The 57671-nt window shown below is 38.0% G+C and carries 41 protein-coding genes, 13 tRNA genes, 1 rRNA gene, 3 pseudogenes and 1 other annotated feature; of the genes and pseudogenes, 11 read left to right on the top strand and 47 right to left on the bottom strand.

Annotated features, from left to right (window positions below):
• Positions 1-205: 205 nt before the first annotated feature.
• Positions 206-1582, top strand: coding sequence for an MFS transporter (locus LT143_RS16945; protein WP_246944895.1), 1377 nt, complete (start codon positions 206-208; stop codon positions 1580-1582).
• Between the two features lie 478 nt (positions 1583-2060).
• Here the strand turns inward: LT143_RS16945 and LT143_RS16940 are convergent, their stop codons facing one another.
• The 12 genes from LT143_RS16940 to LT143_RS16885 all read right to left on the bottom strand — a co-directional run bounded on the left by LT143_RS16940 (position 2061) and on the right by LT143_RS16885 (position 21439).
• The gene (locus LT143_RS16940) at positions 2061-4982 is read right to left on the bottom strand and encodes a carbohydrate binding domain-containing protein (RefSeq protein WP_246944893.1); all 2922 of its coding nucleotides are present in this window, start codon (positions 4980-4982) and stop codon (positions 2061-2063) included.
• A gap of 197 nt (positions 4983-5179) precedes the next feature.
• Positions 5180-6505, bottom strand: coding sequence for a glycoside hydrolase family 30 protein (locus LT143_RS16935; RefSeq protein ID WP_418909848.1), 1326 nt, complete (start codon positions 6503-6505; stop codon positions 5180-5182).
• Positions 6506-6532: 27 nt separating this feature from the next.
• Entirely contained in the window at positions 6533-9685 is a 3153-nt protein-coding gene (locus LT143_RS16930; protein ID WP_246944891.1) for a cellobiose phosphorylase, read from the bottom strand.
• A gap of 18 nt (positions 9686-9703) precedes the next feature.
• Positions 9704-11038, bottom strand: a complete 1335-nt coding sequence (locus LT143_RS16925; protein WP_246944889.1) for a GH1 family beta-glucosidase — start codon at positions 11036-11038, stop codon at positions 9704-9706.
• Complete coding sequence (locus tag LT143_RS16920; RefSeq protein ID WP_246944886.1) at positions 11031-12122, bottom strand: family 16 glycosylhydrolase; 1092 nt, start codon at positions 12120-12122, stop codon at positions 11031-11033. Before LT143_RS16920 ends, LT143_RS16925 begins: the two co-directional genes overlap by 8 nt.
• Before the next feature lie 201 nt (positions 12123-12323).
• Complete coding sequence (gene mgrA, locus LT143_RS16915) at positions 12324-13319, bottom strand: L-glyceraldehyde 3-phosphate reductase (protein WP_246944884.1); 996 nt, start codon at positions 13317-13319, stop codon at positions 12324-12326.
• A 33-nt stretch (positions 13320-13352) separates the two neighbouring features.
• Complete coding sequence (locus LT143_RS16910; protein WP_246944881.1) at positions 13353-14285, bottom strand: aldo/keto reductase; 933 nt, start codon at positions 14283-14285, stop codon at positions 13353-13355.
• A gap of 21 nt (positions 14286-14306) precedes the next feature.
• Positions 14307-15833, bottom strand: coding sequence for a response regulator transcription factor (locus tag LT143_RS16905; RefSeq protein WP_246944878.1), 1527 nt, complete (start codon positions 15831-15833; stop codon positions 14307-14309).
• A complete protein-coding gene (locus LT143_RS16900) occupies positions 15826-17688 on the bottom strand; it encodes a sensor histidine kinase (RefSeq protein ID WP_246944875.1) in 1863 nt (620 codons plus the stop codon). The genes LT143_RS16905 and LT143_RS16900 overlap by 8 nt, the downstream gene beginning before the upstream one ends.
• 108 nt (positions 17689-17796) lie before the next feature.
• Positions 17797-19461, bottom strand: coding sequence for a type 2 periplasmic-binding domain-containing protein (locus LT143_RS16895; protein WP_246944872.1), 1665 nt, complete (start codon positions 19459-19461; stop codon positions 17797-17799).
• Between the two features lie 97 nt (positions 19462-19558).
• Complete coding sequence (locus LT143_RS16890) at positions 19559-20458, bottom strand: carbohydrate ABC transporter permease (RefSeq protein ID WP_246944870.1); 900 nt, start codon at positions 20456-20458, stop codon at positions 19559-19561.
• A gap of 12 nt (positions 20459-20470) precedes the next feature.
• Complete coding sequence (locus tag LT143_RS16885) at positions 20471-21439, bottom strand: ABC transporter permease (RefSeq protein ID WP_246944961.1); 969 nt, start codon at positions 21437-21439, stop codon at positions 20471-20473.
• 278 nt (positions 21440-21717) lie between these two features.
• On the opposite strand from LT143_RS16885, the gene LT143_RS16880 reads away from it, so the two are divergent.
• Positions 21718-23073 carry a sodium-dependent transporter gene (locus LT143_RS16880; protein WP_246944868.1) on the top strand — a complete coding sequence of 452 codons (1356 nt, stop codon included), beginning with the start codon at positions 21718-21720 and terminating at the stop codon, positions 23071-23073.
• A 73-nt stretch (positions 23074-23146) separates the two neighbouring features.
• Here LT143_RS16880 and LT143_RS16875 read toward each other — a convergent pair whose 3' ends face one another.
• The 6 genes from LT143_RS16875 to LT143_RS16850 form a co-directional block, all read right to left on the bottom strand.
• A complete protein-coding gene (locus LT143_RS16875) occupies positions 23147-23458 on the bottom strand; it encodes a hypothetical protein (RefSeq protein ID WP_246944866.1) in 312 nt (103 codons plus the stop codon).
• Positions 23459-23579: 121 nt separating this feature from the next.
• A complete protein-coding gene (locus LT143_RS16870; RefSeq protein WP_246944864.1) occupies positions 23580-24065 on the bottom strand; it encodes a GyrI-like domain-containing protein in 486 nt (161 codons plus the stop codon).
• A 147-nt stretch (positions 24066-24212) separates the two neighbouring features.
• Entirely contained in the window at positions 24213-29660 is a 5448-nt protein-coding gene (locus tag LT143_RS16865) for a pullulanase (RefSeq protein WP_246944862.1), read from the bottom strand.
• A 238-nt stretch (positions 29661-29898) separates the two neighbouring features.
• Positions 29899-30465, bottom strand: a complete 567-nt coding sequence (locus tag LT143_RS16860) for a hypothetical protein (protein ID WP_246944860.1) — start codon at positions 30463-30465, stop codon at positions 29899-29901.
• 423 nt (positions 30466-30888) lie between these two features.
• Complete coding sequence (gene tyrS / locus LT143_RS16855) at positions 30889-32136, bottom strand: tyrosine--tRNA ligase (protein WP_246944857.1); 1248 nt, start codon at positions 32134-32136, stop codon at positions 30889-30891.
• Positions 32137-32179: 43 nt separating this feature from the next.
• Positions 32180-32394: a binding site (T-box leader), on the bottom strand.
• Positions 32395-32409: 15 nt separating this feature from the next.
• On the bottom strand, positions 32410-32922 hold the full coding sequence (locus LT143_RS16850) for a MarR family transcriptional regulator (protein ID WP_246944959.1): 513 nt from the start codon (positions 32920-32922) through the stop codon (positions 32410-32412).
• A gap of 402 nt (positions 32923-33324) precedes the next feature.
• Between LT143_RS16850 and LT143_RS20510 the strand changes: the two genes are divergently transcribed.
• From LT143_RS20510 to LT143_RS16840, 3 genes are read left to right on the top strand one after another with little or no spacing between them, the layout of a single operon-like run.
• On the top strand, positions 33325-33453 hold the full coding sequence (locus LT143_RS20510) for a hypothetical protein (RefSeq protein WP_272495845.1): 129 nt from the start codon (positions 33325-33327) through the stop codon (positions 33451-33453).
• Entirely contained in the window at positions 33454-33813 is a 360-nt protein-coding gene (locus LT143_RS16845) for a CBO0543 family protein (protein ID WP_336296630.1), read from the top strand.
• Positions 33810-34286 (top strand): CBO0543 family protein, encoded by a 477-nt coding sequence (locus tag LT143_RS16840; RefSeq protein WP_246944853.1) that lies wholly within the window; start codon positions 33810-33812, stop codon positions 34284-34286. The genes LT143_RS16845 and LT143_RS16840 overlap by 4 nt, the downstream gene beginning before the upstream one ends.
• A 58-nt stretch (positions 34287-34344) precedes the next feature.
• Here the strand turns inward: LT143_RS16840 and LT143_RS20795 are convergent.
• The 5 genes and pseudogenes from LT143_RS20795 to LT143_RS16825 form a co-directional block, all read right to left on the bottom strand.
• Positions 34345-34476: pseudogene (locus LT143_RS20795) on the bottom strand (ribose-5-phosphate isomerase A); the annotation flags it as partial.
• Positions 34477-34667: 191 nt separating this feature from the next.
• Entirely contained in the window at positions 34668-35513 is an 846-nt protein-coding gene (locus tag LT143_RS20790) for a methyl-accepting chemotaxis protein (protein ID WP_418909849.1), read from the bottom strand.
• Between the two features lie 99 nt (positions 35514-35612).
• Positions 35613-35852 (bottom strand): annotated as a pseudogene (locus LT143_RS20785) (HAMP domain-containing protein); the annotation flags it as partial.
• Positions 35853-36757: 905 nt separating this feature from the next.
• On the bottom strand, positions 36758-37411 hold the full coding sequence (locus LT143_RS16830) for a DUF4352 domain-containing protein (RefSeq protein ID WP_418909847.1): 654 nt from the start codon (positions 37409-37411) through the stop codon (positions 36758-36760).
• 68 nt (positions 37412-37479) lie between these two features.
• A complete protein-coding gene (locus LT143_RS16825) occupies positions 37480-38877 on the bottom strand; it encodes an alkaline phosphatase (protein ID WP_246944850.1) in 1398 nt (465 codons plus the stop codon).
• A 923-nt stretch (positions 38878-39800) separates the two neighbouring features.
• Here LT143_RS16825 and LT143_RS16815 point away from each other — a divergent pair.
• The 3 genes from LT143_RS16815 (at position 39801) to LT143_RS16805 (ending at position 42156) form a co-directional block, all read left to right on the top strand.
• On the top strand, positions 39801-40022 hold the full coding sequence (locus LT143_RS16815; protein ID WP_246944849.1) for a hypothetical protein: 222 nt from the start codon (positions 39801-39803) through the stop codon (positions 40020-40022).
• Between the two features lie 260 nt (positions 40023-40282).
• Positions 40283-41266, top strand: a complete 984-nt coding sequence (locus tag LT143_RS16810) for a DUF4003 family protein (RefSeq protein ID WP_246944848.1) — start codon at positions 40283-40285, stop codon at positions 41264-41266.
• A gap of 125 nt (positions 41267-41391) precedes the next feature.
• Positions 41392-42156, top strand: coding sequence for a YqcI/YcgG family protein (locus tag LT143_RS16805; protein WP_246944957.1), 765 nt, complete (start codon positions 41392-41394; stop codon positions 42154-42156).
• A 56-nt stretch (positions 42157-42212) separates the two neighbouring features.
• Here the strand turns inward: LT143_RS16805 and LT143_RS16800 are convergent, their stop codons facing one another.
• Positions 42213-43160 carry an arginine deiminase family protein gene (locus tag LT143_RS16800; RefSeq protein WP_246944847.1) on the bottom strand — a complete coding sequence of 316 codons (948 nt, stop codon included), beginning with the start codon at positions 43158-43160 and terminating at the stop codon, positions 42213-42215.
• A gap of 185 nt (positions 43161-43345) precedes the next feature.
• Here LT143_RS16800 and LT143_RS16795 point away from each other — a divergent pair, with 185 nt between their 5' ends.
• Positions 43346-43981, top strand: coding sequence for a spore coat protein (locus LT143_RS16795; protein ID WP_246944845.1), 636 nt, complete (start codon positions 43346-43348; stop codon positions 43979-43981).
• Between the two features lie 73 nt (positions 43982-44054).
• Here the strand turns inward: LT143_RS16795 and LT143_RS16790 are convergent, their stop codons facing one another.
• The 4 genes from LT143_RS16790 to LT143_RS16775 all read right to left on the bottom strand — a co-directional run bounded on the left by LT143_RS16790 (position 44055) and on the right by LT143_RS16775 (position 49398).
• On the bottom strand, positions 44055-47276 hold the full coding sequence (locus LT143_RS16790) for a M36 family metallopeptidase (RefSeq protein ID WP_246944841.1): 3222 nt from the start codon (positions 47274-47276) through the stop codon (positions 44055-44057).
• Between the two features lie 413 nt (positions 47277-47689).
• Positions 47690-48115 (bottom strand): VOC family protein, encoded by a 426-nt coding sequence (locus LT143_RS16785; RefSeq protein ID WP_246944838.1) that lies wholly within the window; start codon positions 48113-48115, stop codon positions 47690-47692.
• 173 nt (positions 48116-48288) lie between these two features.
• Positions 48289-48588 (bottom strand): hypothetical protein, encoded by a 300-nt coding sequence (locus LT143_RS16780; RefSeq protein WP_246944835.1) that lies wholly within the window; start codon positions 48586-48588, stop codon positions 48289-48291.
• 210 nt (positions 48589-48798) lie between these two features.
• Positions 48799-49398 carry a DUF421 domain-containing protein gene (locus LT143_RS16775; RefSeq protein ID WP_246944833.1) on the bottom strand — a complete coding sequence of 200 codons (600 nt, stop codon included), beginning with the start codon at positions 49396-49398 and terminating at the stop codon, positions 48799-48801.
• A gap of 147 nt (positions 49399-49545) precedes the next feature.
• Here LT143_RS16775 and LT143_RS16770 point away from each other — a divergent pair, with 147 nt between their 5' ends.
• Both LT143_RS16770 and LT143_RS16765 read left to right on the top strand, forming a co-directional pair.
• Positions 49546-50286 (top strand): 5-formyltetrahydrofolate cyclo-ligase, encoded by a 741-nt coding sequence (locus tag LT143_RS16770; RefSeq protein ID WP_246944831.1) that lies wholly within the window; start codon positions 49546-49548, stop codon positions 50284-50286.
• Positions 50279-50650: a nuclear transport factor 2 family protein gene (locus tag LT143_RS16765; protein WP_246944829.1), complete on the top strand. Its 372-nt coding sequence runs from the start codon at positions 50279-50281 to the stop codon at positions 50648-50650. Before LT143_RS16770 ends, LT143_RS16765 begins: the two co-directional genes overlap by 8 nt.
• Before the next feature lie 103 nt (positions 50651-50753).
• Here the strand turns inward: LT143_RS16765 and LT143_RS16760 are convergent, their stop codons facing one another.
• The 19 genes and pseudogenes from LT143_RS16760 to rrf form a co-directional block, all read right to left on the bottom strand.
• Positions 50754-51770, bottom strand: a complete 1017-nt coding sequence (locus LT143_RS16760) for an NADP-dependent oxidoreductase (RefSeq protein WP_246944827.1) — start codon at positions 51768-51770, stop codon at positions 50754-50756.
• A 182-nt stretch (positions 51771-51952) separates the two neighbouring features.
• Complete coding sequence (locus tag LT143_RS16755) at positions 51953-54148, bottom strand: DEAD/DEAH box helicase (protein WP_246944825.1); 2196 nt, start codon at positions 54146-54148, stop codon at positions 51953-51955.
• Positions 54149-54386: 238 nt separating this feature from the next.
• Positions 54387-54482: pseudogene (locus tag LT143_RS16750) on the bottom strand (amino acid permease C-terminal domain-containing protein); the annotation flags it as partial.
• A 318-nt stretch (positions 54483-54800) separates the two neighbouring features.
• Positions 54801-55196 (bottom strand): VOC family protein, encoded by a 396-nt coding sequence (locus LT143_RS16745; protein ID WP_246944823.1) that lies wholly within the window; start codon positions 55194-55196, stop codon positions 54801-54803.
• 33 nt (positions 55197-55229) lie between these two features.
• Positions 55230-55685 carry an SRPBCC family protein gene (locus tag LT143_RS16740; RefSeq protein WP_246944821.1) on the bottom strand — a complete coding sequence of 152 codons (456 nt, stop codon included), beginning with the start codon at positions 55683-55685 and terminating at the stop codon, positions 55230-55232.
• A 282-nt stretch (positions 55686-55967) separates the two neighbouring features.
• A tRNA-Leu gene (locus LT143_RS16735) sits at positions 55968-56048 on the bottom strand.
• 123 nt (positions 56049-56171) lie between these two features.
• Positions 56172-56245: transfer RNA gene (locus LT143_RS16730), tRNA-Cys, on the bottom strand.
• 3 nt (positions 56246-56248) lie between these two features.
• Positions 56249-56323: transfer RNA gene (locus tag LT143_RS16725), tRNA-Gly, on the bottom strand.
• A gap of 62 nt (positions 56324-56385) precedes the next feature.
• Positions 56386-56461 (bottom strand) — tRNA-His (locus LT143_RS16720).
• Positions 56462-56477: 16 nt separating this feature from the next.
• Positions 56478-56551, bottom strand: a tRNA-Trp gene (locus LT143_RS16715).
• An 82-nt stretch (positions 56552-56633) separates the two neighbouring features.
• A tRNA-Tyr gene (locus tag LT143_RS16710) sits at positions 56634-56718 on the bottom strand.
• A gap of 23 nt (positions 56719-56741) precedes the next feature.
• Positions 56742-56817: transfer RNA gene (locus tag LT143_RS16705), tRNA-Phe, on the bottom strand.
• Positions 56818-56838: 21 nt separating this feature from the next.
• Positions 56839-56914 (bottom strand) — tRNA-Asp (locus tag LT143_RS16700).
• Positions 56915-56917: 3 nt separating this feature from the next.
• Positions 56918-56994 (bottom strand) — tRNA-Met (locus LT143_RS16695).
• Positions 56995-57035: 41 nt separating this feature from the next.
• Positions 57036-57111 (bottom strand) — tRNA-Val (locus LT143_RS16690).
• Between the two features lie 2 nt (positions 57112-57113).
• Positions 57114-57188 (bottom strand) — tRNA-Glu (locus tag LT143_RS16685).
• 24 nt (positions 57189-57212) lie between these two features.
• Positions 57213-57304: transfer RNA gene (locus LT143_RS16680), tRNA-Ser, on the bottom strand.
• A gap of 4 nt (positions 57305-57308) precedes the next feature.
• A tRNA-Asn gene (locus LT143_RS16675) sits at positions 57309-57383 on the bottom strand.
• A 165-nt stretch (positions 57384-57548) separates the two neighbouring features.
• Positions 57549-57664: ribosomal RNA gene (gene rrf, locus LT143_RS16670) — 5S ribosomal RNA — on the bottom strand.
• Positions 57665-57671 lie beyond the last annotated feature (7 nt).

The raw sequence follows: 57671 nt of genomic DNA, 5'->3' as shown, positions 1-57671 counted from the left end.
ACTAGAATTGGGTTATATGCCTGTCCTTTTTAATTTTTCATATTGAAAATTTGAACCGAACTGCTTTTTTATTTTTAGAATATATACAATTATCTAAAAATATATGTATAATAACTATATACTAACCAGTTGGTATGTAAACTTAGTAAACTATTTTGAAATCGTTTACATACTTCACTAATCAATAAAAAAGGGGGATAAATGAATGTTAGCAGAAAAGAAACAACAAGTTTATTCAAGCACATCACGTGTTGAGACTCCTGGCCATAAGGAGATGTTGAATTATGGGTTAGGTTTTTTCGGTGTCATCCTAGTTTGGACATTGGTAGGAACATTCCTCACCTTCTATTATACCGACGTAGCTGGGATTGCAGCTGGTGTAGTTGGAACCCTTATGTTAGTTGCTCGCCTTTTTGATGGGGTGACCGATATTGGGATGGGAACTTTAGTAGACCGCACGAAATCCAAGCATGGGAAAGCACGACCTTGGATCCTTTGGATGGGTATTCCGTTAGGTATTACTACCATTCTACTCTTCTCCGTACCAGACATTGGGTATACAGGTAAAATCGTGTATGCCTATGTTACATATATCCTTCTTATAATAGTTTATACGGCCGTTTCCATTCCTTTTAAAACCTTGTTAGGTCTCATGACGCAAGCACCTTATGGACGGTCTGTGTTAAATATCTACACAGGCGTTTTTACGATGTTAAGTACGTTAACCATTATGATATTTGCTCAACCCGTGGCAAGTGCCATCGGTGGAAAAGCTGGTTGGACAACGGTTGCCGTTATTAGTGGCGTCATCATTATGATTACAAGTTACCTAACGTTCCGGTCAACAAAAGAACGTGTAAGTGCGGCATCCAATCAAACAAACAACCAAGTGATTCCTCTGAAAACAGGCTTAAAAGCATTATTCAACAATAAATATTGGAGGATCATCACCTTATATTGTGTCATTGCTTATACACTAAATGCTCTTTTAGCAGGAGCAGGTTTGTATTATACGACATACATTCTTGGGAATGCTGCATACTTTTCATTAGTAGGTTTACTACTATTTTTACCAACGATTATCTGCTTCTTTTTCATGGCAAAATTGGTTGGAAAGTTTGGCAAGCGTAATATTGCTTTAATTGTATCAATCATTGGAATCTTAGGTCCTATTGTCAAACTAATGGATCCATCAAGCGCAACTATATTCTTAATTGGAACGGCTATTCAAGGATTTGGACTCATCCCTATTATCGTGTTCTTATATGCCATGATTAATGACACAGCTGAATACGGAGAGTGGAAATACGGTGTTAGAACAGAGGGCTTAGTGAATAGTGCGGCTAGCTTTGGCATGAAGGTAGGTGCCGGCCTTGGAGGGGCACTAATTGGTTGGCTACTTGCTTTTGGTGGGTATGTTGGAGGTATAGAAGAGCAAAGCGAATCAGCTAAAACGATGATTTTATCGCTTAATATTTATATTCCGTTTGCTTTAGCCATCCTGCAGACTGTATTGATGTGGATGTATAAGCTCGATAAACAATACCCACAAATTCTAGTAGAATTGAATCAGAGAAGATAGGAACCTAGAAGTATCTGGGTAACTCCATAAATAACTAGAATCATAACGTATAAGTAGTCTATTCGGTATGAGTCCATAGGGCTCATGCCTTTTCGTTTTCACCGCCACTCATTGTGTTTGCTTGTCGACGGCTTTCTCTTAAGATAAATCTGTTCTGATTTATGGTGAATTTATCTGAAATAGGGCTTTATTTAGTATGTAGATGTATTTTATAGTACTTTTTTATGGGTATGTTTAATTTCTAGCATTTTAGATCCTGCCTATACATGGTCCGTCTCTACTTCATTTTGTTTTTTCCACGAAAATATGTGTTATTTCAACTTTTGTAATACTTATTCCACGAAAATTTACAGAATTCCACGTTTTTTAGCATTATTTCACGATCTAACTCCGTCATTTCACGAAAAGCAGGAACAGCAAAAAAGCAGCTATTACTAGCTACTTTTCTGCATCTTTGCAAGGTCCTACTACCTCACCATTACTCTTTTACAACTCTAACATTGTCAATAAACACATTTGTTGCAGCATTTCCATTCGCGATATTTCCTAGCTCGAAAACTAGTTTTCCATCTTGATATGTTTCTTCTGTCATCGTAAATGTAACGGTGTAGGTCTTCATCTCGCTTGTTAAATCAAATGTACTCGTTGGAGCATATGCGATAAACCATGGGTCTGTCGTTAGCTCTTTTCCAATGTTCACATTGACTTTACGGGCCACATCGGCTCTAGCATCAAACGAAACCGTATACGTGCTACCTTTTTCAAAGTATAAATCTTTTTGATACACTTGTGGCGCATATGAAGCACCACCTACTTGAGATATTGAAACTTTCATCTCATTGTTTTCTACTGTAGCACTACCTACAGCATATCCACTCCATTGATCTCCCCACCATGACGACCAATGCGCATCTCCATTATTAAAATCTCCGTTATCAATGCCAGGCGTTGTGGTTGGTACCGGTTCTGGTTGTGGCGCATTGTTAACTTGTAGGACCACATTGTCAATATGAATTGTATGGTTGCCTACTGGACTATTACTATTCTTTCCTAATAAAAACTTTAAGCTCGTCGTATCATCGGATGGCATGGTAAAGGTATAGCTATAACGGCTCATTTCATTAGTAAACCTAGGTTTCTCACTCAAGAATCTAGCATATTGAGCATTCTCTACTGTAACTTCGACATCTCTTAGTGCTGATGAACGCGCATCAAATGACACAATATACTCGACACCTTTTGATAACTTTAAGTTACTTTGTTCAAGAATAACACTCCATGTCTCGTTTCCTTCATGTCCGATTTCAATCATCGCTTCTTCTTGACTATTAACAGAAAGCGCAGCATTCGCATCGTAGTGCACATAGCTGCCCCAAGAATCAAAGCCATTTGCAAACTGACCATTCTTTAACGGGAATAAGTCTACTTGCCCGTAATCTATCTTTGTTGATGTTTTCAGAAGAACGACATCATCTAAATAGAAGACGTTGTCTTGCCCACCAAGATTAAAGATTAGTTGCCCTTCTGTATCCGTTACCTCATTAGGCATCGTGAATACAAGACTGTATTCTGCCATTTCTGTCGTAAGATTGATAGTTTGTGCTTCAGAATAACTAACTAGACCATCTTTACTTCTTACGTCGACTTGGATCGTAGTTGGTTGTTCGGCTCTAGCTTTGAAGGTTGCTTTATACTCATTGCCTTTCAATAGGTACATACCTTTTTGAACAACTTGAACATCTGTTGGATGTGCTCCTCCATCTGTCACTTTTACTTGTAGTTCTCTTGTTCCCTCATCTACACTTGCCGTGGCAACTGCTTGATTGGTAACAAGATTCCAATATGTCATTCGGTCCATTCTTCCTTGATCAAATGTTCCGTTATACACATGGTTTCCGTTTGGTAATGGTTGTTTAGGACCGTTTTCGTCCTCAGCCTGACCCGTAACATCTTCCACACGAACATTACCAATCCATACAGGGTTTAATCCATTATTTCCAAGATTAAATTCTAATCGAGACGCAAGATCTGTCTCTGCCAACATATCAAATGTAAATTCATAGCTTTGTAGTTGATCTGTTAGAGAAATCGTCTCTTCATTTGAATATTTTGTCCAACCTCTTTCAGCACCTGCTCCGAGTTTTACCATCATATTACGATTACCCGTAGACTTTGCGTCAAAGCTAACTTTATATTTACCACCTTTACCTAGTGAAAGATTCTGAATTAATTGTAGAGAATAAAGTTGATTACCAGGACTTGAAGGTGATATCTTCGCATAATTAACACCATTAATGGAGTCAACGTTAATGGAGCCATTTCCGCCAAAATCAGGTAGGTGAACAAAATTCCAATACGTTGCATTTAGTGCCTTACCACCAGCATCTACTTCTGTAATGGGTTGCTCATATTGATTATCGTAGATGTAATTTCCATCTTCTAATGGTTGTTTTGCCCCTTCAGGTAAAACGATTTTTTCAACAACAGGTTCTGTAGGCTCTTGATACTCTCTCTTTTTTAAATCATAGACACGAACATAATCGATTTCCATTTTCTTTGGAAAAATAGTCGATTCGTCTGGGTCTCCATCAAACCATCCGCCTACTGCTAAGTTCATAATTAGATGAAAATTTTGATCAAATGGTGCTGGGTATGCATATTTTGTGGCATTGTTACGTCCTTTGGAATACCAGTTATTTTGAGTTTGGTATAACTTTCCGTCTACATACCAACGAAGTTCTCCTGGTTCCCACTCAAGTGAGTACGTGTGCCATGAATCAATTCCTCTATTCTTAGGTAGTTCATACTCTTTACCTGTATATTTGTTATTCGGCCATACTTCTCCATAATGGATGGTTCCAGCAACTGTATGCGGTTTACTTCCCCAACTCTCCATAATGTCAATTTCTCCTGAAGCAGCCCAACCATCATATTTATCTTCTTCTGGTAGCATCCAGATTGCTGGCCATAATCCCTTACCTACAGGAAGTTTTGCCTTAATATCAAATCGACCATATTTCTTACTAAATAAGCCTTTTGACTTTAATCTTGCTGAAGTATAATCATACGTTCCAAACTGATCCGTTACTTTTTCCTTTTTCGCTTGAATTATAAGCTTTCCATCTTTTACGTAAGCGTTTTCACTGGAGTCCGTATAAAATTCCTTCTCATTGTTACCCCATCCTGGTGCGACTCCGTTACCATCTTCATCAACAATCCAGTTTCCTAGATCATACGTCCATTTTGTGCGATCAATTTCTTTCCCTTCAAACTCATCGGACCACACAAGTTCCCACTCTGATTTACTAGACTTCTTTACTTTTTCTTGATTTTGATTCCCTAATGCTGCTGTAGGTAAAATAAGAAAAAAGCATAGTAAAACTAATAGAATTCTTTTCAAGTTTCTTCCTCCTTATCATAAGGTTAGTTTAGTTATAAACGAGGTACCGCCTTCACCACCACCTCCTTTTCGTACAATACTTTTTAAGCATGAGGTATCTCTAGGAGTGTTTTTATTGAGGGAATATAGAAAAAATCCATGTAAGTAGCGTCATCCAAGGAAACGCTACTTACAAAGTTTAGTTAGAGAGCAATAGTTTACTTTATTAATGTTGAAATAGAGTGAAGAGGCAGCTCAACTTCACGAAGCTCGTCACCTATAGATACGTTTACTTTTTCTGTTGTATCAGTAGCATTCATCAGGACAACTACTACTGTTCCGTCTGCATTTTGGAAAGCAACCGTTTGGATGCTGTCTGTATTAAGTTCATGCTTAATTCTGACTGCACCTGGCTTTACATATTTACTGAAATGTCCAATGTAATAATAAGAGCTATTGTAATGGATTTCTCCTGTCTTCGTATCTACTATGATTGGAGCATCACAGTAGTTTCCAACATGGTTAGGTCCCCCTTGTTCATTTAGGACAATATTCCAATCAATCCAGCCTTCTAGCCAGTTGTTAAAATCCCCAATCATGTTACGAGCATATCGTTCACCCGTATGCCACGCACCAAGCTTTACTCCGCCTTCAATACATCCTTCTGTGAAGAGAAGATGTTTGTCAGGGAAGTCATGATGAATTTTTGATAGATTTTCAAACTCTTCTGAAACATACCAATGAATACCTGTTCCCCAAATATACTTGGCTGCATCTGGATCAGAGAAAATGACTTTTGCACGTTCATATGCGACATCACGGTTATGATCCCATACAACGATTTTCTTATCTTGAAGCCCCTCTTTTTCTAAAACTGGGCCTAAATAATGTTTCACAAAATCACGTTCTTCTTCAGCTGTATAACGGCATGAATCCCAAACTTGCGTTGCTTCCGGTTCATTTTGTACGGATACACCCCAAATAGGAATCCCTTGCTCTTCCATTGCTTTAATATATTTCGCATAGTAAAGAGCCCAAACTTCACGATACTCTTCCTTTAGCTTCCCACCATGGTTCATATCATTGTTTGTCTTCATCCATGCTGGAGGGCTCCATGGCGAGGACAAGATGGTGATTTCTTCACCGGCTATGTTTCTAGCGTCCTTAATTAATGGAAGTACCCATTTAAATTCTCTTTCAATTGAAAAAGTGTTTAGGTCTGTATCATGGTCATCCACATAGGTGTAATTTTCTAACGCGAAATCACAGCTGTGAATATGAGTTCTGCCTAATGTATACCCAAGCCCTTTCTCTTTATCAAAATAGCTTTCAATGACTTTCATTCTATCTTCTGGGGAGATTTGAGCTAATGTATAAGCCGCTGCTTCTGTGAACGCTCCTCCAAATCCCATAATTTTCTGGAATGATTGTGAAGGGTCTACTGTTAATAGAGTCGTTTCATCTTTTTTCTCAGACTCAACCATTCGAGCCTCTATTTCATAAAACTTTTCATCTTTTCCTTGTGCTGTTTGGATAATCTTCACTTATGTCCCCTCCTATTCGTTGTTTGCTTATCCTAGATAAACATCTATTTTCTTAATCTCTTTGTTTCTAATTAAGAGAGCATACTTTTCTTCTAAGAAGTCGTTCTCTACTTCAATCTTCTCCTCATTCCCATGAAGAACATATTTCACCGTTTTAACTCCATCCACACCGAACGTATTTTTTCTTTCTGGATTATAGTAAGTGACTTCTACTTCTCCTAGTAAAACAAAGCGGATCTGATTTTGGTCATTAAATAACCACTCTGGAAGAATAGGCTGCAACTGAAGAACTAACTGATCCTCATTCACTGAGAACAACTTCTTACCCATCATCATCACTTGCCACATACTTAAAAATTCAGCTGTTGTTCCACTTAATCTCGCTACAAATCCTTGACCATGAACAGCTGGATCTGGATTTACACTACTTGCAATAAAAGAAGAATTCTCCAATGTACTTCTTCCATATACTTCAGGATCCATAAAAGGAGGTAAAGCATGCTTAAAATCTTCGAAGAATGCATCATATAGTCCCGCTTTTAATAGACTTAATAGATATTTGAATTCCATGTGCATAAAAATGGATTCTCTCTCTAACCAGCCTGGTGTAAAGGCGCGAGCACGACCAATTTCATATGTCATCTCTTCTAAAGAGCTAGATGTCTTATACATCTTTAAGCTTTGGTCATACAATTCAGATTCCTTAATTAGTTGGTGAATAGTACTTGATTCTTCTTGTGATTTGTTCGTTTTTAACGCTCTTGCTGGTCCTTCTAAGAAATGTGGCAGAGGCACTGCATGAAACGCATGTACTTCCGCTATTGGTAAACCTTTTTCATTCACTCGATCTGTTACCTTATAATCACTTGCCTCAAAATAGAAATAGGTCGGTGTTAATCCTTCGCCATGAATGACTGCTTTATCAATCCCTAGATTTACTTTGTTAAGATAGTTCTCAAGCATAAGAACCAGATCATTCGAAGTAAAATGCACTTCCTCACCGGAAACTTCATTTCTTACCGCTTCTCTGTATTGTTCACGGGCAGAAGAAACCGAATCCCAATAATGGAAATCATCTAGGCTGCCATTTCTGTATTGTTCTAATGCATTATTAACCGATACGATGAACGGATGTAATTCTACCGGTACAGCAATACTGTGATCTGACTGCTTTAATGCATCAAGCATAAATTCTAGTACTCTTTTTAGTTCATACGTTTCACTCATCGCAGAACCAAATAATCCAGGTAAGCCATTCATGGAATCATTCCAGCCCGGCTTATTGGCTTCCATCTCAATTCCCATTCCAAAAGGATCTAACGTGGAAAACTTAATAAAAGCTAAACCAAATAACTTACTCATTAAGTTTGTTCGATAGAGATCTCCATTACTAGTTACCAACCAATTTCCTTCACCATCATGGTTCTCATGGATGGCTCCGTATTGACGTACTTTCCCATCTGCTACAACATATTTCTCAGATCTCGGCTTCACATAAACGTGGCTGGTGAAGAACTTATAGTCATGATCTTGGAATAACAAGCTATCTTGCTTCTCTGGGAAAATAGAAAGATAGTTCTGAATCAGGTCTAAGTTATACGTCCAATGATCCATCCAATATCCTTCTCCAAATTCGGCCTCCATGTTTTGCTTACTTCTAGAAAGGACCTGTTTCAAAAATTCCGATGGAGCTACTGTAAGTTCCATTTTTCGTTCTAGGATGGACTGTAGTAAAGAACCAGGTGTATAGGTGCCGCTTAATTTAGATTGAATCCATTGTTGATCTGATTCTGATACGAAGGTTCCCTTCACCCATTCCACATCACTCTTATCTTTCAGCTCAAAGCTTGCCCCTTTTACGACTAACGGGTTATATCCATCTGCCTGAATTAAACTCATAAATAGCTTGATGTTATAATCACCTATTTCTGGGTGGAAAAAGATATCATTTCGACGATTTTGGTTCACATCACGGAAGTTCCCATTCCCTTGTGAAAAGAATTCAGGTGCTAGTGAAAAGAAGTTATAATCGCGCTCTAAGTCACCATGTTTCCTAGAGTATACGTAATAGACAAAGGGATCCCCCTCTGTTTCAAGCATCATCGGTAGTCCACCACGCAATACATTATCTAAATAGCTTTGTTTACAGTAAGCATCAAATAACGGTAGACCTGATTCTGTATGAATATCTTTTGTAATTTCGTTCACTAGTTCTCTTGCTTCTAGATATTTTTGATTCATATAGGATGATTGAGATAAGTCTGACACTCTATCGTTAATTAGACTAATATCATTCACATGACCAATCATGGTATATAAAGTAACCTTTTCACCTGGAGCTAGCTTCTGTTCGAACGCTGAGAATCCAGATGGGACTTTATTTGCGGTTATTGGCTCTCTTTCTACTAACTCTTTTACCGACACTTGCGCAAATTCATTTGGAAAAGACCAAGACGTATTTTTACCAAACACATCTTCCACATCAACAATGGGAGATAGTAACTCTCCGTCCTGAACAAAGCTTAAGTAGAAATGACCTTTTGTCACTTCTTCTACCTCTGCTGTATCATTTGTTGAGGAGCGTACACGGTAATAAGGAACTTTATTCTCAAGATTAAAAACGTCCATCCAACTCTTTAGCGTATTTCCCACTGCCTTATACGCCGCATCGTCAACACCGAAAGGAATAATGGCCGGTAGACCGTCTACAACTTCCAACTCTATTAGTGAGTCTGTATGGTTCTCTAGTTCAACTTTACGAACAAGTGCAGCAAAGTTCTCATTAGGTAAGGTAAAGTACGTAACAGTCGTGTTTAAACCGGTTTCTTTATTATCTTCTTGTATTTTTAGTTCGTTTTCCTTTATGAACATTTTTCTTTCAGCTGAAAAATTCGCTGACGAAAATGGTTCTGAGACTTTTCCATTCATCTTTACGAATGTTCGAAATCCATTTGTAGAGACACGTTGATAGGCTTGATTGGCAGGGAAAAACTCCGTAATAGCATGATTTTTATCTTGTACACCAAAGCTTACAATCGCTTGTCCTCGATTGACATAAAAGGACCACATTGGTACTCCGTATACCCCTGCAATTCCAGGAAGAAAGCTTGAGAATGTTTTCGCTTCATCATATTGATTGATTGCAAAGTAATTCTCATCATTAAACGTATAATTGACCATGATGTGCACCTCTCTTCATTAGATTGTTCTTGTACGTATAATGTCTGCGTAGCGATGACCTGTTTCTTTTAACGTCCTTTTTTGAGTTTCAAAATCTACATACGTAATACCGAAGCGTTTATCATATCCGAATGCCCACTCAAAATTATCTAGCAATGACCATAAATAATATCCTGCTATGTTCATGCCTTCATCATTTAAATCAGCAACTGCTGCAATATGTTCTTCTACATATTTCTGGCGTTCTGTATCATATACTCTTCCATCCTCAGCCACTACATCATCAAATGCCGCACCGTTCTCTGTTATATAGATTGGTAAATTTGTATATTCTTCTCTTAGCCTTCTAATAAGTTCCTTAAATTCATTCGGAGCAATATCCCAGCCCATACCCGTTTTATCATAATCAGAGTATGCTGCTTTATATAAGAAGTCTGCAGCACTTGAAAACTCAACGAATGAACGAGAATAATAGTTAATTCCGAAGAAGTCACATTCAATTGAGATTTTTTCCAAATCACCCGTTTGTATAAAACTATAATCATGTACATATTTTGAAAATAGATTCATCATATCGACTGGGTAACTGCCTTTAAAGACAGGATCTAAAAACCAGCGATTCCCGTAACCGTCTGCATTATTAGCTGCTAAGCGATCATTTGTCGAGTTACTCGCAGCATAAACAGGTGATAGATTTAACGTAATCCCAATTGGAGTCTTTGATTGGAATTGGTTCTTGAGTAAATCAACAGCTTCTCCGTGAGACAAAAGTATATGGTGAACTGCTTTTAACGCTTCTTCCATATTCGTATGTCCCGGTGCATGAACTCCCTGATGATAGCCTAAAAACCCGGCACACCATGGTTCATTATGTGTAATCCAAGAATCTACGTCTGCATCCAACTCTTCAAAACAGATATTGGCGAACTCTTTAAACCAGTTTACCGATTCACGATTTGTCCATCCCCCTAGTTCATGGGCCCACATTGGAAGATCCCAGTGGTACAACGTGACAGATGGCTTAATGTTATTTTCTTTTAATTTCGAAATGAGTCTCTTATAAAAATCCATACCTGCAGGATTGTACTTTCCTTGCTCAGGAAAAATTCTTGGCCATGCGATGGAGAAACGATAAGAGTCTACCCCTAATGTTTTGAGTATTTCTACATCTTCTTCATAACGGTGGTAATGATCACATGCTACATCACCATGATCCATATTCCACACTTTTCCTGGAATACGTGAGAATGTATCCCATATGGATAGCGTTCTACCATCTTCTTTATAAGCTCCTTCTATTTGATAAGAAGAAGTGGCGGTACCAAATATAAAATCCTTTGAAAATCTAGTCATTTCTTTCACCTCTATGTTTTTTATATACCTTTATTGAATCAATCAGCATTTGCTGCGGAAAGGTAGTGGTTTCGTCAGGATAACCTGGCCATTTACCACCAACGGCTAAATTAACTTGCAAGTAAAAATCACGGTTGAATGGAGCTGGATACTTTACAGCTGTACCATCCTTATCATTTATCGAAAACCAATTCGTTTGTTTGGCATAAAGAATACCATCGACATACCATCTGAATTCTTCTGGTTCCCAATCTAGGGTAAATTCATGAAAATCATCAGAGAATTTTTGACCATTTGGAAGTGTATACGACTCTCCAGTGTACGTATGTGGTACACCGTAATGAAGTGTTCCGTGTACCGTTTCAGGTTTATGGCCCACTATCTCCATAATGTCAATCTCCCCGCAGGACGGCCATCCGGAATAAAGCTCCATATCTTCTGGCATCATCCAAATAGCTGGCCAAATTCCTTGACCTTCAGGAAGCTTAGCTCGAATTGAAAAACGCCCATAGGTCCAGCTTTGCTTTCCTTTTGTTGTCAGCTTAGCTGACGTATAAGGATGCTCTTTCCATGTTTCCTTATGGGCTTCAAGCACTAGTATTTGCTCATCTAGGCGTGCGTTATGTTTTCGAGGAGTGTAATATTGCAACTCTTTATTACCAAAACCTCCACCGCTATCGACAAAGTTCCAATTCTTTTCATCTATTTCTGAATCCAAGAACGAATCTTCCCATACAAGTTTCCAATGAGCTGGTTGAATATCTCCCTCTGTAAGCGTAATCAATTTATAGTTTACGATTTGGTCATTATGATCTACTTCATACACCCCAATATATTTGTTTATTACTGCATCCACTCCAGTAATACAACTTCCTAGAATATAGGGATTTGTAACAGTTCGATCAAAAGGCACTTTTTCCCCAACTGTCGTATTTATGATTGGTGAGGATGAAATCTTCACTGCTAGATGATGACCTGAAGCTATAACAACGTCTGTAATCTTAGTCGTCCCCATCTTTTCTCCTTTACTAATGGTTGCTTGAAGGGCATGTGAGGGATTTGTCTGACTGTTTTCTACTACCATGTTCTCCACTCCATCCTATTCATCATAAATTTACTGCGTATTCTACTATTTTACCCTGTTCAGAACGATTACTTTAGACGAGGAATTTTGTATTCGGTTACGATATTTTAGAATGACTCCTTTCTAAAAATATCCGGCATTTGCTATCTTTACGAAGCAACCATATATAGGATGAACAAAAAAATAACGAGCCTAAGCTCGCTATTTTCCTTGAAGTATGTCATCTATTAATGTCAATTCTTCATGTGAGAAATGAAGATTTTCTAATGTTTTTATATTCTCTTCAATTTGACTAACTTTACTAGCTCCAATTAATGCAGAAGTAACGCTTTTTTCTCTTAATACCCAAGCTAATGCCATTTGAGCCAAGCTTTGTCCTCGTTCTTTTGCAATATTGTTAAGTAAGATTACCTTTTGCACTACTTCTTGTGATACATCTTCCTTGTTTAGAAAGCTTTTATCCTTCATGGCTCTTGAATCAGAAGGTATACCGTTGATATAGCGGTTTGTTAATAGCCCTTGTGCGAGTGGTACAAAAGCGATGCATCCAACCCCCTCGTCTTCTAGCAAGTTGGTTAAACCATCTTCAACTGAACGGTTAAACATAGAATACGCGGCTTGGTGAATGAGCATCGGTGTCCCTAGTTCTTTCAGAATAGCTATTGCTTTCTTTGACTCTTCTACACCGTAATTTGAAATACCAACATATAACGCTTTACCTTGTCTGACGATTTGATCTAAAGCTAACATTGTTTCTTCTAAAGGGGTGTCCGGATCCGGTCTATGATGATAAAAGATATCTACATAATCAAGCCCCATTCTTTTTAAGCTTTGATCTAAACTAGAAATTAAATATTTCTTTGATCCCCAATCACCGTAAGGACCTTGCCACATATAGTAACCTGCTTTGGTAGAAATGATCATCTCATCTCGATACCCAGCAAAATCTTGTTTTAGAATCTTACCAAACGTTTCTTCAGCTGACCCGGGTGGTGGCCCATAGTTATTTGCTAAATCAAAATGAGTGATGCCTAAATCAAATGCTTTTTGGACCAATGCTCGTCCATTCTCATATACATCTTCCCCACCAAAATTATGCCAAAGACCTAAAGAAATAGCTGGTAATTTTAATCCTGAACTCCCACATCGGTTATATATCATTTGTTCATAACGTTGTTCATTTGGGTTATACCTCATAGTGAAACCTCCATTACTCTCTACTTGTTGCTACTACCAGCCTAAAGGTGAATGTTCGATCTCTTCTTGCCAAAAGCATTGAATGCTTCTTCTTAACTCTGGTGACATTTCCCTTGTACTTGCAGCTACATTTTCTTCTAGTTGATGAATCGTTTTAGCACCTGGAATAACTGTTGAGACTTCCTGAAATGCCAGGATAAAACGCAAGGCTGTTTGTACGATGGATTCATCACCAACTACTGTTTCTAGTTTTTGAAGCAGGTTCTGCCTCCGTTCCATTTGCTCCTTTGACCATCTACTTCTAATACCGGTAAAGATACTGTCTTTATGATATTTCCCTGTAAGCCAGCCGGAATCTAGTGGGACCTTAATGATAAGTCCTACATTCTTTTCTTTTGCTCTATGAAAGGCTTTTTCAGGCTCTTGATGAAATATATTGAACATCACTTCAATCACTTGAGCATTTGTATGTTCTAAAATTTCAAGCATTTCCTGACTTGAATCAACAGATGCTCCATATGCCCTGATTTTACCTTCACTCTTCAAAGTATCTAACAGTTCAAACTGCTCACTATTGCCACGTAAGCAGTCCGATGGCGGATTATGAAGAAGTAATGTATCTACATAATCCGTTTGGAGGCGTTTTAAACTTAATTCAATAGAGTGTCTCAGCTTTTTAGCATCAAAATCAACTACATTATTAGAGTGATGGCCAATCTTTGTATTGATGATGACTTGATCCCTTTTCTCAACTAGAGCTTTTCCTAGCAATTCTTCACTTTTTCCGGCTCCGTAATTAGGAGCCGTATCAAAAAAGGTACAGCCTTGGTCCATCGCATGATGAACGAGGGAAATAGCCTCTTTGTCTGGCATTTCCCCCCAATCTTTTGTATTGCCTAATTGCCAAGCTCCAAATCCGACCTCTGAAACTTGAATTCCTGTACTTCCAAGTGTTCGATATTTCAATCGATTCCCTCACTTATCTAGTTAATTGTTGCTCCGGAACTCCTTTGGCGAAATTCCTTCCATCTCTCTAAAAACTCTAGCAAACTGTTTTGAGTTCTTATATCCAACCTTCTCGCCGACCTCAAAAACCTTATAATCCGTTTCTTTTAGAAGTTTTTTCGCTTCATTGATTCTGATTTTTTTAACATAGTCTACAAAATTACTGCCAGTAAACTCCTTAAACGTATGACTAAAATAGGAGTAATTAACGGAAATATAATTGGAAACAACTGCGAGATTTAAATCAGTATGATAATTTTCTTCTATATACTTTATGGCTTTGCCTATATATTTCTGATCAGAGTAGACAGACTTCACTTGCTTAACGTACTCATGAAGACGCATGACTAAATCTTCAACTGCATAATAGTAGTCATGGAAGTCTTTATAGTTGTACATATCTCCCACTTTGCTATATAACTTAAAAATCTCAATGGATTCTTCTCCTAATTTGTTGAAGAAGTTATCAAAAATATGCTGATTGATTGCTTCGCTAATTGCTTCCATATAAGCAATCCCTCGCGATGAAATCTTTTCATAGTCAAAGACGCTTAAAAGGCTGTATTTTAACTCCTTATCTCGATCTGTTCCTAGCATATTAGAGATTTTATAAATTAATTCCTCAGGCAGGTCTTCCGGCTCGAACTGTTTGTTCTTAACTTCTTCATACTGGATGACCTCACATCTTGGTAATAGAAATTGATATTTTTTAGATAAGAATGCTTGGTTATAGCCCTCTTTTAGTTTCTTTAACTCCCATTGTTTTTCACTTACTGACTGGAACAAGTGAAAGTACTTATCTTCTTTTGATTTCTCTGTTAGGTAATCAAACACTGTTGCATCTGGTGTTAGGAGAACCACATGACCATAGTTATCATTAAAACTAATATGCTGCCTATCCTCCTGACCATCTCGTTTTTCAAGTAGATGTTTAACTCGTTTAAGACATTCAATCGGACCCATTCCACTTTTATTCACAAGTATGTCAACATAGTATCCATTCGGGTATTCGTGCATTTTTAGATTTTGGCATATTCGTTGAATCTCATCCTCATCAATATGCTGATTTAGTAGTATATAATTTAGTTGGCTTGTACGTAATTCATCTAAATGTTCTACTCCCTTTTCTTGGTCAGCCTCTAATTCTTCTAACACCCTATTAAGGGATTGAGAAAGCTCTTTTCGATTAACCGGTTTTAATAAATAATCTTTTACTTTTGACTTTATAGCCGCTTTGGCATACTCAAAATCATCATGACCACTAAGGATGATGACAGATGTTTTCATTTTCCTATCTTGTACTTCTTGAATAAGAGTGATTCCATCCATCCTCGGCATCTTAATATCTGTAATCATAATATCAACTGATTCCTGAGCCATAATATCCAATGCTTCTTGTCCATCAGAAGCTACTAAGATGTCAAATACGTCCGAAAACTCTCTTTTTATCATTGCCTGGATTCCGAGACGAATGTTTTTCTCATCGTCTACTATTAAAAGTCTATACATGCTTCCGTACCCCCTTGATCACTAGACAAGGTAATGTCACTACAACTTTCGTGTATTTGCCTTCAAGGCTTTCCACATGAAGTCCATATTCTTTTCCGTAATGAAGTTTAATTCTCTCATTCACGTTTCGAAGACCAATTCCACCTTCAGAATGGAGGTGTTCTGGCGCTTTTCCCTCGTGCACTTGAATTTGTTTATTAAGGTTCTCTAATTCATCAGGTGCTATTCCAATCCCATTATCAATGACTTCAATCTTAACGAAGTCATTCATTAATACAGCAGAAATCACCAACATTCCCTCTCGATCATAAATAGATGGACCAATACCGTGTTTTAATGAATTTTCTACGATAGGTTGAAGAGACATCTTAAGAATTTCTTGGTCCATTAAATCAGGTGGAATGGTTACTTTCAAAGTAATACGCTTATCAAGTCGCAAATTCATTATATCAATATAATTCCGGATATGGGTAACCTCTTCTTGAAGAACCACAAAATCATTTTTCCACTTTAAGTTATACCTCATCATTTCTCCGAGTGACGTCAGTGCATCAGAGATATCATATTTCTCTTCAATTTCTGCCATCATTTTAATATTCTCTAATGTGTTATATAAAAAGTGTGCATCGATCTGCGTTTTCAGTGCTCGTAATTCTACCTCTTTTGTTGAAGCTTGTTTGTTGACGGCATCCGCAATCAACCTATTGATTTTTTTTAACATTTCTCTAAAATGATGAGCTAATTGTGCGATCTCACTCTCACCATAGATATCTACTTGTACAGAGAAATCCCCTGCTTCGACTCGTTTCATTAGGTCAATTAGTTTATATAGTCTCTTTAGTAGAAAAGAAATTAAAAAATACGTTAAGACTGAAAGAATGAAAACGAGCAAAAACGTACCGCTTAATACAATGTTTCTAGTCAATTTCATTTCGGCATATATGTTTTCTAAAGAGAGTACGTTTAAAACATGAGAGTCTATTTCTTCCACATAGGTTGAACCAATCAAGTAGGGGATATTGTTATGCTCAAATTGAACACTTGCGATTTCTTGATTCTTTATCGCTGTAAATTCTTCTTGTATGACTGATAACTTAATGTCATGTTCTTTTAAAAAGTGTTGATTAGGGTCCTGATACACATTATGATGTGGGTCTATTACAATCATCTCCGATTGTCCATCAGTAACAGGACTATACATTTTAGGATAAAAGTTCTTGAGATGCATACTAATCTCAATGATTCCTAAGTGTTCATCCAACGGATACTCAATCTCCCGAAGTAAGGAAATCTTGGCATTTTTATTTATAATTAAATAACGATCTAATAAGTCAAGATCACTCTTTTCGTATGACCATACTTCCATACCGTTTCGAGCCAACACTTCGCTTAACCAAGGTTTATCTAAAATTCTCTCCTCTTTAAACACGATAGGCCACATTTCTGTTACATATGGATTACTTGTAAAAAGCCGGATATGTGCAATGGTTGGGTTATTATTTTGAAGCTTTGCCACATTTGAAAAGGCATTCATCTTAAAATCGATCAGTTCGTTTATATTGGTTTCATTTCTTGTTTTGATATATTCAATGAAATGGTTATCAGATGCTACCAATTGAGCTGTTCTTCTCATAGACTCAATGTTGTTAAGAATATGAATACGTTCCATCTCTAATAAATTTTCATTTTTTCTCGTAATCGCATGCAAGGAGTTTTCATAAAGTTGATTTGAATAATAAAAAGTAAAAATAATAGCAGGTATCATAAATATGATGACATATAACGAAATTAATTTATTTTGTAACGATATTCCCCACAGCTTTTGGAACGGTGAAATTTGCATTAGTTTTTTCATTACCATCACATCCACTAGAATATTTCATCTTCATCTAGTTTTGATTATATCACTCCAGATATATATAGGAAAAAACCCAGAAGAAATCCTGGGTTTTTTCTAACTATTTTATTTTGTTGCTGCATCAAGCTTTTCTTTATTCTTCTTGAAGTAGTTTTCTTGGTATTCCTTCACTTTATCATAGCCATAATCATCGCGCTTATCTAAGAATTTGTTGAAGATTTCATCAAACTCTTTATCTGATTTTGCTAATAATAGTTTAGGTAATGTTTTACCCCACTCTTGAGCAATCTTACTTCCTGCAACACCTTCTGCAGAAGTACCTGTTGGGTTAATTCCATCATACGCTGCGAAACTCATTGTTTTACCTTTTGTCCAATCTTCCATTTGCTTAAACGGTTCAGCAGCAGGTGGTGCCCATGCAAGACTCATATTCGTATCCATTAACATCCAGAACTTATATGATCCACCGTATTGTTGGTCAAACGCAGCACGGTCGTTATTTAATAATTCTAGTACTTCTGGTTTGAATTGAGACTTACCGTCTACAACTTCATACATTTCGCCTTCTTTACCTAAATAAAGATCCTTCTGACCTTCTTCACTAATTAAATAGCTTAGGAAACGAATTGCTCTTTCTTTATCTTTTACATCTTTTGAAATTAACGTTACTGTCCATCCAGAGATGCTATCTCCAGCAAGAGTTGGTGCATCTAGATTAGAGTTAGCAGGACCATCAACTGCGATATATACTGAGTTTGGATCATTTGCATATAAAGCTTGTTGTTGAGCTGCTAAATCACTACGTTGGTAAAGCATTGCAAAGTAACGACCTTGTGCAATTTTTTCTTCCATTTGTGGACGCTTATCAATGAAGATATCTTTTGCAAGTAATCCCATATCGTTTGCTTCTCTAAATGTTTTTAACCATGCTAGATATTCTGGATCAGTTGTACGGTCGTACAGTTCTCCATCCTTCTCCATAGGAATCGCTAAGAAGTTTTGTAAGTAACCTTCTAAAGAAGTATTACCAACATCTGTAAATTCATTTAGACCAAATGGAATTAATGGAGCTCCATTTACTTCAGGGAATTTTTCTTTTGCTGCTTTAAGTGCTGCTAAGAATCCTTCTGGAGTTCTCATATCTGGACTACCGATTGCTTCGTACATATCTTTTCTTACAAGGAATGTTTGGTTAGATGGCTTAAGTTCTTTATACTGATCAAAATCCTTCGGTGATGATGAAGCATTTGGATAACCGTATACATTGCCATTTTCTTGCTTATACCACTCTAGTTTTGCACCATCCGCTACTTTGAAGAAATACGGATCATAGTTTTCAGCAAGTTCATTTAAAGGAAGAACTAATTCCCCTTCAATCATCTTCTTTACTGCATCTTCCCACCAACCAATTGTGATAAAGTCCGGTAGCTTACCAGATGCAATCATCGTATTCATTTTTTCAGCTTCATTACCTGCAGGTGAAATAAAGTTAACTGATACACCTGTTTTGTCAGTCACATACTTAGAAACTGCATCTTCTCCCCATTTACTTGCATACCAAGAGAAGTTTACATACCAGTCAAATGTAATAGGTGACGTGTCCGCTTGCCAACCTGGCTCATCAGCTGAAAGCTTTGGTGCATCTTTTTCTTTATTTTCGTTTGAAGCGCTTTCATTTGACTCACTATTTGAGCATCCAGCAAACAATGCTACAAACATAGACATCATTAAAATGAAAGTAATTGTCTTTGAAAACAAGTTTTTCTTCATTATAATTTCCCCCTTATTTTTGTTAGGCACTGTTTTTTGAACAGTGCCACTATATTTAAAGGCTTTTCTTTTGAAAAGCTTTTAATACCTAAAATCATTAACCTTTTACTGAACCAATTAGCATTCCTTTTACAAAGTACTTTTGTAAAAATGGATATACAAGCATGATTGGTAATGTTGTAACAACCATTGTCGCAAGTTTAATCGATTGCGACGTAACGGTTTTGGTTGTAATTCCACCAGGTGCATTCATCATCATCTGATTGGAGCTTGATTCCGCTACTACTTTATATAGATACGTCTGTATCGGTTGTAGTTCAGGATTATTTACAAAGATCACTCCTGCGAAATAGTCATTCCATTGGTATACACCCTGGAATAAGGCAATCGTTGCAATAACCGGCATTGATAATGGAAGAACTACCTTAATAAAAATCATAAAGTCACTCGCTCCATCAATCTTTGCTGCTTCTTCAAGTGAAGTTGGTAATTCTCTAAAGAAGGAAACAAAAATGATCAGATGGAAGAAGTTAAACAGAGTTGGGATAATATATACTAGGAAATTATCGAAAAGCCCTAAGTCTCTAATTAATAGAAAGTAAGGAATTAAACCTCCACTAAAGAACATCGTGATAATCCCAAAGACCATATAAAACTTTCTACCATAAAGGTCTTTACGTGAAAACGCATAGGCAACCATTGCTGTAAATAATACGTGAGTAAGCGTTCCAACTACTGTTTTAGCGACAGTTACACCAAAAGAGGTAAGAATTCCTGGATTCGCAAATACCGCCTCGTAGTTTTCGAATGTAAACTCTCGAGGCCACCAATAAATTCCGCCTTTCATGGCATCTACACCATCATTTAAGGAATTTACTAATACGTACCAAATTGGATAAACTGTGATGAAGCAGATAATGAGCATGAACAGCAAATTGAGGTTGTCAAAAATATACTCACTTTTTGTCCGTCTATTTAATTTAAAAAGCTTGAACATCTAGACACCCCCTTAGAATAAAGAATTCCCATTAAGTTTCTTCACAATCTTGTTAGCTGATAACAATAAGATGAAGGCTATAACTGCTTTTAGTAACCCTACTGCTGTCGCATAAGAGTATCTAGCATTTTCAATACCTACTTTATATACATAAATATCAATTACATTACTAGCACTTTCATTCAGTGAATTACGTAAGATTAAAATTTGATCAAAGTTTGAATTTAACACACCACTTACCGCAAGAATGAATAGAATAGTAATCGTTGGGCGAATGGCAGGTAATGTGACATGCCACATTTTTTGAAATCTATTAGCACCGTCAATAGTTGCTGCTTCGTATAATTCAGTTGAAACCCCTGCTATCGCAGCTAAATAGATAATTGCAGACCATCCTAGCTCTTTCCAAATATCTGATAAAATGACAATTCCCCAAAAATAGTCAGGTTCTGCTAAGAAGTTTGTCCTCTCACTGATTAACCCTAAATTTAGTAAAATATCATTTAAAATTCCGATATCAGCAAGCCATGTTGTCATGATTCCACCTAATACTACCCAAGATATAAAGTGGGGTAGGTAGGAAATCGTTTGGACCATTTTCTTAAACTTTAAGGAAGTAAGCTCGTTCAATAACAAAGCAAATATGATTGGTAACGGAAACGCAATAAATAATTTAATTAGGCTTATACCTAGTGTGTTTTTAAGGACAATCCAAAAATTATCATCAGCTAAAAACTCCTTAAACTGCATAAGGCCTACCCACGGAGCTTCTCCGATCGATTTGATAATGCTATATTCCTTAAAAGCTATAATTAAGCCATACATCGGGATATAGTTGAAAATAAACATCCATACTACCCCAATAAGAGCCATAATTTGAAGTTGCCTTTGCTCCACTAACTTCTTAAAAAGACGTTTTGCTTTTGTCTTTTTACTGACGGTGATATGTTCTTCTGTTATTGTTTCGATTTTTGAATTCATTTCCACCACTATCACCTCCATCGGTACGGTCTTTGTCTTTCACTCTTTCATTGTAAAAAAACATCCATGTTCTTGTAAGGGCTTTAATTTTACTTATGGTTACATTTTTTTGGGTGTCAAATTTATAGAAAGTTAGGAAGGATAAAACTTTTGGTTCTTTTTCGACAAATTTTTTATTGTAAAACTTTAAATTTAAGGGTAAAATACTAAAATGTTAAATAATTAATTTTGTTAATTTTCAATCTATTTAAGATTGATTGACAACGAGGAGGACAAAAATGAGTCAACTAGATCCACACGGTCGTGAACAATGGAAAACACGATCAGGTTTTATGCTCGCAGCGATGGGATCTGCGATAGGTTTAGGTAACATCTGGAAGTTTCCTTATATTACAGGAGAAAATGGTGGAGCTGCATTCATCATCGTTTACTTAGTATGTATTGCACTTATTGGTATTCCTATTATGTTAGCTGAATTTTCAATTGGTAGAAAAACTCAGAAGGATGCTATTGGCTCTTTCCAAGAGTTAACACCAGGAAAGCCTTGGTTTGTTACAGGTTTATTTGGAGTAGTGGCGGCCTTTTTAATTCTTTCATTTTATGGAGTAGTAGCAGGTTGGGCCTTATCGTATACAACGAAGGCAATGAACGGGGAACTTCTTTCAATTCCTGCTGAGCAAATGGGTGATCATTTCGGTGGGTTTATCGGAACTTCTTTAAGCCCAATCTTATGGCAATTATTATTTATGTTTATCGTCATCGTCATTGTTGTGAAGGGTATTAAAGAGGGTATTGAAAAGTGGAATAAAATTTTAATGCCTACTCTAGGTGTTCTTCTATTAATACTAGTTATTCGTAGTGTGACTCTACCAGGTGCAGGGGATGGAATTTCATTTTTATTCTCACCTGACTTCTCAGCTTTAAGTACGGAAGCTGTTCTCGTTGCATTAGGACATGCCTTCTTCTCGTTAAGCTTAGGTATGGGTACGATGATTACGTACGGAAGCTACTTACCAAAGAACGTGAATCTTCCAACGGCATCTGTTGGAATCAGTCTTGCTGACACAGGATTTGCTTTATTTGCTGGATTAGCGATTTTCCCTGCTGTATTTGCCTTTGGAATGGACCCAGGAGCAGGACCAGGGCTAATCTTTATCACACTTCCAGCTGTATTTGAATTAATGCCATTCGGTCAGTTCTTCTCGGTACTATTTTTCTTACTAATTTCTGTAGCTGCCCTAACATCAGCTATATCCATTTTAGAAGTACCAGTAGCTTACTTTATCCGTAAATTTGGATGGACTCGTCAAAAGGCAACTTGGATCTTAGGAACAATCATTTTCCTATTTGGAATTCCATCTTCTCTTTCACTTGGAGCATGGAGTGGGTTCACAATCTTTGGATTAAATTTCTTTGACGCAGTCGATTTCCTAGCATCTAATATTCTTCTACCTCTTGGTGGATTATTAACTGCTCTATTTGTCGGGTGGGCACTTAAACCGAAGCAAGCAACTGAAATGGCCGACCTTAGCGAAAGTACAATCGGAAAACTATGGATTTTCGCTCTACGATTTGTTGCACCAGTGTTAATCGTGTTCGTTCTATTATTTGTGACAAAGATTATTCAGTTCTAATTCAAATCGAACTCATGACAGGCTCAGAGAATGTATCTCTGAGCCTGTTTCATTGCGGTGTGCACCCTTCCTATTAATACTGTTGAATCCATTTCTTTCTCTTTACACAAAAGCTTGTTATTAACACCACTTCCCCCACAATAAGTACACCTGTGCCGAAAACTAATCCTCCAAAGAAAAGAAATTCATTTATACCCCAAGCGTATAAAAACCAACCTACTATTGCTACTAAACAAAATGTAAAGTACAGTGACCAAGCTATGAGCGCTTGTGGTAGAAACATCCTAGTTTTTCTAATCATAAAGGAACCATATTTAAAGCTTAAAAATATAGCAAATAGCATTGAACCGATGTAGACGAACATTGCAAGGTTTAATCCATTCATATTCACACCTCTTATACAAATTTTACCATACTAATTAAAAAAAGCTCTTTTGTAGGTTTTCGCGAATGCGACAACCTTTACAAAACAGCCTTTATGTATGACACTTACTCAGTTGAAGAAATCATTTTTTTACAATCGGTATATAAATATCAAAGTGTGGATCATTGGGATCTGAATCTACAGGATAATGTTCATGTTTAATCGGCATATAAGGATCATAATAGTCTACACCTGCTTCTCTAAAAGCCGTATAGTCACTATTACTTAACCATAGATGAAGGTCCGTATATGTCTTTTGTACATCTTCCCCTTTTTTGTGTGTCGTCTTCACATACTGCCATTCAGGAACCCGGATCTCCGTCATCCCATCAGGAATTTCTTGTTCTTCACTTACTTCATATACAGCGTAATGGGTGAAGCCATTTTCAATAACATGATAGGATAGGCCTAACTGAACATCGGGATTTATTTTATGCTGTAACTCTTCAACGCGCTCTTCCATTTGTCGGATAACATGTTTCAAATGTGGGACAATCTCGTCAAAAGTCCCTGCCCATTTTAGTCCTACTGCACGGTAGGATGGTAATGTAACAATCTCATAGCTCATGTTATTTCCTCCCTATAATATTATTATTCTATTGTTAACATTATCATATACGTCATTGTATTATTCTGTCTTGTTTTACTTTCCTCATTAATAAGATATTACCCAAAAATGGGGACAAGGTACCTATGCCCCTGCCCCACTTTCACATTATTTTACTTTTATCACGACTGTTGTGAGCGGTTGTAGTTCGATGGTTGTAGATGATAATGTGAAGCCAGTTTGTTTTTTCTTGTTTATTTTCTTTGTTCCGGCTTGATCTTGATCGACTAGTACGTCTCCTCGCGTTAGGTCTTCTGATAGCGTTAGTTTTCTAGCTTTTGAATCTGCGTTGATGAAAACGTAGTAAGCTTCACCATTTGTAGCGACGGATTTGTAGGCAATAAGCAGATCCTGGCTATTCATTTCAGGCGCATCTAGCATTGTCACGTTTTGGTCAATGAGTTCCTTTGAGCCAAGACGGAATGCATCGGTTGAGCGACGCAGCTTGATCAAACCTTCTGTATACTTTCTTGTTGTATAGTTAACCGGATACTTCTTTTTATCTGTCGCTTTACTCCAGTCGATTCGGTTAATGATATCTGACGAATCATACGAATCATGGATAAAGTACGGATACTGAAACGGTTCACCTTTTTCGTCTGTCATATACGTAGACTTATACGGTGCTTCCGCTGCCCCTGCTCTCCACTGTTTCGTACGTCCGTATTCCTGACCTGCATGTAGAAACGCAATACCTTGTGATGTTAAGACCATTGCATTGCCTATTCGAATGCGCTTATGAATCTCTAAGCTATTTTCCGCAACATCTGGATCCTTTTTAATCGATTGGGCGATAACATCATGTAGTGTCAGATTGTCATGAGCTGCGATGTATTGCACCACATCCCCTGGCTGATCTGCAACGAAGTTATGCGGCTGTCCTTTAATATTGTCAAAAATTTGCCCAACGTTTCGTGCTCCCCCTGTGATAAATCGAGGTTGCCCTTCACTTCCAAACCCAGATTTCAGCTCATTTCTAAACTCATCAGAGAAGCTTCCAACTGCTTCCGTGTATTGCATCCAATCCTGGTCTGCTGCCTGAATTGGCATGTTTTCGTCACCAGCAAATGTCCTCCAGCCTTCTCCAATCATGACTAGGTTTGGATTTAACTCCCTTGCCTTATCGTATGCAAGCTGAATGCTTGCCGCATCATGATCACCCATCATATCAAAACGGAAGCCATCCACCTTATACTCTTTTACCCAGTGAAGAATGGAGTCAACTAAAACTCGTTGTGACATTTTATGAGTCGTTCCTAAGCGGCCACCGCCAAAACTCGTTCTCGGTGTTCCATCTGCATCCATAAAGTGATAGTAGTTTGGTACTAAATCTTCAAATATAGATACTTGAGCAGTATGGTTATACACCACGTCTAAAATAACACCCATATCTCGCTTATGAATCTCTTTAATTAGCTTCTTAAACTCTTTAATTCTCAGTTCAGGATCGTTCGGGTTTTCTGAATACATACCTGATAAAGAGAAATAGCTCTGTGGATCATATCCCCAGTTGTAATTCGTTTTTGTAGAAGCATATTCTAGCATTCTTTCGCCATTATTTAACTCATTAGCAAAATAATAGCTCATTACTGGTAAAAGCTGAACGTGTGTGACACCTAAATCTTCAATATAATCCAGCTTTTCAACAAACGAAGCAAACGTTCCAAACTGTGATTTCAAGTCCTTGTCGATCGTTGGATCTGACGTAAAGTCGCGCACGTGAACTTCGTAAATAATCGTATCTTCCTTCTTTTTAAATCCAGGGATTTTCGCATAATTTAATTTCGGTCCGATATCGGACACATCCACGATGGCCGCCTTTCCAATTGGGTCACCTGATTCCTGGTTCCAAGCAGCCATAGACTTTGCATAAGGATCTAACGCTAGCTTCGTTGTGTCGCCATGAGTAATCTCGTAATGATAGAAATAGCCTTTTAGTTTTCGAATTCCTGTGTTGTCTTTTGACAGGGTAACAGACCAAACACCTTTTTCACCCTTTGTCATCTCAATCGTATCAACCACTTTGTTCTGATCCTTTTTATCATATAACACAACGGACACGGCATCTGCAGTTGGAGACCAAACCTTTAACTCAGCAGAACCATCCTTGTTAAGCTTTGCCCCAAGCTCACCGTCATAGCCGTACATGGCATCCATTAGTCTCCAGCCCGATTTCACCGTAATCGTTCTGTCTCCATACGTGATGCTATAAGGAACCTTCTCTATATCAAAAGTACCGTGAAGGTGGATCTGTTTATTGCCTTCAATTGTGACACGGTCAATCGTCACATCGTTTCCTGCTGCATCCTTCACTACTAGCTCCTGCTTGAATTGCTCTACATCTAATCCCTCTGTTTTGGATACAAGGAGTGTCAATTCTTGTTCTGATAAAACCTCTCCGGATAAAAGTGCAACCTGCCCTGAACCATACGGATCTGTATACACGTTGTCATCACCTTCTTTAACAAAAAGCACGTTATGCTGATCTAGCATTTCGAATGTAAAGTCTCTTGTTTGCTTACTATCTGCTTTGTTCACAAAAAGAAAGCCTAGCTTTTTAGCATTTTCTTTTAGTTGAATATCATAATAAGCTCCAAACTTCCCAATACCCGCTGAATCTGTTGCGCCATTTGGCCAGCCTTGAGAAGGTGCTGCTACATCCTCCCACACCCATGCGCCCCAGTTGTCATAGTCATCGTTTGTACGGTCGTAATATATGCGGACTGTGTTTGCAGGAAGCTCAACCGGCTCAAATAAATAGATTTCATCGGAGCCTTGCTTAATCCATATTTCATTCATTTCAGGTGAAGTTAATTCTAGCCATTTATCTCCACCATCTTTTTCCCCGTTTGTCGTGTTTAACACCAAGAATCCAACGCCTGCTGCATTTGACTTTAACTCAACATCGACGTAAACGCCGTAGTCAGTAACTCCACCTTCTGTAAATGGTGTTCCACCTGACGGCCAATTTGAAGATGGTGCTGCCACATCTCCCCATAGCCATAAGCCCAAGTTTTCATAGCTATGATCTGTTCGTTGGTAATGAATTCGTAACGTATTAGCTGGAACCTCGCCTGAGTCAGTCGGTTGATCCTCTAGAATTGAACCATTTTCAACCGATAACAACGCAGTTCCTCCATCTTCCTTAGACGGTACGGTAATCGTCACTTTACCGTCTTCTGAAGTAGAATAGGTGACATTTGCATAATGGTCCGTCACGACTGCCTTATTTGAGTCCAAAGCAAGGACCACTGTTTTTGCTGTGTCAGACGTGTTTAATCCAACATAGGCATGTTCCCCATTATAGCTGCGTGAGAAGATTAAATATTGCAGTGCGTCCGAGCCAGCAATTGTAGAACGTGACCCTTTTGCAAAAAGATCCATATTCGCATTTCTAAACGAAAGTACTTTTTGATAGTGTGATAGGATTTTGTTTCCTTCAACCTGGGCCCAAGGGAAATTTGGACGGTTATCATAATACGGGTAATTATTTGCACCAGGTAAGCCAAGTTCCTCACCGTAATAGATGACAGGCTGACCCTTTGCCGTTAGCTGTAGGGAAGCCGCAACTTGATATTTTCCTAAATCGCCATCAACTGTTTCATAGAAACGATCTTCATCATGACTTCCTAAAAACTGCCCCATCGTTGCAGTATTAGAAAGCTTATCATTACGGCTCTCTAGCGCTTTTTCAACCGACATCATTTTTCCGTTCACAAAATGTAATGCCTGGTCGTTAAAATCAAAGTCTAATAGAGAATCCATAGTTCCAGATTGTAAGTATCCTTGGTTTGCGTCAACAGTCGCTCCCCATGCTTCGCCGATTAGCTTAAAGTCTGCCTTTTCATTTGTTAAGGCATTTTTAAAAGCCATCCACGTTGTGTCTTCAACATGCTTTACCGTGTCAACACGGAAGTAATCAATCGTATTCCCTTTTGCTGTTCTTGATTTCTCAATCCAATCTACCTGCCATTGGACAATCTGCTCACGAACAGCAGGGTCTTCCGTTATAAAATCAGGTAATCCCGCTAACTCCCCGCGAATTGTATCAGTACCACCATCACGTAGCATACCGGCAAAACGGGCACGCTCTACGTCTGTAGGATAATGTGGAATGGTGCTACTGTCCTTTTCTTTTAATCCGTATCCAGCATGATTTAACACAACATCAACCATAATCTTCATGCCACGCGCATGCGCTTCATCAATTAATTCGTGAAAATCAGCAAGAGAACCGAAATGTGGATTTAATTCACCAAAATTACTCGCCCAATAACCATGGTAAGCATAATAAGGTGTATCCGATGTATCAAAGCGAACATCGTGCTTAATATTTTCCACAACTGGATTAATCCAGATAGTATTTATGCCAAGCTGATCTAAATAATCAAGCTTCTTTGTAATTCCCTTAAAATCTCCACCCTGATATGTGCCGGTTTTCGTCTTGTCATAACCAATACCATACGGGTCATTGTTAGAGGAATCGCCGTCAAAGAAACGATCTGTCAGCATGAAATAAATGACCGCTTCATCCCAGTCAAAATCTACTTCGTCTCCTGTAAATGTACGCGCTTTTACTTCAAGTGTTGCTTCTCCTTGGTGACGGTTGCCAAACTCATCTACAACGACAATTGGTAACGTCTTAACTCCTGCGGTTACATGCTGATCAACTGCTACAGTAATTTCGTTTAAGGTCGGATTAATCGCTACCTTATCTTTTCCGCCTATAGCCGATAAATCAATATACATTTCACGGACGTCTGCATCCGCTCCTAGATTGACTGTGACAACGGCGTTTTCATTATAGTTGATTGCCGCTGGCTGAACCGAGCTACTTACCGTCAGCTGAGATGCTGAGTAAGAAAGAATTGATTTTCCGTCCACCGTGTTATACGGATCGGTTACTTGTGTCGTGACACCGTTGATGGTGACAAAATAGCTGTATTCATGCTCCCCACTAGGAACGTTATTTAGCTTGTAAGAAAAACGCTCATTTTCTGTCTCTCTCTGCATCACATAGCGCTCACCTAAGATTTCAAGTTCAACATTTTCAACCGTATGCATTTGATCTGCTGCATATAACGCTTGATCGCGGAAATAGAAATGAGCACTTCCGTTGTCCATAAGAGGACCGGTTACTTCGGGAACAATGAAAAAGTCCCCCTGCCCGCTCGTAACTCGAACCTTTGTAATTAGCTCGTGCTGATGTAATTGGATATAGCGATCCTGTTCATAATCTTTTGCCTGCCAGTCTCCAAGACGAACAATAAATCCAATCTCCGTTGCTTCAGGCGCAACCGGAATCTTGAACATGGCCTTTCCATCCTTCACCTCAGTGAATTGAACCTGACCATCCTGTAATCCGGTACCCCAAACCCATAAGTTCCAACCTTCATAGTTTTGGTCTGGTCTCTCATACGAAAAACTAACATAGCGCTCATCAGTTGCGCCCGTAGCTGCCGTAGTTGTGTTTGGCATGTAGCCACCAAACATTGAAACTACTAACAGAATGGACAGAATCATAGCCATTCCTTTTTGAAACGAGTTTCTCTTCATACTGATCTTCCCCTTTCTAAAATGAATTAATATTTTCTGTGTTAGTGAAAACGATTGCACAAAATGACGGAATTTGGTAGGAGTTGAATTAATTTATGTACGATCCGTCTTGTGAAAACGCTATCAATTCGTCTGTAATTTAAAGATACTACCAACCTCATGACTTATCAATCCTTTTTTATCCAGGACAAGTCCTTCCGATCGTTGGATGAGGGGCCTGTCAATATAATCTAATACCCTAATTAACTATAAAATCTACTTCTGCCTCAATTTTATAATTTTTCTGTTGTTGTTCTTTCATATCAATAACAACTGAGAAATCAGCCATTCCCTTCACGACATAATGTCCAGTAGGAAAGTCTTCCCGAGCTAAAAAATCCCTCATAAATCTCACAAAATCTTTTGTATCCTGAGTGGGACTATATCCTCCGCTCTTCATGTACTCTTCACGATATGAAACCCCTTGTTTGAGATTGGTCGTCAATCCAACATTAGTGACAGCTCCTTCGATGACAAAACCCCTTATCTTTTCCTCTATTGTATAGAGAATGGCAGATGACGAATGAGAAATTACCACCCCATTGCGATTTCCTACATACTCTATTTCACCATACAGCTTTACTTCTTCTCCTTCTTCATATTGCTCCTTTTCAGTAACAAGTCTAAAAACAAAATCATCTTTCCTTACTTCATCACTTGTTTTAGAAACGGTAGCTTTTTCTACTTCACTAACAATAAAATTAGACGACTGACAGCCTATCAATAGTATGAGTATGGTTACAACAGTTATGATGACTCTATACACGCCGGATCACCTTCTTCTATAAATTTCTCTTCACTTATCTCCTTTTGCCCACTCACTAATAGAGTGTGAAATGTTTCAAACGACTCTTTTAATTCGCTATCTTTATTCACTAGTCTCAAGCTTACATTGCTAGATTACTAATCTTAATACTGGGTAGCGTTCATAATAATTGTTCGGTCCACTCACTTACTAGAAACTGGACAGTTTGCCGTCTTTCAATTTGCACTAGATGGCCGGCTTGGAGAATGGTAAATGTTTAGAAAGCCACGATGAATACGTCACTTTATCTTTTAGAATAAAGTTTTAGAAGTTAGCCTTTATAATTATTCGCTATTTTACACATTTTTCCTACTTCATATAGCAATTTCAAATAATAAAAAAGGCACAACCTCAAGAATATTAACAGTTGTGCCCCACCCATTCTTATTTTGTTTTCATTTTTACAAACTTTCGCTTACCAACCTGTAAAATCATCTCGTCTTCTATGGAAACTTGAAGCTTTCCATCTACCACCTTGTTACCGTTTATTTTCACTCCTCCGTTTTCAATCATTCTTCTCGCTTCACTTTTAGAAACGAGTAATTGTAACGTAACGAGTAAGTCTATAATAGGAACTTCCTTTTCTCCATCCCAATTAACGACTGGCATTTCATCAGGTAATGCTCCTTGTTGGAAAACAGAGATAAAATCTTGTTCAGCTTTTTCGGCTGCTTCTTCACTATGGTACATCCTTACTACTGTTTTACTAAGTAGCATTTTTGCATCTCTTGGATGCAATGCCGCTGATTGTATCTTTTCTGTTATACTTTGAATTTGTTCAGGAGTTAAATCAGTAATGAGTTTGAAGTATTTGCTCATTAACTCATCTGGTATGGACATTGCTTTTCCGTACATTTCTTTAGGACTCTCATCAATTCCGATGTAGTTTTTCTTTGACTTTGACATTTTTTCTACACCATCAAGTCCTTCTAGTAGAGGCATTAACATGGCTACTTGTTTTTCTTTCCCGAATTTTTCTTGGAAGTGTCTTCCCATTAAGATGTTGAAATGTTGATCTGTGCCACCTAGTTCAATATCACACTCTAGTTGAACGGAATCATATCCTTGCATGAGAGGGTAAAAGAATTCATGAAGGGAAATAGGCTTACCAGTTGCGATTCTCTCCTCAAAGTCATCTCTTTCTAATAACCTAGCTACCGTTATCTTCCCTGCAAGTTGAATGACATCTTCAAATTTTAACAATGACAACCATTTTGAGTTGTAATGTAATTCTACTTTTTTCATATCCATAATTTTTGCAAATTGTTCAAAGTAAGTTTGTGCATTATGCTGAACTTCTTCATCTGTTAATTGTTTTCTCGCCACTGATTTTCCCGTTGGATCCCCAATTTTTCCTGTAAAGTCTCCAATAATGAGTTGTATAATATGACCATTTTCTTGGAATTGTCTCAACTTGTTTAACACCACTGTGTGTCCAAGGTGTACATCAGGAGCAGAAGGATCTAAACCCAATTTAATTTTTAGTGGCTTGTTTTCTATAATCGATTTTGCCACTTTACGTTCTAATTCCTCGCTTGGAATGATTTCTTGTGTGCCTTGGCTAAAGATTGTCATTTGTCTTGTTACCTCAGCACGTTGTTCACTTGTTAAACGTTCCATCATATTCGTCATCAATATTTCCCTCCTAGAAAATATAAAAAAACCACATCCCTAAACAAGGGACGTGGCTTAACTTTTACACGCGGTACCACCCTAATTGAAGGACATCATCCTTCCACTTAAACGATTAACGGTCCACCCGTTCTTTGCTCCTCACAAAGAAAGCTCAAGGAATGTAATTCGTGTTATCTATGTATCGGTTTGCACCAACCACCGACTCTCTGTTCACAGGGAGATAACGACTACTAGGTTTCCTGTCATAGCATCTACAATATGAAACTGTCATTAAAACTGATTGTCTCTAATAATCTGTCTAAGTAACTTCGTCATGTTTATTTGTTCGTCTTTTGACAAACTAGAGACTATTTCTATTTCACCTTTATGAAATCGTGGGTACAGAGTCTCCATCACTTGCTTTCCCTTATCGGTTAAGACAACGTAGGTCATTCTTCTGTCTCGATTGTCCGTTTTTCTATAACATAGTTCTTTACTTTCTAGCGTTTTCGTTATGTTACTGACAGTGGCCTTCGACACACCAGAAGATAAAGCAAGCTTCTTTGTCTCCACCGACTCCCAAATCCATAGATCATAAAGCATAGAAAAGGCCGTCCAGGATAAGCCGAATTCGGCTAGCACTTCCTGTTCCATCTTGTTCTTTAATCCCTGCGCCACACGATAGAGATTCGTGACAACGGCAATTGCATCTACATGCAACGAATCTATAGGAATCTGTGTTAACCGATTGATCGTGTCCACTTCTTCAGGAAGAAGTTCTCCTTCCTCATTGAATGAATGAATAAGAATACCTCCCTAAATATTTTCAAAATCGTTAGCTTTGAAACGATATTAACAAAAAGGAGTTGTGAAAGCAAGTAGGTTGTAAAAGAAATATTTTCCAAAGGCTCTTTTCTAATACGTTGTTGCTTTTCAAGCTACTAATTTTAAAAGCATACCCTTTTTAATACGTAGAACCTAAGTGATCATAGTTAGAAAAGAGCAACTCTCTCTATTCAAAACTCTCGACACTCTACTACCGAGTAAAAATCCGGCTTCCTGAGATTTTTACGGAAGCAACAATCTATACAAAAACACCCTTTCCAAAATATAAAAAACTGTCATACTCACACATTCATAAATGTAAAAGAAACTACATAGAATTACTCCTCACCTCTAATAATAATAGTGAGGTGTTAACATTATATGACGTTAGATTATTATGTAATCATTTTAATATGGGTAGTTTTTCCACTCATTCTTTGGAAAGTAACACCAAGAAACAGACTGCGTGAAGCAATCGGAGCCTTCCTATTCTTCCACATGTTAACTTAGCTGTTTAGTACCGGTTTAACCTATGTTGGATTACTCGAGGCACCCGTTCGCTTATTTAACTATGCTACGAAAATAAATTTTACAATGGAATATATCGTATTTCCCACCTTCGCCGTACTGTTTCAACTTAAATTCCCCATAAACGCTTCATTTCCTAGACGTTTTGTTCATTATGTGTTTTGGGTAGGTATGATCTTAGCTTTTATGCTTGTGATTGGACAATTTACAAACATGATGGATGTTAAATGGGATAATTTAATTAGAAGCTTCTTTAACTTCCTAATAGAGCTATGGTTATGTCGTCGCTATGTATTGTGGATGATTAAAGACTTAGAAGTGAAAAAGGTTCGTTACTTATGAATATAGAGTATTTAATGTTATATGTAATCTATTCAATCACCTTTATTTCCTTAGCTTTTATCCCTAAAAATAAATGGAAAGAAGCTAGCATCATCTTCTTGTTCCAACAGTTTATCACCTGGGTTTTAGGTCTATTAGCCGTTGAGCTGTGTCTCATTGAATACCCCGTTCGAGAACTTGCAGAAGTGAATCGTACTAGCTTTTTATTCGAGTTCCTTACCTATCCAATCATTAGTATTTTCTTTTGCCTCTATTATCCACAAAAAAGAAGTAGATGGAGTAAATTTACTAATATAAGTACTTTTTGCACAGCCATTGTCATCCCAGAAATATTATTTGAAAGATACACTAATCTTATTTCTTACATAAAGTGGGAATGGTATATTTCTTGGTTATCTATATACGTAACTTTATATGGATCGTGGGTGTTTTATAGGTGGTATTTTAAACTAGCTTCTACGTCTATAAAATAAAGAGGAAAAAATAATCCCACTAAATATGGAATTAAATTTCCCCCTCTCCCTATTATCTTTACTCCTTCACTAGTCCAACAATAACTTGATCAACCATATTATTAAATAAGCCTGTTTCAACTACTCTAGTTAGTAACTTTAGTTCACGATGCAATTTCTCAGGATTTCTTATTATAATAAACTTGCAATCAAGAAAAAAATACCGTTGTCAGTAATAAAGTTTTTATCCTTTCTTATTCTTAGGTTAACTGTACAATTAAACTGATGCTTTATCGCTTGTGCAGTTGCTTCCCACCCAAGTTAAGGAATGAATAGTGGACATAATATTTTAGTTTCGCGTGTTTCCATTCTCCATTATCATTTCAATCACTTTTATTTTTCTTAGATTTTAAATTTGCGAACTAAACTTTGCAACTCTTCTGCCATATGTGCAAGTGAAGCAGAGGAAGATGAAATTTCTTCAATAGAAGCAAGTGATTCTTGTGTCGAAGCGGAAACATTTTGAGCGTTATGACTCGATAGTTCTGAAATTGATGCGACATTAGAAATACTTTCTTTCATAGTCTCTGTTCCAGCTGTGATTTGTTGGACAATTGCGGATACCTCTTGTGATTGCTCTGAAATGAACGTAACACTCTCTGATATTACAGAAAATGCCTCTCCCGTTTGGTTCACAAGTTGCATTCCCTCTGTAACAGAATCAATTCCTTGTTCCATAGATAGTACCGCTTTTTTCGTTTCATTTTGAATCGCCAAAATAAGCTCGCTAATTTGTCCCGCTGCTTTTCCTGACTCTTCTGCTAGTTTTTTCACTTCATCGGCAACAACCGCAAATCCTTTTCCGTGCTCACCTGCTCTAGCTGCTTCAATAGCTGCGTTTAACGCAAGAAGATTTGTTTGAGATGAAATAACACTAATTAACTCCACAATTTGGCCGATTTCTCCTGATTTTTTCGCTAACATTGAAATCACTTCTGATGTTTGCCCCACATGTGATTGAACGTTTTTCATACCTGATATTGTTTGTTGAACGATATCATTTCCTATCTGACTTTGTTTTGTTGTTTCTACCGTTTTTTCTGCCACCGATGTAATGGAACTTGCTACTTCATTCATTCCTTTTGCTATTTCGGATACGATAGAATGGGAAGATTGAATTGAACGTAGCTGTGAAGTTGCTCCTTCTGATACATCATTAATGGACGTTGAAATTTGTTGAGCAGCCATTACTGTGCCTTCTGCGCTTGCGGTTAATTCTTCAGATGACGCTGCAACTGATTCAGATGTAGTACGAACTTGACGGATAATGTGTCGTAACTCTGTATTCATAGCATTCATCGCTGTAATCAAAACACCTACTTCATCTTGAGAAGAAGTATTCATATCTTCTCCTGTGAAGTCACCATTTGCCATGTTTTTTAAATATGAGATTACACCTAATATTGGCTTAGTAATGATATGAGAAACATAAAAAGCAATTCCAATTCCAGACAAAATCACACATATTGATACAATGAAGTTTGCCCTTTCTGTTGCTATTCCTTTTGATATAATGCTTGTCCCCATTTCAGTAACTGTCGTATCTTCTTTTTCCACGGCTTGACTTAATAACAACATAAGCTCTTCTGATTGTGAACGAATTCCTTTGTTATTAAGAATAGCTTGTTCTGGGTTTGTCTCGTAAACATTATAGACTTCTTGTGTTAATTTTTCTCCCCACATTTCGCTTTTGGTAATGATTTCTTGAGCAAAGGGGCGTTCCTCATCTGATAAATATCCTTTTAATTTTTCTTCTAATATTTTACTTTCTTTTGTATAAGCGAAGAATTTCTCTTTTAATGTAGGATCACCGTACAATAAATATCCTCTTGTGACAGCAATTCGTTCTGCCACATTGAATCGTAGTGTTTGATACATATCAAACTCTTCTATATCGTCATTAATCATCTCTTCTGCAATGGCGTTGGTACGGGAGGTGTTATAAATCGTAAAAATGGACATTCCCGCCACTAATAACAAAATAATAGTAAATCCAAGTAATAATTTTGTACGAATGGATTTCATGATGTTCTCCCTTTCATCTGTATCTTTATTAGATAGTAAGATAGTAACTTTCCAATAGAATACACGATTTGCATCTTGTTTGATATAGGAATTCATTCCTTTATGTGTCTATTACATATACTAAGTAAAATAAATAATAGGAATGGAGTAACATGAATCAATATCCATATACTGAGCAACTTAAGATTTATCATCAACAAGGATTGCCCCTAGCACGCGACGCTTTCCAAAAACATCATCCTCCCTCTCTTGACGTGACTTAGAAGTAGCATTTCGTAAATATCAAACCGCTTCCCTTACAAAAAGTGAGATTGGTATACGTAACTTTATATCTATCTTGGGATTTTAAAAAGGTGACACAATAGGTCACCTTTTTCTTAACTACCATTTGAGGGTAGATTTTACTTCTAAAATTCGATTTTAATCTTCTCCGCCTTGCTAACCTTTTCCTCTTCTTCATTAAAAAGATCACTTGTTGTAATCTCAATATAATCAATATCTGATTCCTCGATGATAAAGCCAAGGTTCCCTAGCCTTTTACTATTACCCTCAATTTCACCATTTAGACCGTCTAAATAGATATCATTTTCCCAAGGGACATTTTCACCTGTACTCGTCTTAAAAATAGCAACAGGTGCTACATTCATTTTTTCGTCTGATGTATTTGTGATTTCAACAAATACTTTGACGAAATCAAATTCTTCATCATGTGTAAGAGTATGAAAATAATCAATGAGGCTGTAATCTGGTACTAAATGCATCACCTTGACATCTATAATTCTAAGTTCAATATCACCCAGATTATATGTTTTATTGACATGTTTTATTTGTTTTAACGTCAGTTCGCCTTTTTCATCCGTAACCGTATCGTTTACTTTTTGTAGACTATCATCACTGGGTACTTGTGGATTGGGAAGATATTCTTCGTACGCTTTCATATCCAATTCTGTGTGATTAGATTCTGCGGCATTGTCATTTAGTGCTGTGGGTGAGCACCCAATCAAGAAGACCAATAAAAGAGTAACGATCATGACTTGTTTTTTCAAGAAGAACCCCTCCATCCATTATCAATAAACTTTAATAAAAGGTACGAGGCTGCCTTTTAGACAACCTCACACCCTATTAATCATTAATCTTCATCTTCCTCATCATCTTCTTTACTTTTAGACTTTCCATTTTCAATGATTTCAAAGATAATTTTTGCGTTATCTGTATTATCAATTTGGCCTATGAATCTATCGCTTGCAGGGCCAAATGCATACACAGGTACGTCTTCCCCTGTGTGCCCACCAGTTGTCCAACCAGTATGTGTGCGCTTATTAAAGATATTTTCAATCGCATTATCAATATCCGTTACTTTTAGGTTAGCCACGTCTTTAACCGATTGAATTTCTTCACTAGTTAAAGCAAGGATGTCCTGATCAATATACTTCTTTAATGTATCTTCTACATTTGCACCCTTAGCAATTTCATTAGCCATATAGTCTGGAGTACGTTTAGCTGCTTTAATTGGTTCTGCAAACCAGTTATAGATACCATCAGCCCCGATAGAGTATCCGCCTGTAGAATGGTCAGCCGTTGCTACAACTAATGTGTGTTTATCCTTTTTTGCAAAATCAATAGCAGCTTTAAATGCTTTCTCAAAGTCTTCCATATCGCTCATTGCCGCTACAATATCATTATCATGACCAGCCCAGTCAATTTGGCTTCCTTCTACCATTAAGAAGAATCCATCTTTATCCTTACTCAAACGATCAATTGCTGACTTTGTCATGTCTTCAAGTGAAGGTATTTCTTCTGTACGGTCAATCATTTTCGGTAAACCACGTGTTGCAAATAAGCCAAGAACTTGTCCATTCTTATCTTTTAATAGCTCATTTTTATTTGTTACATAGCTATACCCATCTTTTTTAAACTCTTCCACAAGGTTACGATCTTTACGGATAAACAAATCTGTTCCTCCACCTAAAAGAACATCTACCTTGTGTTGCCCGTTAATGAGGTCATCATAATAGTCATTAGCAATTGCGTTCATGTTTTTACGGCTCTCGTCATGAGCACCAAAGGATGCTGGAGTCGCATGGGTAATTTCTGAAGTAGCCACAAGACCTGTCGCTTTCCCTTTTTCTTTTGCCGCTTCTAAGACCGTCTTTACGATTGTCCCATCATTGTCTACAGCAATTGCATTATTATATGTTTTAATACCAGCTGACATGGCAGTTGCAGCAGAAGCTGAATCTGTAATATTCTGTTCTGGATCCTCAGGGTAGGTCATTTGTTGACCTACTAGATACTTATCAAGCTCTGTTTTATCTACAAACTCCGTATTGGAATCATTCTTTAGGTAACGATAAGCAGAAGTATAAGAAACGCCCATGCCATCACCGATTAAGAAAATAACGTTTTTAATTTCAGCGTTATTGCTTTTTTCTTTTGCTTCGACTCTCTCCGTAAAGCTTCCTAATAAACTTCCAAAAGCAACAGAAGATACTACAGCAATAGGTAATAATTTCTTTTTAAGACTCAATTTCTCTTCCTCCTTTATGTTTTAATCACAAACTCAATTATAAGTGACTAGTATTAAGAATAAATTTAGAAGAGTTTGAGATATTGTAAATCCGATAAAATAGGTATAACACCCTATTATTCTTTAATTAGTAACTTTTTCTATGTCTAACTAATAGGACTAAATACCCGATAATATTTCATAGAATAATAATTAACCTGTCTAATCTTGTAGAAAAGTTTAAACGTAATAGTTTATAACCACTTTTCATCTTTACATCCCATTTACAAATATAATATTTACTTCATATTAAATTGCAGAGGAATACACTTGGTTGCTTCGAAGTGTTAAGGAACAACTGTTTTTAGTCTACTCTTTACGTAAGAAATATCGGGAACTGTTTCCATTTGAATTCGTGATCCATTTAGGGTAATATAAGTAACAAGCTGCGTTGTACGTATTTATAATTAAGTTTTAACCTTTAAGACTGTATTAGGGAGTTTAACTCGAATCTGGAATGACAAGCCTTTGTCTATATGACATGGAGGACATGCAGGAACGGTTCTACAAACACCCACTTTGAGAAGTGGTGGTTTAAAACTTTCTTATATGAATTACGGCAAATGCGGCGTCTACATACGTAAATAGAAAACAGCTCCCATTGGAAGCTGTTTTTTTATTTAGGCCCTTTTCGTTTTTAAGGATTTATGAACAATTAAAAGAGAATAGAAATACTTCTACTGTAACCTAAACCCGTTCAATCCTTTCCCTTCGTAATATGTCACAATTCGATTTTTTTCATAAAATCATTTTATTTCCCGGGAATTCGACAGCAATATCCATATTCTTTAGACAACTACTTTTAATTGTGTCGAATTATTAATATTGCTACTTCATTTATATAAAAATCTAGTATAATATACGATTAAGGGAGGTGAAATTAAATGGATGAAATTCTTAAAGCCATTAAAGAATTAGATGCGAAGTTTGAAATAATGGATGACAAATTTGAAAAGAAGTTTAAAAACCTAGAGAATAAGGTCGATACGAAATTTGATATGGTCTACGCACAACTAGACCGTATGGAAACCATGATTAATACAGTTGTCCAAACAGCGAATGAAGATACTATCGCGATCTTAAAAATAATAGGACCCAAACACTAAGTATATTTTAGTAGATTAATCTTCTCTTATACCTCAACTTCCTATCTACAATAATACTCCTCAACATAACGCTTATTCAATATTCTATATTTAAAGGGACAGTTATAGTGCTCAGTGAACCGTCCCTCAATTTTTGCATTCATCCTCGAGTATACGATTACTATATTCGAGGATGTTTTTTTATATGGATAAGGTGACTGAAACCAAAACCCAACCTAATCCGTAACATATATACTAGCTATCTTAAGGAGTGGTATTCGATGAAAACTTCTTTACAAAACAAAGTGATGGAATATACCAACATTTACGAGCAACTTCACAAATCACTAAAGTGGAAGGTAACCGATTCTCGAACATTAATGATGGTATCCTCCCTTTATGTGGTGAATGGAAAGCATTTTGACTTAATTCGTTTTATGGAGATTAGTGATGCCATAAAGAAGGAGGTTGGATTATTCTCTCTGTTAAATTCCGGGCATCGCTTTACGATTGCAGCCATGCTAGACATAAGATTTACTGATCCAATTAATATGTTTTCTCATTTAATGAAGATTTACGAAGAATTAGTTAAATCGAAGTTTAGCCGTGATCAATTTACGTATGTATGTGCATACCTTTTATTAGCAAGTGAAACAAAGGATAATCTAGAAACAAGAATTGAACGAAGTACATTACTTTACAAGGGAATGAAAGCTAATCACTTCTTCCTAACCTCATCTAGCGACTATCCTCTAGCTGTCTTGTTATCAAACGAAGCAGGAACGGTCGAAGAACTTCTTGAAAACATAGAGCATTATTACGTGAAACTTAATCAATTTGGATTCGGAAAAGGAAATGACTTGCAGTTTTTGAGTCATATTTTATCTTTTCATCCTGCTAACAAAGATACTGTGATAGAACGTTGTATTACGATATTAGATGAAGTTAAACGAAGAGGTAAGGTCAAGCTTCGAAAAATGCATTACCCGGTTTTAGGTTTACTTTCCTTTATAGATAACGGCATTCAGGAGCTCGAAACCATTGAAGAAATTGCACTTCAGCTAAACCAACATAAGAGACTGAAATGGCATAAAGATATAAACCTCATCATGGCCTGTCATTTTCTTATAAGTGAAAAGATTGAGGATTCTAGTCTTATTAGTACAAATATGTATGCGATTATTGAATCTGTCATACAAGCACAACAGGCAGCTATGGTTGCGGTTGTAACTGGTACTGCCGTTTCAGCAAGCTCTAATAGTTAATCTATAGCTGATTAATAGCAATGTGACAGGTTAGTTATCTGCCTATTTTCCCATTTCACCATCTAGACAGTCACCCATTTCCTTCCTCTCTAATATTTTAATCATGTAAGAGAAGGAGGGAAACAATAGTGGACGTACTTCTGGATAAAGAATGGTTAGATGAGCACCTTGAATCACTCCCTTTATGGAAGCAAGAAGCTTATCAATCATTTTCTTCTACCATAGCAGATGATGAAAATACGTATCCTTGTGTTCCTGGCAGACAAGGGTTTTTAATGAATAATTTAAGATTTAGTTTTATTGGTGATCCACGCGATATACATGCAGCAGAAGAGTTGGCTCATGCACTAAAAGAATATGGGAAGATCTCTCGTGATACAGGTAAGTATGCCTCTTTAGTCGTGTTTGTGGAGACGCCCGATGAAATGCTAGCTAGCTATCATGTAGAAAATTATCGGGACTTATTTTGGGATGTATTAAACCACGTTACTACATTTGATCAGACAGAATGGCCAGAGGACATTCCGACTGATCCTTCTGATCATAAATGGGAATTTTGTTTTGATGGAGAACCTTACTTTGCCTTTTGCGCTACACCTGCACATGAAATTCGCCGTAGCCGATATTTTCCTGGCATGCTACTAGCCTTTCAACCACGCTGGGTATTTAACGAAATCAACGACTCCACTGTATTTGGCCGCAAGATGAAAAAACTAATTCGTAAACGACTGGTAGAGTATGATGGCATTCCTGGTCATCCTGATCTTAAATGGTATGGACAAACAGATAACCATGAATGGAAGCAGTATTTTTTAAGTGACGATGACAGTAGTCCCTCTAAGTGTCCGTTTACTCGTATGAAAAACAAATTTTCTGGATTTTTCAAGTAGTAATTGCAACAGAAAAAAAAGCAGACTCTTAAACATCCGAGTCTGCTACTTATACGTTATTTAACAGTCTTACGCTTTAACGGTAAGGTCATACAGCGTATGCCCCCGCCTGATTTTTCCAACTCCGTTACTTCCACTTCAATCATTTTCTTATTCTTTATCTTTGGATGATCTTTTAACATTTGCTTATGTGCTTGTTTACTAATTAACAAAGTCTCAGGATCTAAATTCAGAAAGTTAATATCCGGGATGGTGTCATATTCTTTGAGCCAATACACATCGAATCCATGACGCTTTAAAAATTGCTCTGGCATTTCATAGCGTGATTCAGATTCCGTTAGCACATTGATTGGAAAATAACGTAAATAACTTTTTGAAATAATGAGATCCTCATTTGCTACGTTTAAATTCATATCTAAATGAAGCGTATCAGAACGTCGAGGTAAATCGATAATGCCTATTTCTGAGAAGCCAGCTTGGAATAGTTTATCCTTAATCCTCTCAACTCCTGTTATACTCGATCTCATCCCAACGTTTATAAAAACTGCATCATTGTTAAGAATAAGAACATCACCATATTCCAACGCTTTTACATCATTATTTTCATTAATTAAAAACTGCTCAGGAAACCATTTCTTCAATAGTAAATGAGATTGAACATACTCAGGTTTTCTCATCGAAATACCCGGTTCACCTGGAATAATGATATCCCCAAAAACGCATGCAAGATCTCGAACAAAGAAACGATTAATTAGCTGTTTACTTAACTGATTTTCTTCCTCTGTCAGTTCCTCAGAGTAATCAATAACCTTTATTCCAAATGAGATAAAAGTCTCTTTTAACTCATGAAAGTTCTCATGTGCCTTTGACGCATTAACAGGGGCACTCCACTGGACGTCCTCTGCAGTCTTAAGATCAGGTATATCTAAACTAGATGGTGAGCAAAGCATTACCACTTCAAGTTCCCCATGCTCTGACCAGCAACTCGGTTTGAATGATAGCATAATTATGTCCTGCCTTCCTCTTTTTATCTCCTTTATCGTTACCTGTCGTTAGATTTTTATGTATTAGAGGACCATCACCATATGGAAGAATCCGGATGAAGAAGTAGTAAAACAATATACATGAATGGTTGGAAAGAGGAAATTATAGATATGAACATCATTACTTTCAACAAGGAGGAATACAAATGCAAAACCAAATTACAAATCAAACTGGACAACAACAAATGACACCACCGAATATGCAGCAGAATCAAACTACATATTCACCCAATCATGGTGGTCATGAAATATTTGATGCTCATGAAGTAATTGCAGGTCTCATTAATATGCTAGACCAGTTCCAAATGTATGAACAACATATACAAGATCCTGAGCTGAAAAGTATCGCCCAATCTCAACATCAATTTGTAACCCAAATGTATAACACGATTGTGGATGCTTTCTCTACGGGTCAAGATCCAAAGATTGCTACCCAACAATATAAAATGAACCAGAGTAATGAGGTAATCTATGGTGTGAAGCCAGGTCAACCTAAAAAACCTAATCAATCGGTAAGTGACTTATCAGACCAAGGATTATCTGCTTATATGCTTGGGAATACGAAAACTCTTTCAACTTTATTAGCAATGACAGCCCTTGAAATGACAAACCCTGTACTTCGCCGCGTTATTGCTGACAGTGTACCGAATTTCATTGAAATGAGCTATGAAATTTTCTTATACCAAAATAAGCATGGCTACTACCAAGTACCTCAATTAATGCAACAAGACATGAACTTAATGCTTAATGCATATACAAAGGCTCAAGGAACCACTCATTAATAATAGATGGGATCAGGTAAAGACCTGATCCCATTTATCTATTACAAGATCTATTTAATATAAGCCAACCAACTTAATAAGGACTAGTTGCCGTAAACGTAAACGGCACATTCGCTCCTGTGTATAGTCCCACATACACATAACGTGTTCCACCTGGAATGACCCCTGCCTCATTTGCTCCAGATGTAGCTACACTACCAATCAGCTCAAAGTTCTTATTATAGAAATATACATCATAATCATATGAGCCATCATTTGTGCCTTCTACTGTGAAGTTATGAATACCATCACCATATTGCTCAGGTAATGTAATAACATGACCATCAACACCTTGTGAAGTAGGCTCAGGGTTCTGTGTTGTGACAAATTCGTTTTCAGTGACAGCTAGAGTTGCTGGGACTCCTGCAAGGCTGCCAATTCCTGTGCCTGCATTCCCTACTTGCACCACACCCTCTGCGACAAATGGTGCCACTGGTTCAATCGTCATTGGTTCAATCTTGGCTTTTTTCTCCGTAAATGCTTGTAGTTCGGCTACTTGAATGAAACCTTTTGCAATGTCCTGTGCATCATGAGCAATCAATTTCAGATAGTTGGCTTGAACTGGTACTGGCAGGTCAAAGCCTTGGTAATGTAAATTGGCTATAGTTGGTCTAGGCTGGTCCGTAGTAAATTTCCCTTTCCAAACGGATGTCCAATTCACACCATCTAAAGAAGTTTGAACTGTAAAGTTTTTCATGGTAGCAAAACGATTCGCTGAAATATCCTTCATTGCACTCAGTTGTAAATGTGAAATCTCTACTGGTTTATCTCCTGCTAAGTCCACAACAAGTTCAGCACCTAAGAAACCATTCTCTTGCGTATTAGATGCAAATACACTTGCTTCGGTATCATCAATGGCAAACTTAGCTGGGTTACTGTCTGAAGTACCAGATACACTCTTAATGGTAGCTCCATTAAAAGAAGAGGCAACATTCGGACCTAGCTTGAATGATAGATTATTAACTTTACCAGGTTTGATTTCAACATTTTCTATCGTTCTAGAACCAAACCCTTTCGCTTGAATCGTGATGTCGTATGTGCCCTCTACCATGTAAGTTCCAAAAAATCCTTTATCACTTGATACTGCAACCGGGCTCGTTCTTGCTTCAAATTCACCCACAATAATCCTAGCATCTTCAATCGGTTTATTTGTTGCTGTATTGATGACTTTACCAATAACAAGTCCATTACGAATTCCATCTGGATGAATGAATCCAGGTCTTGGATCTGTGTCATCTCCGCCATTACTAAAGGCATTCGCGCCTAATCCACGTTGTGCAAACGCCGTCCAGATCGCATCATAGTGCTTTCCATCATAACGTTCAAAGTCAGCAGCAATAATCGCTGTACGCATATCAACCATCGATGGATTTGGAACCGAAATTGGCATTGCATCCATCACAAGATGCTCTATAATGGCTTCTCCTTCTACTTTACCGAATTGCTTTATTACCTCTTCTCTCACATGCCATAGTATCGCTGCCCAGATGTCACCGTCTGAATGTACCTCTGGACCACCCACATCATATCCAACATCTCCAAAATTGTAAGGCGCTTCGTCAAGAGAATAACTACGGATTCCACTTTTTGTATTACCTGTCACATAGGCACCGACAACCGGCTTATCCTGTAGGCCTTTCTTATTTAAGTAATGCATACCGAAAAAGTCTCCCCAGCCTTCACCCATTGAACCGGATTGATGGCTGCCTAGTGCTTCTCCTCCAGCAACATAACGATTAGAGAGCGCATGTGAATATTCATGATAGATAATACCTGCGTCAAAATCTCCATCTGCATACTCACCTTCAAAAGCACCCGCGATTGGCTCCCATAAGAACATTCCACTCCATGCAGGAATTCCGTCTGGTAATGTTAACATATAAGCATTATCGCGACCTGTATAAGTAGGAGCTCCTCCAGATAACGCACCTGCTTGAACAAGACCTAAAATGGCATCTCCATCCAAACCACCTTTACCAAAGTTTGATAGTTGGAGGTTTCCAGCTGCTTCAGTCCAACCTAAATTGTAAAAGTAATCATGGAAAAGATTATGATGGTAAAACAAGTTAGTCGCAGCACTGTTTAGGTCCTCTGCATATGAAGGAGGTACCGTCTGCCCCTTTGTTTCTTGCCAAGCGTTCTTAAAGAGATAACTAAATTCCCCGTCTAATGCAACAGGACGAGTAGCCTGATCTGCTGGAACTAAGAAGTTACTCCAGTTTGCGTAAGAGTTTGCATTATTCCCAAAGGTTGTTACACCAAAACCTGTACCAGGTGTTAGCCATCCTTGTGGTGATGCCTTTGGATCTCCTTTAAAGGATTTTACCACTTGTGTCCCTCCAGCAGGTGCACCTGGATAGTTTTCAAAAATGAGTCCTTGCGTTTCTAAGAGGTAATCTACAAGCGAACGCTTATACAGTTCCTCACCCGTTGCTGCATCAATAACCACTTCATATCCTTCGTTTAGTTCCTCTATAAATAGAACGCGGTAAGCAGGTCTTACCCCCTCTGTCGTAATAAACGTTGCCTTTTTCACACGTTGATTCGTTGGCAGTACTCCTGCTCCGTCAAAAACAGTCCAGCCTTTTTCTGTTCCTACAAGTTTAGGAACAAGATTAATACTAGGTGCTTCTAATGAAATGACTCTACTTAACGCATCCGCTGCTGTTAGCTTAAAATCTGTTACTAAGCTCTTAGAACGGCTCGCGTTTCCTGTCACAGATAAGATTTGTCCATCTTTATTCACTGCGACGATGATTCTGCCACCGTAAACAGATTCAATCCCGTCAAACGTTTGTTGGAACGTTACAGGATGTAAGCCGGTACCAGGCATCGCAAAGTCACGAATCACGACTAGAGAATCAATGTCTTTTGCACTCAAACCAAATAAAGAAGCATTCTCTTTTAACCAATTGCGAGCAACCTTTTCAGCACTATCACTTGATGGCTTAGTCAAGTAACCCTTGTCTTTAATAATTGTAGAAGGGGTTCCAAATAAAGAATTCCATTCTATTTTCACTCCAGCCCCAACACGTTGAATGAACGAATTTGCTGCATCCAATTGTGCATCTGTTGGCAGCACTCGATTTAAGACATTACGCATATCATAATAGTGAGACTCCGTATGTTCATGTACCCCCGTTGATGTGATAGGTCCCTTGACCTGCTCTGCTTTAATCCCGCTTGTCAGCAAAAATTGCCCTGCAATTAAGGTGGTGCATACTGTTGTTAACAGCTTTCTTTTTTTCATCCCCATCATACCCTCCCATAAAAACTAATATAGGTAAGATATACTCTCAAGTCGTTCTTTTTACCTCCATGAACCCCTTAAAATACGGATAAAAGACTATCAAACTACAACTAAGTAACTATACCTTCTATTACATTTTACTTAGTGTTTTTATAGACCTTTTTAGACTCATCTTGAAACAAATAAAAAAAGACAGTCTCCTGTCTTTTCTTTTGGCTCCTATCGTATGCTTTTTTGCTTTTAGAGTTTGGATGCAAGTAACCTGTCGCTCCCTTGCGCAACTATTAAGAAATTGTGTTCAAAAAGCATCAACCATACTAATTATTTGTGAGTTTCTTACTTGTCTATAGAATTGAATATAGAAAATTAATATAAACTGATAGAGCTTAAGTAGAGTTCTACTATAAGTAGTAGATATTCTAATGCTCACCGTGCGTATATACTTGGAAACTCACGCCATATTTATCAATTACTCCACCATATGCAGGGCTGAAAAAAGTCTCTTGTAACGGCATTGTTACCGTGCCTCCGTTGCTTAACTCATCAAACATAGCTTTGGATTGTTCCGCGTCATTGGTCGAAATACAGATGGTTACTTGGTTTCCGCTTTGATGCGGTTGTCCAGGAAATGTGTCCGACAGCATTAATTCTGTTTCTCCAACCTTAATGGTCGCATGCGATATACGTTGCTTTGCGTCTTCAGGTAATGGATAATCCGGATTGTCTGGCATCTCCCCGAACGTTTGAACGAATCCCACTTCTGCGTTTAAGGCATTCTTATAAAACTCAATTGCTTCTTTTGCATTACCATTCATAACTAAATACGGAATTAATTTCACAGACATTGTACCATCTCCTTTAATATGTAAATTACCAATTACTTCTAAACCATTATACCCATAAGAACATATGTTTGCAATAGTGTGATGAGTACCGAGCCAAGCATATTCTATGTCATTGTATAGATTCACTATACAAAGGTTCATAAAAGTATCATTGTTCTACTAATATCCAATTTTTAGTCAAATCTACTAGTATCAAAGCCATCCATTATATCTTCTAGTTCTGTTATGAATGTAATATAAACTGGTCCTGGTATCCTCTGTGCAAAGTTTTGTATGATTGGTAATTCTTCTACCTCTTCTACTGTTACTGGCTTTTCATCTAGTTCGGTCCACCAGAATTTCAATTCACTAATAAATTCGTAAAAATACCGTTCGAATCGCTCTGCCCACTCGGCACCTTCATCGCCTTCTGTCTTCTGCATCATGGACCAGGCTTCCATGGCAGTATCAAAATACTCATTCATTTTTGTCATGTTGTACCCCTCTCCATTGTTTTGCACATCTTTTAAAATTAATGCACAACAATTTGTGGTTTTTGCACACCAAAAAGATTTTATGCACGAAAACTTACATGTTCTGCACGTTTAAAAGATTTCTGCACAAAACTAGAATTTACCTAAATCATAACACTTTCTATAACGAAAAAGAGCATAAGCTTTCCAAACAAGACTTATGCTTTCATCTTATTGTAACGGGTCCCTTTCCTTTACCTCTTCTACTTGATGAAAAAGATTTTGATTTACATTACTCTGTGAAGAATACAGCAATGCCTGGGAACCTAGTTTACTACCTATCAAGTCAATGGCTTTTTTCAAATCCTCAATGTCTTTTTTAGTGGCATATGCTTGCTGCTCGTTGAACTCAACGCCGATGTCACCACTGACTTCTAAGGTAGCAGATTTTAATTTTGTTATATCATTTATCTTTTTAACTCGTAGCTTCATCTTCAATTCATCTTCAGGAATTCGAGCCCTCTTCAAATTATGATGGAGAACCTGCCCGTCTTTTACAAGTAAGATTGGTTCACCCATAATATATTTATTTAGCTTCGGTATATAGATTTGAAAGAGGGAAACTAGAATGATTCCCACAACAATAAGCGCCCCATGGTAAACACTGATCCATGTATCCGTTGATTTTAGTGGATGAACTAAAACGGTACCAATACCAATCATAATTACGACTTCCCCTGGTGTTGCTTGCGACAGGGTTCGTTTCCCCGCTAATCTCAATAAAATAATAGTCGCTGCCAAATAAATAATTGCTTGTAGCCAAGCTGCCATGATCATCCCTCCTGTCTATAGCTTTTGTCACCAATCTTAAATTATGAGGATTCATGCTAGATATAATGGAGAGGAACTAAGCTCCTTTTAAAATACGTGAAGGATTGCTAAACTTAGATTATAAAAATTGTATAGTAGGTGCATGGAATGGTAACGAAACAAGATATACGTGAAGAGAAATGGAACTACTTAGCACAGCAAAAATTAGGAAGATTCCCTTTTCCACTGCAAAATCGAATTCCCAATTTTAAAGGAGCAGAGAAGGCCGCTCATTTTGTGACCACAATGCCTGAATACCAAGAAGCAAAGGTAATTAAAGTAAATCCCGATTCACCGCAGCTACCGATTCGCGCCCAGATTTTAAAAGATGGGAAGACTTTGCTCGTTCCTACTCCTAGACTTAAAGCTGGGTTTATCATGGTAAAGCCTGAATGGGTCCCACATGGGGAAGAGCGTAAAGCAGCCAGTCTCTCTCACATCAAGTCATATGGAAAAGAAATCCCTCTTTCAGAAATGCCTAGAATTGATTTGTTTTTCACTGGATCCGTTGCCTTACATCGAGACGGTCGAAGAGTAGGAAAAGGGGAAGGCTATTCAGACCGTGAATATGCGATTATCCGTGAGCTTGGAAATCCAGATGTTCCTATTATCGGTACAATTCATAGTGCACAATTAACGGAACTCGATATTCCGCGAGATCCCTATGATCTAACTGTGGATTATATTGCGACTGAAACTGAATTAATCAAGACGAATTCCCCTTATAAGAAACCAAGTGGCATTCTTTGGGACCTTGTAACGGAAGAAGAATTAGAGGAAATGCCTGTATTAAGGGAGATTCGAGATCTGACAAAAAGGAAGCATGGAGAGGAAGATTCAAATGAGTAATTTGAAAGAGATTGCAGTAGATTTTCTGAAACTAGTAGCTTCCGGAAACGTTCGTGAAGCTTACCAACTTTACGTAAGCCCTGACTTTCTACACCATAACCCCTTTTTTCAAGGAGATGCAGAGTCCCTTATGCTTGCAATGGAAGAAAGTGCTACGACGAATCCTAACAAGGAACTTGAAGTGAAATTGACGATGCAAGATGGAGAAGTTGTGGCCATTCATTCCCATATCAAACAGCATCCAGATGATATCGGCGGAGCGGTTGTTCATATTTTTCGGTTTCAACAAAATCAAATTGTTGAATTATGGGATGTGGGTCAAGCTATTCCTGAAGATTCCCCTAATGTGAATGGTATGTTCTAAGAAGGAACTGCAACCTTTTCTAGTAAACAAAAAACACTGCCGAATGTTCAACTGAATATTTAGCAGTGTCTTTTTTGGTAGTGCTTTAAAAATAATTATTCTCTTATTCGTCTGCAACCTTTACTAACTGTTTTCCAATGTTATCTCCACGGAAAAGACCTAAAAATGCATCTACTGCCTGGTCAAAACCTTCCACGATATTCTCACGGTATTGTAGCTTCCCTTCTTGAATCCATTGTGAAAGCTCTGTTAAACCTTCCTTATTATGCTTAGCATAGTCTGTAACAATAAAGCCCTTCATCAATGCACTTTTCGTAAGCAGTTGTCCCGCTACCCTAGGACCGAGCTCTGGCTTTTCTAGATTGTATTGTGATATTTGTCCACAGATGACAATTCTGGCTTGAAAGTTAATCAGCGACATGACGGCATCGCTAATGGCTCCTCCTACATTATCAAAATATACATCCACTCCATTCGGACAAACTTCTGCTATGGCTTTCCGTAAATTGTCTGTCGTCTTGTAATTGATGGCAGCATCAAAGCCAAGTTCATCTGTTAGAAAAGCACACTTGTCCTCTCCACCAGCTATTCCCACGACTCTACAGCCCTTTAGCTTGGCAATTTGACCAACAATGGTTCCTACAGCCCCCGAAGCACCCGAAACAACGACAGTCTCCCCTTCTTTTGGTTCTCCAATATAGATGAGTCCGAAATACGCTGTTAATCCAGGCATGCCAAGTACATGAAGATTTGTTGAAATAGGAGCTAATTCCGGATTCAATCTACGAATCATTCTACCATCAGACACATTGTACTCTGCCCAATCTAGACGCCCCTCAACATAACCTCCTACCTTATATTTCTCGTTCCTTGATTCCACAACTTTCCCAACGATCCCACCTACAAAAGGCTCGCCCACTTTATACGGTTCTGCATATGATTTGGCATCTGACATTCTTCCGCGCATATACGGATCTACAGAAAGGTATAATGTTTTAATCAATACTTCTCCTTCTTTAATCTCTGGAATAGGACCATGGGTCATTTCAAAATTACTCTCATCAGGCATTCCTTTCGGTCGACTTGCTAGCAAGATCTTACGATTCATTCCATCCATCATCTTACACACTCCCCATTTATGAATGATTGTTCATATTCTATATGTACTAGTTCGATATGAAAAAAAGAATCCCCTGCAAGTATTAAACAGAAAACTTCAGGTAAAGCTGGATGGAAAAGCGACATAATTCTATAAAGGAGCATAAAAAAAGACAACTCCTGTCCTAGTAGAGTTGTCACTTTTTATTCGGATATCTGTTTCAATACATACTGAGCAATCTGCTCAGAATCTAGTCTAACTGCGACATAAGGTGGATGTAAGTTTTTCATTTTCACTAGTGGAACGCCGAGCCATAGATAGCGTTGATCAATGATCACAAAAGGAAAAGGTAAGAGCTCATATATTTCTTTTCTCACCTTTTTTGACACTTCCTTTAGCTTTTCCTGCCATTCCTCCGGGAGGTCAGAGCCTTTTGGTAAAGATAGGTGAACCGAGACCTTGGCTACTTTTAAATCATGATATAGTTGATCTAGTTTTAGCGCATGCTGCCATTTTAACCTGGAGTGTTGATTTCTCACCCACGTTCCTATTTGACTAGGAAGGACTTGTTGCTGTTTAGATAATTGATATTCCACAAGCGCTCTCATTGTCTTTCCTCGGTATATATTCTTCCTGACAAAATTAGTGTCCGTTACATGAATAAATTTTCCCTTCGTTCTAGTCACAGCTACATTAATTAATCTCTCACTTTCCTTTCCAGTTAAAAGCATGCTCGCTCTATGTTGTGGGAAACTGTCAACACTATCAAAAAGCATAACATCCCTTTCACTTCCCTGAAACTTATGAACGGTAGCCGCAATGATATCAGATGTTTCTAGTTCTTTTATATACAGATCCTGAAGAAGTACCTGCATCAGTTCAGCTTGAGCTCGGTAAGGAGTGGCATACCCTATTGAACGTGAGCCACCAATATACGCTTCATGTATCAGTTGAAAGGAGAGTAATAGTTGCCATAGATTGATTCTAGAGCTAGATGACTTCTCTACAATACAATACTCGCCCATAAAACTCGAATCGACTAACACAGAACCTCTATTAGGAAATGGAGACCGTTCAACGATTGTCTGTCTACTCGTTTTTACACTTAAGTGATCGGAGACAAGTGAACCATATATTGATTGATTCGTAAACGCTGATATGTCGGGATGCATTCTTCTTTGTTCGTTTAACAAATATAACTGTGGATGTAATTTTCCAGATGTAACTGATTCAGTGATACCTGAGCCATGAAACACATCTTGCTTTAACCATTTATTAACGAGAGGGTGGTTGCTTGCAGCAATGGGTGGTAGTTGCTTAAAATCCCCACACACAATGGTTCTTTTCCCAAGCGTGGTCGCAAAGCCAACTTGTGGAACATAAGCCATACTAGCCTCATCAAGCATAACTACATCATAATCCTTTTGGTAAATGGTCTCATCTGATGCTGCCTTTGCTAGTGTTGTTCCGACGATAAAAGCGTCTTTTAATAGTTTTACTTCCTTTGATCTTATTCTTTCAAGTAATCTAGCTAGTTTTGTTTCAATTTCTAGTAAGTAGTCCGTGTCCCTTTTACTAAAGGACTTAGCTAGATCAGACTTTAGCTTTTGTCTCTCTTCTATTAATTCTCTTTTTTCCTCCGCAAGCATTGGATCGTTCTGCTGAATAAGCTGTGTGGTCGTGATTCCCTCAAAAACAGATAAGACATCTCCTATTTGAGAACCATATCGCAAAATATCTCCCTCACGTAATTTCCTTTTTTTTCGTAACGATCCTGCAATTTCAGCAATGAGAACATCAATGGCTTGATTACTATGAGATAATAGTAGAATCCTCTTCCCTTTCAAATAATGCTGGATGGCAACACGAGCTAGATTATACGTCTTACCTGTTCCAGGTGGTCCCCATAAGAAGGTAACCGGATTATACTTAGACCTTAAAAAGACTTCATGTACTCCATTTTTTACTTTTTCTATAGGATGACTTGTTTCAAGTGGTGGCTCCATTAAATACTTAATTCTTTTTCTCTTTCTTTTACTCTTCTTACATTCATCCAATCGCTCAATAAGTTCTTCTAATAACTCCCAAGGATCATGAAAAACAACCGCTTCGGAAATAAGGTCTCCCATAAATGTCTGAGCGGTCAGGATTAAACTTTTTCCCTCAGAAGATTTAATGCGCGCCTCCTGCTTCATACTCCCCCATTCTACTTTTACAAGTGAGCCGACAGGAATTCTTATGGATGAAGTTGTTTCAAAATAATAGGTAAACCCATTATCGTTTAAGAGCAAATGACCGTTTATCACATGGTATTTTGTACTACCATATTTCTTTAAGTATTGAATCTCCGCTTGTAAAGATTGCTGCCATTCTTTAATATATTGTAAAGTTGATATCATGAATTTTTCCTTCTTTTTTTCATTTCTCCTCACTATATCACAAGGACGCTGGATCAAAAAATCCACCGATACAAAAAAGCTGCAATCAATGAAGCAACGATCGTTTTTCACAAGCAAAAACACTCACTAATGTTAGGGTAAGTGAGTGTTAGGTTCATTATTATTTATCCATCTTAGTCTCTTTATTTAGAACACTGTTACGATAACCATACGTAAAGTAAATAACCAATCCAATTAATTACCACACCCCAATTCCTGTCCATGTAAAGGAGGAAAGCTGAAGCATTAGATCCACACAAAATAAAACAGCTAGTATGGGGATTAATGGAACTAGCGGTGTTTTAAAGCCTTATATCAGGTCTTCTTGTTGCATTATTCTCTCATTTGTACCGTTAGACCGATTAGCGGAATTAACAAGCATTGGGACATAATTTGCTTTTGCAACGGTTTCCTTAGGAGTAGCTGTACTAAGAAGAACACAGCCAGATCTGAACCTAGTATAGATCCTATCTCGCTTTCTCTACTATGTAAAGGACAAGTTTTCTAATTTGTAATCTTTCCCACAAAAGATATATTAATGTAGAGGAGCAGGTATATTTTAAATAAGAAAAAATCACAGACCATGCTTCGCTGTGATTTTTTCTTATTCATTCTATTTAGCATTCTGATCAGGTTGATGAATACCAAATATATTTCCTTCAGTATCAAGATAATATCCTTGCCACGCCATTCCAGGTAGAGCATACTTAGGCAATGCAACCTTGCCACCATTCTGAAGGATTTTAGCATCAGTACTATCGTAATCTTCCACTCCCATTGTACAAGCATATCCATTTAGTGGTTGATTTTGTTCGGGTGGAGCACCTCGGCGTTGCATCAAGGCACCGTTAATTCCAGGCTCATTTGTATCTCCTGTTACTGCGCCAAAATAAGGCATGCCGGCATATTCGCTCCAATCTTCAAAGCTCCATCCAAATACCTCTCCATAAAACTTCTTAGCGCGGTCCATATCATCTACATGAACTTCAAAATGAACTAATCGTCCCATATTTTCCTCCTAATTATTTGCTACAGATATTATCTATTTTTTTTCTAAGTATGTAACAAGTGCATCCAAGTCCTTTGCACAACTTTTCTTAAAAGCACCTACCATCAGTTTTCCAAACAACCTAGTGACTCCAGTAAGTCCATTAATCTCACCAAGTAACGTAATCTCTGTCTGATCACCTGAAGTAGTTAATATGTAGGTAAATACATACTCTCCTTTACCTGTTGTTCCTTTCGTTCCATCACAACGAACTACTTTCTTGTCTGGTTCGTCTAGTTCCACTACTTCAAAAAACTCAAAGGCTTCCTTCCCAAATATCTTTCTTGTTTCTTTCCACTGACTACCTACCCTCAAAGGGCCATCATCTAGACGTTCAATCTTCACAAACCCCTGCATCCACTTATGAGCAGATTCAAGATCAGTCAATGCGTTGTATACTTTTTCTTTTGACTCCTGTACTGTCTTTTTCACTTCAAATTGTAAACTCAATCTACCAACTCCCTTTGTCTCCAAGTATTTCCTTTTATGTATTACTCTTATACTATCAAACGCTTTTCTTCGAGTCTATTTTAGATTACCTTTTATTCTGACGATATTAATCCATTCATAGTCACTATATTGATTACGAACAACTAAACAAATAGGTAGCATAACAATGCCTAATAAATCGTAGGAGAATATCCTATATAGTAAACAAGGATTGGTGGAGTAAAAACAAAAACCCCCTTACTCTAGTTTCAGAGTAAGGGGGTTTTTGTTTACGAATATAGATACCGGTGGCCGGGGTCGAACCGGCACTCCAGAGGAACACGATTTTGAGTCGTGCGCGTCTGCCAATTCCGCCACACCGGCAAAATAAAAAGTGGAGACAAGAAATAATATAACATGCTATGACTATTTGGTCAATCTCATAAAAACGTCCGGCAAATAAAAAAACCATACCTTAATGGGTATTGGATCTACTTTAAAAATATATGGAGGCGGCAACCGGATTCGAACCGGTGGTAAAGGTTTTGCAGACCTCTGCCTTACCACTTGGCTATGCCGCCATTTGGAGCGGAAGACGGGATTCGAACCCGCGACCCCCACCTTGGCAAGGTGGTGTTCTACCACTGAACTACTTCCGCATGAACAATGGATACTTATATATATGCAAACACTGATGGAAAATTGACTATTTAACACAAAATGGGGCGACCGAAGGGAATCGAACCCTCGAATGTCGGAACCACAATCCGATGCGTTAACCACTTCGCCACGATCGCCATCATATTATATTATTGGCAGGGGTAGCAGGAATCGAACCCACACCAAAGGTTTTGGAGACCTTCGTTCTACCTTTAAACTATACCCCTAATATATTATTTTTACTGTAAAAACGTGATAATTTCCGTTTTTGCAGTATTGATAGTTATTTTCGCTAAGGCGAAAAAACTTTGGTGGAGGGGGACGGATTCGAACCGCCGAACCCCGAGGGAGCGGATTTACAGTCCGCCGCGTTTAGCCACTTCGCTACCCCTCCATATATATGGACTATATAATAAATGGTGGCTCGGGACGGAATCGAACCGCCGACACAAGGATTTTCAGTCCTTTGCTCTACCGACTGAGCTACCGAGCCATAAAAACTATTAAACTAAAATGGCGGTCCCGACGGGAATCGAACCCGCGATCTCCTGCGTGACAGGCAGGCATGTTAACCGCTACACCACGGGACCATTTGGTTGCGGGGGCAGGATTTGAACCTACGACCTTCGGGTTATGAGCCCGACGAGCTACCAGACTGCTCCACCCCGCGATAATAAAAGGTAAATCTTAAATTGTTCTTTTATGCAAATATGGTGGAGGATGACGGGATCGAACCGCCGACCCCCTGCTTGTAAGGCAGGTGCTCTCCCAGCTGAGCTAATCCTCCATTGGTGACCCATACGGGATTCGAACCCGTGTTACCGCCGTGAAAGGGCGGTGTCTTAACCGCTTGACCAATGGGCCATATATAAATCCTCGTGGTTATTGTGGCGGAGAGCGAGGGATTCGAACCCTCGAGACAGTGTTAACCGCCTACACGATTTCCAATCGTGCTCCTTCGACCACTCGGACAGCTCTCCAAGTTGGCTCCACCAGTAGGATTCGAACCTACGACCCTTCGGTTAACAGCCGAATGCTCTACCGCTGAGCTATGGTGGAATAATCTTATAATCTTTTTTACGCACATAGCTTTTCTTGATACGAACGTCCCGATCTCAGAAAGTTAACTCAAGATGTAGCTCAATCGGTACGCTGATGCGTATTCGATGAGGCTTATTCGGGCGTGCTCTACCGCTGAGCTATGGTGGAATAATTTTCAAAACAGCCTGGCAACGTCCTACTCTCACAGGGACAAAGTCCCAACTACCATCGGCGCTGAAGAGCTTAACTTCCGTGTTCGGAATGGGAACGGGTGTGACCTCTTCGCCATCATTACCAGACTATTTG

The organism is Bacillus pinisoli (assembly GCF_023036475.1).
In the GTDB taxonomy this organism is placed as follows: Bacteria; Bacillota; Bacilli; order Bacillales; family SA4; genus Bacillus_BS; species Bacillus_BS pinisoli.
This window is presented reverse-complemented; position numbering and strand designations above follow the sequence as displayed.

Coding starts and splice junctions, on each gene's coding strand:
- LT143_RS16755 (WP_246944825.1), bottom strand. CDS start 54,148: ATGATATCAACTTTACAATATATTAAAGAATGGCAGCAATCTTTACAA.
- LT143_RS16890 (WP_246944870.1), bottom strand. CDS start 20,458: ATGTTCAAGCTTTTTAAATTAAATAGACGGACAAAAAGTGAGTATATT.
- LT143_RS16865 (WP_246944862.1), bottom strand. CDS start 29,660: ATGAAGAGAAACTCGTTTCAAAAAGGAATGGCTATGATTCTGTCCATT.
- LT143_RS16895 (WP_246944872.1), bottom strand. CDS start 19,461: ATGAAGAAAAACTTGTTTTCAAAGACAATTACTTTCATTTTAATGATG.
- LT143_RS16900 (WP_246944875.1), bottom strand. CDS start 17,688: ATGAAAAAACTAATGCAAATTTCACCGTTCCAAAAGCTGTGGGGAATA.
- LT143_RS16925 (WP_246944889.1), bottom strand. CDS start 11,038: ATGACTAGATTTTCAAAGGATTTTATATTTGGTACCGCCACTTCTTCT.
- LT143_RS16790 (WP_246944841.1), bottom strand. CDS start 47,276: ATGGGGATGAAAAAAAGAAAGCTGTTAACAACAGTATGCACCACCTTA.
- LT143_RS16875 (WP_246944866.1), bottom strand. CDS start 23,458: ATGAATGGATTAAACCTTGCAATGTTCGTCTACATCGGTTCAATGCTA.
- LT143_RS16815 (WP_246944849.1), top strand. CDS start 39,801: ATGGATGAAATTCTTAAAGCCATTAAAGAATTAGATGCGAAGTTTGAA.
- LT143_RS16830 (WP_418909847.1), bottom strand. CDS start 37,411: ATGGAGGGGTTCTTCTTGAAAAAACAAGTCATGATCGTTACTCTTTTA.
- LT143_RS16880 (WP_246944868.1), top strand. CDS start 21,718: ATGAGTCAACTAGATCCACACGGTCGTGAACAATGGAAAACACGATCA.
- LT143_RS16930 (WP_246944891.1), bottom strand. CDS start 9,685: ATGGTCAATTATACGTTTAATGATGAGAATTACTTTGCAATCAATCAA.
- LT143_RS16945 (WP_246944895.1), top strand. CDS start 206: ATGTTAGCAGAAAAGAAACAACAAGTTTATTCAAGCACATCACGTGTT.
- LT143_RS16780 (WP_246944835.1), bottom strand. CDS start 48,588: ATGACAAAAATGAATGAGTATTTTGATACTGCCATGGAAGCCTGGTCC.
- LT143_RS16800 (WP_246944847.1), bottom strand. CDS start 43,160: ATGCTATCATTCAAACCGAGTTGCTGGTCAGAGCATGGGGAACTTGAA.
- LT143_RS16920 (WP_246944886.1), bottom strand. CDS start 12,122: ATGGTAGTAGAAAACAGTCAGACAAATCCCTCACATGCCCTTCAAGCA.
- tyrS (WP_246944857.1), bottom strand. CDS start 32,136: ATGACGAATATGATGGAACGTTTAACAAGTGAACAACGTGCTGAGGTA.
- LT143_RS16775 (WP_246944833.1), bottom strand. CDS start 49,398: ATGGCAGCTTGGCTACAAGCAATTATTTATTTGGCAGCGACTATTATT.
- LT143_RS16810 (WP_246944848.1), top strand. CDS start 40,283: ATGAAAACTTCTTTACAAAACAAAGTGATGGAATATACCAACATTTAC.
- LT143_RS20510 (WP_272495845.1), top strand. CDS start 33,325: ATGACGTTAGATTATTATGTAATCATTTTAATATGGGTAGTTTTTCCA.
- LT143_RS16905 (WP_246944878.1), bottom strand. CDS start 15,833: ATGTATAGACTTTTAATAGTAGACGATGAGAAAAACATTCGTCTCGGA.
- LT143_RS16785 (WP_246944838.1), bottom strand. CDS start 48,115: ATGTCTGTGAAATTAATTCCGTATTTAGTTATGAATGGTAATGCAAAA.
- LT143_RS16795 (WP_246944845.1), top strand. CDS start 43,346: ATGCAAAACCAAATTACAAATCAAACTGGACAACAACAAATGACACCA.
- mgrA (WP_246944884.1), bottom strand. CDS start 13,319: ATGAGGTATAACCCAAATGAACAACGTTATGAACAAATGATATATAAC.
- LT143_RS16840 (WP_246944853.1), top strand. CDS start 33,810: ATGAATATAGAGTATTTAATGTTATATGTAATCTATTCAATCACCTTT.
- LT143_RS16870 (WP_246944864.1), bottom strand. CDS start 24,065: ATGAGCTATGAGATTGTTACATTACCATCCTACCGTGCAGTAGGACTA.
- LT143_RS16760 (WP_246944827.1), bottom strand. CDS start 51,770: ATGATGGATGGAATGAATCGTAAGATCTTGCTAGCAAGTCGACCGAAA.
- LT143_RS16765 (WP_246944829.1), top strand. CDS start 50,279: ATGAGTAATTTGAAAGAGATTGCAGTAGATTTTCTGAAACTAGTAGCT.
- LT143_RS20790 (WP_418909849.1), bottom strand. CDS start 35,513: ATGGCTGCTCAACAAATTTCAACGTCCATTAATGATGTATCAGAAGGA.
- LT143_RS16770 (WP_246944831.1), top strand. CDS start 49,546: ATGGTAACGAAACAAGATATACGTGAAGAGAAATGGAACTACTTAGCA.
- LT143_RS16885 (WP_246944961.1), bottom strand. CDS start 21,439: ATGAATTCAAAAATCGAAACAATAACAGAAGAACATATCACCGTCAGT.
- LT143_RS16745 (WP_246944823.1), bottom strand. CDS start 55,196: ATGGGACGATTAGTTCATTTTGAAGTTCATGTAGATGATATGGACCGC.